52 protein-coding genes and 1 riboswitch (1 of these 53 running past the window's edge) are annotated in these 56209 nt (G+C 75.3%); of the genes, 24 read left to right on the forward strand and 28 right to left on the reverse strand.

The genetic code is table 11. The annotated features are described in order from the left end of the window. Positions 1–115, forward strand: the end of a protein-coding gene (gene guaB / locus ACFTZA_RS07030; protein WP_378192363.1) for an IMP dehydrogenase. It extends 1415 nt beyond the left edge of the window; the window shows 115 of its 1530 coding nt (coding positions 1416–1530); the start codon falls outside the window, past its left edge; it ends in the stop codon at positions 113–115. Positions 116–133: 18 nt separating this feature from the next. Here the strand turns inward: guaB and ACFTZA_RS07035 are convergent, their stop codons facing one another. Continuing rightward, positions 134–841 (reverse strand): exonuclease domain-containing protein, encoded by a 708-nt coding sequence (locus ACFTZA_RS07035; protein ID WP_378192207.1) that lies wholly within the window; start codon positions 839–841, stop codon positions 134–136. Between the two features lie 79 nt (positions 842–920). Between ACFTZA_RS07035 and ACFTZA_RS07040 the strand changes: the two genes are divergently transcribed. Genes ACFTZA_RS07040 through ACFTZA_RS07050 form a run of 3 tightly spaced genes read left to right on the forward strand, consistent with a single transcriptional unit; the run spans position 921 to position 4792 of the window. Then, complete coding sequence (locus tag ACFTZA_RS07040; RefSeq protein ID WP_378192209.1) at positions 921–2045, forward strand: GuaB3 family IMP dehydrogenase-related protein; 1125 nt, start codon at positions 921–923, stop codon at positions 2043–2045. A gap of 7 nt (positions 2046–2052) precedes the next feature. Beyond that, complete coding sequence (locus ACFTZA_RS07045) at positions 2053–3135, forward strand: GNAT family N-acetyltransferase (RefSeq protein ID WP_378192211.1); 1083 nt, start codon at positions 2053–2055, stop codon at positions 3133–3135. Positions 3136–3145: 10 nt separating this feature from the next. Beyond that, on the forward strand, positions 3146–4792 hold the full coding sequence (locus ACFTZA_RS07050; protein WP_378192214.1) for a succinic semialdehyde dehydrogenase: 1647 nt from the start codon (positions 3146–3148) through the stop codon (positions 4790–4792). 67 nt (positions 4793–4859) lie between these two features. Here ACFTZA_RS07050 and ACFTZA_RS07055 read toward each other — a convergent pair whose 3' ends face one another. The 5 genes from ACFTZA_RS07055 to ACFTZA_RS07075 all read right to left on the reverse strand — a co-directional run bounded on the left by ACFTZA_RS07055 (position 4860) and on the right by ACFTZA_RS07075 (position 12604). Beyond that, on the reverse strand, positions 4860–5504 hold the full coding sequence (locus tag ACFTZA_RS07055; RefSeq protein WP_378192216.1) for a vancomycin high temperature exclusion protein: 645 nt from the start codon (positions 5502–5504) through the stop codon (positions 4860–4862). A gap of 23 nt (positions 5505–5527) precedes the next feature. Beyond that, positions 5528–6460 carry a DUF4031 domain-containing protein gene (locus ACFTZA_RS07060; RefSeq protein WP_378192218.1) on the reverse strand — a complete coding sequence of 311 codons (933 nt, stop codon included), beginning with the start codon at positions 6458–6460 and terminating at the stop codon, positions 5528–5530. A gap of 191 nt (positions 6461–6651) precedes the next feature. Further along, entirely contained in the window at positions 6652–7911 is a 1260-nt protein-coding gene (locus ACFTZA_RS07065) for an acetate/propionate family kinase (RefSeq protein ID WP_378192221.1), read from the reverse strand. Next, positions 7908–10106, reverse strand: coding sequence for a phosphate acetyltransferase (gene pta / locus ACFTZA_RS07070; protein ID WP_378192223.1), 2199 nt, complete (start codon positions 10104–10106; stop codon positions 7908–7910). The genes ACFTZA_RS07065 and pta overlap by 4 nt, the downstream gene beginning before the upstream one ends. Then, complete coding sequence (locus ACFTZA_RS07075) at positions 10103–12604, reverse strand: phosphoketolase (protein ID WP_378192225.1); 2502 nt, start codon at positions 12602–12604, stop codon at positions 10103–10105. Before ACFTZA_RS07075 ends, pta begins: the two co-directional genes overlap by 4 nt. Before the next feature lie 239 nt (positions 12605–12843). Between ACFTZA_RS07075 and ACFTZA_RS07080 the strand changes: the two genes are divergently transcribed. After that, entirely contained in the window at positions 12844–13752 is a 909-nt protein-coding gene (locus tag ACFTZA_RS07080; RefSeq protein WP_378192228.1) for an SURF1 family protein, read from the forward strand. A gap of 48 nt (positions 13753–13800) precedes the next feature. On the opposite strand, the gene ACFTZA_RS07085 is transcribed toward ACFTZA_RS07080, so the two are convergent. Beyond that, positions 13801–15534 (reverse strand): ABC transporter ATP-binding protein, encoded by a 1734-nt coding sequence (locus tag ACFTZA_RS07085; RefSeq protein ID WP_378192230.1) that lies wholly within the window; start codon positions 15532–15534, stop codon positions 13801–13803. Then, positions 15531–17345 carry an ABC transporter ATP-binding protein gene (locus ACFTZA_RS07090; protein WP_378192232.1) on the reverse strand — a complete coding sequence of 605 codons (1815 nt, stop codon included), beginning with the start codon at positions 17343–17345 and terminating at the stop codon, positions 15531–15533. Before ACFTZA_RS07090 ends, ACFTZA_RS07085 begins: the two co-directional genes overlap by 4 nt. Before the next feature lie 124 nt (positions 17346–17469). On the opposite strand from ACFTZA_RS07090, the gene ACFTZA_RS07095 reads away from it, so the two are divergent. Together ACFTZA_RS07095 and ACFTZA_RS07100 are read left to right on the forward strand one after the other, a co-directional pair. After that, positions 17470–17895, forward strand: coding sequence for a DUF3817 domain-containing protein (locus ACFTZA_RS07095; protein WP_378192235.1), 426 nt, complete (start codon positions 17470–17472; stop codon positions 17893–17895). Continuing rightward, entirely contained in the window at positions 17892–19238 is a 1347-nt protein-coding gene (locus ACFTZA_RS07100; RefSeq protein ID WP_378192237.1) for a ThiF family adenylyltransferase, read from the forward strand. The genes ACFTZA_RS07095 and ACFTZA_RS07100 overlap by 4 nt, the downstream gene beginning before the upstream one ends. Before the next feature lie 66 nt (positions 19239–19304). Here the strand turns inward: ACFTZA_RS07100 and ACFTZA_RS07105 are convergent, their stop codons facing one another. The 3 genes from ACFTZA_RS07105 to thiO all read right to left on the reverse strand — a co-directional run bounded on the left by ACFTZA_RS07105 (position 19305) and on the right by thiO (position 21690). Next, complete coding sequence (locus ACFTZA_RS07105) at positions 19305–20048, reverse strand: thiazole synthase (protein ID WP_378192366.1); 744 nt, start codon at positions 20046–20048, stop codon at positions 19305–19307. A gap of 80 nt (positions 20049–20128) precedes the next feature. Continuing rightward, positions 20129–20365 (reverse strand): sulfur carrier protein ThiS, encoded by a 237-nt coding sequence (gene thiS / locus ACFTZA_RS07110; RefSeq protein WP_378192240.1) that lies wholly within the window; start codon positions 20363–20365, stop codon positions 20129–20131. A gap of 5 nt (positions 20366–20370) precedes the next feature. Beyond that, positions 20371–21690, reverse strand: coding sequence for a glycine oxidase ThiO (thiO, locus tag ACFTZA_RS07115; protein ID WP_378192242.1), 1320 nt, complete (start codon positions 21688–21690; stop codon positions 20371–20373). Continuing rightward, positions 21680–21782, reverse strand: a riboswitch (TPP riboswitch). Its footprint overlaps the gene before it by 11 nt. 43 nt (positions 21783–21825) lie before the next feature. Between thiO and thiE the strand changes: the two genes are divergently transcribed. The 4 genes from thiE to guaA all read left to right on the forward strand — a co-directional run bounded on the left by thiE (position 21826) and on the right by guaA (position 25697). After that, on the forward strand, positions 21826–22569 hold the full coding sequence (gene thiE / locus ACFTZA_RS07120; RefSeq protein ID WP_378192244.1) for a thiamine phosphate synthase: 744 nt from the start codon (positions 21826–21828) through the stop codon (positions 22567–22569). A 149-nt stretch (positions 22570–22718) separates the two neighbouring features. Next, positions 22719–23375 (forward strand): hypothetical protein, encoded by a 657-nt coding sequence (locus tag ACFTZA_RS07125; RefSeq protein WP_378192246.1) that lies wholly within the window; start codon positions 22719–22721, stop codon positions 23373–23375. Positions 23376–23380: 5 nt separating this feature from the next. Then, positions 23381–24025, forward strand: a complete 645-nt coding sequence (locus ACFTZA_RS07130) for an OmpA family protein (protein ID WP_378192248.1) — start codon at positions 23381–23383, stop codon at positions 24023–24025. 70 nt (positions 24026–24095) lie between these two features. After that, positions 24096–25697, forward strand: a complete 1602-nt coding sequence (gene guaA / locus ACFTZA_RS07135; protein ID WP_378192368.1) for a glutamine-hydrolyzing GMP synthase — start codon at positions 24096–24098, stop codon at positions 25695–25697. Between the two features lie 44 nt (positions 25698–25741). Here guaA and ACFTZA_RS07140 read toward each other — a convergent pair whose 3' ends face one another. Both ACFTZA_RS07140 and ACFTZA_RS07145 read right to left on the reverse strand, forming a co-directional pair. Beyond that, positions 25742–26122 (reverse strand): VOC family protein, encoded by a 381-nt coding sequence (locus ACFTZA_RS07140; RefSeq protein WP_378192250.1) that lies wholly within the window; start codon positions 26120–26122, stop codon positions 25742–25744. 131 nt (positions 26123–26253) lie between these two features. Next, positions 26254–27396 (reverse strand): glycosyltransferase family 4 protein, encoded by a 1143-nt coding sequence (locus ACFTZA_RS07145; protein WP_378192252.1) that lies wholly within the window; start codon positions 27394–27396, stop codon positions 26254–26256. 216 nt (positions 27397–27612) lie between these two features. Between ACFTZA_RS07145 and ACFTZA_RS07150 the strand changes: the two genes are divergently transcribed. After that, positions 27613–28422 carry a hypothetical protein gene (locus ACFTZA_RS07150; RefSeq protein WP_378192254.1) on the forward strand — a complete coding sequence of 270 codons (810 nt, stop codon included), beginning with the start codon at positions 27613–27615 and terminating at the stop codon, positions 28420–28422. A 140-nt stretch (positions 28423–28562) separates the two neighbouring features. Here ACFTZA_RS07150 and ACFTZA_RS07155 read toward each other — a convergent pair whose 3' ends face one another. After that, complete coding sequence (locus ACFTZA_RS07155) at positions 28563–28979, reverse strand: hypothetical protein (protein ID WP_378192256.1); 417 nt, start codon at positions 28977–28979, stop codon at positions 28563–28565. Then, positions 28976–30541 carry a PspC domain-containing protein gene (locus ACFTZA_RS07160; RefSeq protein WP_378192258.1) on the reverse strand — a complete coding sequence of 522 codons (1566 nt, stop codon included), beginning with the start codon at positions 30539–30541 and terminating at the stop codon, positions 28976–28978. Before ACFTZA_RS07160 ends, ACFTZA_RS07155 begins: the two co-directional genes overlap by 4 nt. A gap of 135 nt (positions 30542–30676) precedes the next feature. Here ACFTZA_RS07160 and ACFTZA_RS07165 point away from each other — a divergent pair, with 135 nt between their 5' ends. From ACFTZA_RS07165 to ACFTZA_RS07175, 3 genes are all read left to right on the forward strand, one after another. Further along, positions 30677–32080 (forward strand): PspC domain-containing protein, encoded by a 1404-nt coding sequence (locus ACFTZA_RS07165; RefSeq protein WP_378192260.1) that lies wholly within the window; start codon positions 30677–30679, stop codon positions 32078–32080. Between the two features lie 80 nt (positions 32081–32160). Further along, positions 32161–32778 carry a LuxR C-terminal-related transcriptional regulator gene (locus tag ACFTZA_RS07170; RefSeq protein ID WP_378192370.1) on the forward strand — a complete coding sequence of 206 codons (618 nt, stop codon included), beginning with the start codon at positions 32161–32163 and terminating at the stop codon, positions 32776–32778. A 142-nt stretch (positions 32779–32920) separates the two neighbouring features. Then, the gene (locus tag ACFTZA_RS07175) at positions 32921–33916 is read left to right on the forward strand and encodes a hypothetical protein (RefSeq protein WP_378192261.1); all 996 of its coding nucleotides are present in this window, start codon (positions 32921–32923) and stop codon (positions 33914–33916) included. A gap of 91 nt (positions 33917–34007) precedes the next feature. Here the strand turns inward: ACFTZA_RS07175 and cobA are convergent, their stop codons facing one another. From cobA to ACFTZA_RS07210, 7 genes are all read right to left on the reverse strand, one after another. Continuing rightward, a complete protein-coding gene (cobA, locus tag ACFTZA_RS07180) occupies positions 34008–35330 on the reverse strand; it encodes a uroporphyrinogen-III C-methyltransferase (RefSeq protein ID WP_378192263.1) in 1323 nt (440 codons plus the stop codon). Positions 35331–35336: 6 nt separating this feature from the next. Next, positions 35337–36776 carry a sulfate adenylyltransferase subunit 1 gene (locus tag ACFTZA_RS07185; protein WP_378192265.1) on the reverse strand — a complete coding sequence of 480 codons (1440 nt, stop codon included), beginning with the start codon at positions 36774–36776 and terminating at the stop codon, positions 35337–35339. Then, positions 36776–37741, reverse strand: a complete 966-nt coding sequence (gene cysD / locus ACFTZA_RS07190) for a sulfate adenylyltransferase subunit CysD (RefSeq protein WP_378192267.1) — start codon at positions 37739–37741, stop codon at positions 36776–36778. Before cysD ends, ACFTZA_RS07185 begins: the two co-directional genes overlap by 1 nt. Before the next feature lie 8 nt (positions 37742–37749). Next, positions 37750–38448, reverse strand: coding sequence for a phosphoadenylyl-sulfate reductase (locus ACFTZA_RS07195; protein ID WP_378192372.1), 699 nt, complete (start codon positions 38446–38448; stop codon positions 37750–37752). A 146-nt stretch (positions 38449–38594) separates the two neighbouring features. Continuing rightward, on the reverse strand, positions 38595–40355 hold the full coding sequence (locus ACFTZA_RS07200; RefSeq protein WP_378192269.1) for a nitrite/sulfite reductase: 1761 nt from the start codon (positions 40353–40355) through the stop codon (positions 38595–38597). A gap of 330 nt (positions 40356–40685) precedes the next feature. Next, on the reverse strand, positions 40686–41603 hold the full coding sequence (locus tag ACFTZA_RS07205) for a glycosyltransferase family 2 protein (protein ID WP_378192271.1): 918 nt from the start codon (positions 41601–41603) through the stop codon (positions 40686–40688). Continuing rightward, positions 41600–42595 (reverse strand): glycosyltransferase family 2 protein, encoded by a 996-nt coding sequence (locus ACFTZA_RS07210; RefSeq protein ID WP_378192273.1) that lies wholly within the window; start codon positions 42593–42595, stop codon positions 41600–41602. The genes ACFTZA_RS07205 and ACFTZA_RS07210 overlap by 4 nt, the downstream gene beginning before the upstream one ends. Before the next feature lie 110 nt (positions 42596–42705). Between ACFTZA_RS07210 and ACFTZA_RS07215 the strand changes: the two genes are divergently transcribed. The 4 genes from ACFTZA_RS07215 to ACFTZA_RS07230 are packed head-to-tail and all read left to right on the forward strand — an operon-like array spanning position 42706 to position 44993. Further along, positions 42706–43071, forward strand: coding sequence for a hypothetical protein (locus ACFTZA_RS07215; protein WP_378192275.1), 366 nt, complete (start codon positions 42706–42708; stop codon positions 43069–43071). Between the two features lie 42 nt (positions 43072–43113). After that, complete coding sequence (locus ACFTZA_RS07220; protein WP_378192277.1) at positions 43114–43674, forward strand: PadR family transcriptional regulator; 561 nt, start codon at positions 43114–43116, stop codon at positions 43672–43674. Continuing rightward, entirely contained in the window at positions 43671–44474 is an 804-nt protein-coding gene (locus tag ACFTZA_RS07225; protein WP_378192279.1) for an alpha/beta fold hydrolase, read from the forward strand. Before ACFTZA_RS07220 ends, ACFTZA_RS07225 begins: the two co-directional genes overlap by 4 nt. A 36-nt stretch (positions 44475–44510) precedes the next feature. Then, entirely contained in the window at positions 44511–44993 is a 483-nt protein-coding gene (locus tag ACFTZA_RS07230) for a DUF456 domain-containing protein (protein ID WP_378192281.1), read from the forward strand. Between the two features lie 31 nt (positions 44994–45024). Here ACFTZA_RS07230 and ACFTZA_RS07235 read toward each other — a convergent pair whose 3' ends face one another. After that, positions 45025–45402: a VOC family protein gene (locus ACFTZA_RS07235; protein WP_378192283.1), complete on the reverse strand. Its 378-nt coding sequence runs from the start codon at positions 45400–45402 to the stop codon at positions 45025–45027. A 158-nt stretch (positions 45403–45560) separates the two neighbouring features. Between ACFTZA_RS07235 and pcrA the strand changes: the two genes are divergently transcribed. Beyond that, positions 45561–48344: a DNA helicase PcrA gene (gene pcrA, locus ACFTZA_RS07240; RefSeq protein ID WP_378192285.1), complete on the forward strand. Its 2784-nt coding sequence runs from the start codon at positions 45561–45563 to the stop codon at positions 48342–48344. 25 nt (positions 48345–48369) lie between these two features. Here pcrA and ACFTZA_RS07245 read toward each other — a convergent pair whose 3' ends face one another. From ACFTZA_RS07245 to ACFTZA_RS07255, 3 genes are read right to left on the reverse strand one after another with little or no spacing between them, the layout of a single operon-like run. After that, a complete protein-coding gene (locus ACFTZA_RS07245) occupies positions 48370–49728 on the reverse strand; it encodes a chloride channel protein (protein ID WP_378192287.1) in 1359 nt (452 codons plus the stop codon). A gap of 39 nt (positions 49729–49767) precedes the next feature. After that, positions 49768–50343, reverse strand: a complete 576-nt coding sequence (locus ACFTZA_RS07250; RefSeq protein ID WP_378192289.1) for a Clp protease N-terminal domain-containing protein — start codon at positions 50341–50343, stop codon at positions 49768–49770. Beyond that, positions 50340–50558 (reverse strand): helix-turn-helix domain-containing protein, encoded by a 219-nt coding sequence (locus tag ACFTZA_RS07255; RefSeq protein WP_378192291.1) that lies wholly within the window; start codon positions 50556–50558, stop codon positions 50340–50342. The genes ACFTZA_RS07250 and ACFTZA_RS07255 overlap by 4 nt, the downstream gene beginning before the upstream one ends. A gap of 202 nt (positions 50559–50760) precedes the next feature. On the opposite strand from ACFTZA_RS07255, the gene sucC reads away from it, so the two are divergent. The 3 genes from sucC (at position 50761) to ACFTZA_RS07270 (ending at position 54221) form a co-directional block, all read left to right on the forward strand. After that, positions 50761–51930 carry an ADP-forming succinate--CoA ligase subunit beta gene (sucC, locus tag ACFTZA_RS07260; RefSeq protein ID WP_378192293.1) on the forward strand — a complete coding sequence of 390 codons (1170 nt, stop codon included), beginning with the start codon at positions 50761–50763 and terminating at the stop codon, positions 51928–51930. Between the two features lie 39 nt (positions 51931–51969). Next, complete coding sequence (sucD, locus tag ACFTZA_RS07265) at positions 51970–52848, forward strand: succinate--CoA ligase subunit alpha (protein WP_378192295.1); 879 nt, start codon at positions 51970–51972, stop codon at positions 52846–52848. Between the two features lie 149 nt (positions 52849–52997). Then, positions 52998–54221 (forward strand): DUF6350 family protein, encoded by a 1224-nt coding sequence (locus ACFTZA_RS07270; RefSeq protein ID WP_378192297.1) that lies wholly within the window; start codon positions 52998–53000, stop codon positions 54219–54221. A gap of 3 nt (positions 54222–54224) precedes the next feature. Here the strand turns inward: ACFTZA_RS07270 and ACFTZA_RS07275 are convergent, their stop codons facing one another. Next, complete coding sequence (locus ACFTZA_RS07275) at positions 54225–54800, reverse strand: hypothetical protein (protein ID WP_378192300.1); 576 nt, start codon at positions 54798–54800, stop codon at positions 54225–54227. A gap of 124 nt (positions 54801–54924) precedes the next feature. Between ACFTZA_RS07275 and purN the strand changes: the two genes are divergently transcribed. Beyond that, on the forward strand, positions 54925–55572 hold the full coding sequence (purN, locus tag ACFTZA_RS07280) for a phosphoribosylglycinamide formyltransferase (protein WP_378192302.1): 648 nt from the start codon (positions 54925–54927) through the stop codon (positions 55570–55572). A gap of 3 nt (positions 55573–55575) precedes the next feature. Here the strand turns inward: purN and ACFTZA_RS07285 are convergent, their stop codons facing one another. Beyond that, positions 55576–56172 (reverse strand): ArsR/SmtB family transcription factor, encoded by a 597-nt coding sequence (locus tag ACFTZA_RS07285; protein WP_378192304.1) that lies wholly within the window; start codon positions 56170–56172, stop codon positions 55576–55578. Positions 56173–56209 lie beyond the last annotated feature (37 nt).

A 56209-nucleotide genomic window follows, 5' to 3' on the forward strand; every position in this document is an offset into this window, starting at 1 on the left:
CCCCGAGCTGCAGGAGAAGGGGCGCTTCATCCGCATCACGTCGGCGTCGCTCAAGGAGAGCCACCCGCACGACGTGCAGGTCACCGCCGAGGCGCCGAACTACTCGGGGTTCTGAGCCACGAGCGGCCGCGGGTCAGACGGGCCAGCGGCCGTCCGCACCCGCCCCGACGTAGGGCCGCTCGCGCGTCCGCTCGTCGAGCTCGTCGACCCAGCGGCGGTGCGCGCCGACCTGGTGGTCGTGCAGGGCGTCGAGCGTCGTCGCGGCGAGGTGCGGGTGCGCACCGACCAGCGCGTCCAGCAGGTCGAGGGTGGCCAGGGCGTCGGTCTCGGCGGAGTGCAGCGGTGCCGGGGTGAGCACGCCGTAGTGCGCGCACAGGTCGGCGAGCCGCCGCTTGCCGTCACGCCCGGCGTCGCTGTCGCGGTCGAGCACGAGGGGGTCGAGGACGGGGCGGACGGGGCCGCCCAGCCGCTCGGGCAGGGTGGGCAGCCCGTGGCGTGCGAGCTCGACGTCGAGCAGCGTGAGGTCGAACGCCGCGTTGTACGCCACGACCGGCACCCCGGCCCGCTGGTGACCGGCGAGGAGCGCGGCGAGCTCCTCGAGCGCGGCACGCGGCGCGCGGCCGTGCGCCGCGGCGTGCGCGGTGGTGATGCCGTGAATCGCGGTCGCCTCGGCCGGGACGGCGACGCCGGGGTCCAGCAGCCAGGTCTGCACGGACGTCCGCGTCCCCGTGCCGGTCGGCTCGCGCAGCACCAGCGCCGCGGTGACGATGCGGTCCCGCTCGACGTCGAGCCCCGTGGTCTCCGTGTCGAACGCCACCAAGGGGCCGGTCCTCCAGGTCATGGCGCCACCCTGGCAGCGGCCACCCACACGCCGGGGGGCGGCGCGGCCCCGCCCGTCCGGCCGCCGGTAGGCTGGCCCGGTGAGCAACGAGATCGAGATCGGACGTGGCAAGCGCGGTCGGCGCGCGTTCTCCTTCGACGACATCGCGGTCGTGCCGTCGCGGCGCACGCGTGACCCGGAGGAGGTCTCGGTCGGCTGGCAGATCGACGCCTACCACTTCGACCTGCCCGTCCTCGCGGCGCCCATGGACTCCGTGATGAGCCCCGCGACGGCGGTCGCGCTCGGCAACCACGGCGGTCTGGGGGTCCTCGACCTCGAGGGGCTGTGGACGCGCTACGAGGACCCGGAGCCGCTGCTCGCCGAGATCGCGGCGCTCGAGGCCGACGCCGCGACGCGCCGCATGCAGGAGATCTACGCCGAGCCCATCAAGCCCGAGCTCATCACGCAGCGGCTCAAGGAGATCCGCGCGGCGGGCGTCACGGTCGCCGCGGCGCTCTCGCCGCAGCGCACGCAGGAGCACTACCAGACGGTCGTGGACGCGGGCGTCGACCTGTTCGTCATCCGCGGCACCACGGTGTCCGCGGAGCACGTGTCGGGCGTCGCGGAGCCGCTCAACCTCAAGCGCTTCATCTACGAGCTCGACGTCCCGGTGATCGTCGGCGGCGCGTCCACGTACACCGCGGCGCTGCACCTCATGCGCACGGGCGCGGCCGGCGTGCTCGTCGGGTTCGGCGGCGGCGCCGCGCACACCACGCGCGTCAGCCTCGGCATCCACGCGCCCATGGCGACCGCGGTCGCCGACGTCGCGGCCGCGCGTCGGGACTACCTGGACGAGTCCGGGGGCCGGTACGTCCACGTCATCGCCGACGGGGGGGTCGGCCGCTCCGGCGACCTCGTGAAGGCCGTCGCCTGCGGCGCGGACGCGGTCATGCTCGGCGCGGCGCTCGCACGCGCCGCGGAAGCTCCCGGGCGCGGCTGGCACTGGGGCTCCGAGGCCCACCACCCGCAGCTGCCGCGCGGCGAGCGCGTGAGCGTCGGTACCGCGGGCACGCTCGAGGAGATCCTCTTCGGCCCGGGCCGCCGCGCCGACGGGACGCTCAACCTCGTCGGCGCCCTGCGGCGCGCGATGGCGACGACCGGCTACTCCGACCTCAAGGAGTTCCAGCGCATCGAGGTCGTCGTCTCCCCGTACCAGCCGCGCTGAGCCGGGCGTGAGCGGGCTCGCGTGGCGCCCGACGCGCGCCGAGCTCGCCGACCTCGAGGCGGAGCACCGCACGCGGGTGCACGGTCTCGACCGCCTCGTCGCGGTGCCCGACCTGCTGGGCGAGGGCGCCGGCACCACTGACGTGCTCGCGGTCCGCCTGCCCGACGGCTCGCGCGCGGCGGGTGTGGTGGCGGTGACCGACGTCGGGCCGGCGTCGCCCGGCGCGACCGCCCGGGCGCTGCGCGAGCACCGGCTCCGTGCCCGCGCGGCCGGGCCGGACGTGACCGCGGCGACCGCGGCGCTCCTCGACGCCTGGGTGGACCGCGCGCGGCGGGGTGCCGACCCGGAGCCGGCCGGGCCGCCCCCGACGGACGACGTCGCGCCGAGGCTGCGCCCGGTCCCCGCCACCCACGGCCTCGCCGTCGCGTGGCCGAGCCGCGACACCGAGGCCGTCGCTGCGCTGGCCGGACGCGGGATGTACCCGGCGGTGCACCTCGCCGCGCGCCACGACGCCCGCCCGTCCGACGGCGGGGGATCGCCGCCCGCCGGCGTGGTCCTGCGCGACGCGACCGTCGCCGACGTCGCGGCCGTCGTCGATCACCAGCTCGCCGAGCTCGCCTACGACGAGCTCGTCGGCGCCGCCCGGGTCCGCGCCGCCGCGCGCGGGAGCATGACGCCGCTCGTCGCGGCGGCCGTGTCGCGCGAGGACTCCGTCGTGCTCGTCGCCGTCCCGGACGGGGGGCGGCGCCCGACGACGCCCGCCGACGGACCGCGCGACGGGCCCGACGAGGTCCTGGGCGTGGTCGCCGTCGAGCCGCCGCAGCGGTCGTCGTGGGTCGCCGGCGCGGTGGGCCGCGGTCCCGTGGCCTATGTGGTGCTGCTGCACGTGTCCCCGCGGGCGCGCGGCGCAGCCCTGGGCGCGGCGCTCGTCGGGGCGGCGCTCGCACGTGTAGAGGAGCTCTCGGGGCCGGACACGGTCGTGCTGCTCCACCACGGCGTGCTCAACCCGCTCTCGGCGCCGTTCTGGGCGCGGCACGGGTTCCGCCCGGTGCTGACGACCTGGGAGCTGCCTGTCACCCGCACGCCGTAGCCTGGACCCCATGACCAGCTCCTCGGGCGGCTCCTCGAACCCCGTGCCCGGCGGCGGTACCGCTGCCGACGGCCTCCTCGACCCGGAGGACCCGGCCGCGACCTACGTGCTCGAGCCGGACGTCGTCGCCCCGCTCGTCGCGCGGATCGTCACGAGCAGCACGTCCGGCGTGCACCGGTCGGTCCTGCCGTTCACGGGTGCGCCGCTCGCCTCCGTCCCGAGGTCGTCGCCCGAGGACGTCGCCCGCGCCGTGGGACGGGCGCGCGCCGCCCAGCGCGCGTGGGAGCGCGTGCCCGTGGCCGAGCGGGCGCGCGTGCTGCTCCGGTTCGGCGCGCTCGTGCTCGAGCAGCAGTCCGACGGCCTGGACCTCGTGCAGATGGAGTCGGGCAAGTCGCGCCGCAGCGCGTTCGAGGAGGTCGCGGACCTCGCGATCGTCACGCGGCACTACGCCGTGCGCGGCCCGCGCTACCTCGCGGACCGTCGGGCGCCCGGCATGCTGCCCCTCCTCACGGGCACGACCGTGCACCGGCGCCCGGTCGGCGTCGTGGGCGTCGTCGCGCCGTGGAACTACCCGCTGACGCTCGCGTTCGCCGAGGCCGTGCCGGCGCTGCTCGCGGGGAACGCGGTGGTGCTCAAGCCGGACCCGCAGACGACGCTCACGGCGCTCTGGGGCGTGGAGCTGCTCGAACGGGCGGGGCTCCCCGCCGACCTGCTGCTCGTCGTCGCGGGCGGCGGCGAGGTGGGCTCGGCGCTCACCGACCTGGTCGACCACGTCGCGTTCACCGGCTCGACGGCGACCGGCCGGAAGGTCGCCGCGCGGGCGGGGGAGCGCCTCGTCGGTGCCACGCTCGAGCTCGGCGGCAAGAACCCGCTCTACGTCGCGGCCGACGCGCACGTGCCCACGGCCGCGCGCGGCGCGCTGCGGGCCTGCTTCGGCAGCTCCGGCCAGCTGTGCGTGTCGACCGAGCGGCTCGTGCTCCACGAGGACGTCGCGGACGCGTTCCTCGACACGTTCGTGCCGCTCGTGCGCGCGCTGCGGCTCGGCGCCGGCCTGGACTACTCCGCCGACATGGGTTCGCTGACCTCCCGGGCACAGCTCGACCGCGTCGTGGAGCACGTCGACGACGCCCTCGCGCGGGGTGCGCGCGTGCTCGCCGGCGGGGTGCACCGTGCCGACATCGGTCCGTGGTTCTACGCGCCCACCGTCCTCGACGGCGTGCCCGACGACGCGCTGTGCAGCACCGAGGAGACGTTCGGCCCGGTCGTGTCCGTGCGGCGCGTCGCCGACGACGACGAGGCCGTGCAGGTCATGAACGACTCCCCGTACGGGCTCAACGCCAGCGTCTGGACGCGCGACGTCGCGCGCGGTCGCCGCATCGCCGCCGAGGTCCGGGCGGGCACCGTGAACGTCAACGACGGGTACAGCGCGACGTGGGGCTCGGTCGCCGCGCCCATGGGCGGGTTCAAGGCGTCCGGGCTGGGTCGTCGGCACGGACGCGAGGGCATCCTCGCCCTCACCGAGGCGCAGACGATCTCCGTCCAGCGCGGCGCGCACCTGGGCCTGACCCTCGACCGCCTGTACGAGCTCGGCGGCGAGACGCCGAGCCGTCTGCTCACCGCGGCGCTGGACACCATGCGGCGGCTGCGCCTGCCCTGAACGCGACCCGGCGAGGCCTCTCGTGGCACCACCCGCCGACGCCGACCCGTGGCGCCGACGCCCGGTGTCAGCGCCGGACGGCGTCGAGCAGCGCCTTGGCCGCGGCGGGGACCTCGCGCGCCTGGTAGAGGGCGGGCTTCCACGGCTCGACGCTCGCCGCGCTGACACCGACCCCGACCGCGTCGAGCCCCGCGACCCGGCACGAGAACAACGCCCGGGGCAGGTGGTAGTCCTGCGTGACGACGACGGCGCGCGCGATCCCGAACTCCCCGACCGCGCGCGTGCACGTCGCGTGGGTGTCGAAGCCCTCGCGGTCCAGGACGATCGCCTCGTCCGGGACGCCGCGCTCCAGGAGCCGGGTGCGCATCGACGCGGGCTCGTCGTAGTCGTCGTGGGCGTCCCCGCTGACGAGGACCACGGGGGCGACGCCGCGCGCGTACAGCTCCGCCGCCGCGTCGAGGCGGCGCCGCAGGTACGCCGACGGCGTGCCGTCGGGGCGCAGCCCGGCACCCAGCACGACGACGGCGTCGCTCGCGGGCACGTCCTCCGGGTCGGCCACGCGTACCCTCCCGACGGCCTGGACCACGAGGAAGGGCACGATCGCGGCCACCGCGAGGCCTGCCGCGCCGAGCGCGAGCGTCCGGCGAGACGTCCGCCGGAGCGGGCGACGGACGGGAGGACGGGAGGACACGTTCGCGGACGACTCGGTCACGCGCCGACCCTAGCGAACGGCAGCTACGCGAGGTCGGCGAGCTCGGCCGTCAGGTTCGACCGGGCTGCCGCCTCCCAGCGGTCCCTGGCGAACACCGTCCGGTACAGCGGCCGCGTGTCGAGCAGCGACCGCAGGACCGCCGCCCGCCCGGTGCGGAACGCGTCGTCGGGCACGTGCGCGTACTCCGCGCGCACCTGGCGCACGTAGCGCGCGTACCGGTCGGGCGCCGCGGCGAGCACCGCGAGGTCGGCGTCGGAGACCAGCGCGCCCGCGCCGTCGTCCGGCGCAGGAGAGTGGTCCGTGGTCACCAGCACGAGCCGCGCCACCTCGTCGACGACCGCCACGTCGACGTGCGCCCCGAGCAGCTCGACCACGAGGGCCGCCGAGCGCTCCTCGTCGACGCGGGCCTCACCGTCGTGCACCGCGTCGTGGAACCAGAGCGCGAGCTGGGTCACCGACGGTGTCACCGACGGTGCGGGGCGCCCGCGCACCGGGGGTGAGGACACGGCGTCGGGCGCCCCGGCCGGCCGCCCCTCCAGCAGCGCGAGGGAGTCGAGCGCGTGCACGAGGTGCTCGGGGCCGTGGTAGACCCGGTGCGGCTCGTGCCACCGCTCCACGAGCTCGACGCCGACCTCGCGCGCCCCCGGAAGCAGGGCGTCCCAGCGCATGAGCAACGACTCCGCCTTCGCCGCGCGGCGTGCACGCCCGGGCACCCGCAGCCCCGAGGCGCCGAGCCGGCGCGCGAGCTCACGCCCGCCGACCGGCACCGCGCCGGCGGTCACGGCGTCGTCGTACCGCTCGGCCGCGACGTCGTAGTGGTCCAGGTCGAACGCGCGCCGGCTCAGCCCGATCCGGCCGGCGAACGCGTGCAGCTCGGCGAGCGAGGAGTCCGACACGAGATGGCTGAACAGCGTCCCGTGCGCGGGCCACGCGGGCGGGTCGACGTAGACGGTCACGTCCCGAGCATGCCACCACCCGCGTGCGTGTACGGGTACCGGGCGGTGGCACTCCGGGGCGACCGTGCCGGGTCTACCATCCGCACCGCTCGTCCCTCGCGGCGCTCCCGCCAGACCCGCCACGACCCGGCACGGCCGCCCCTCCGGCCACCGCCCGGCGTCTCCCGAACGGGCCGCCTGGGCTCAGGCGCTCAGGCGCTCGGGCGCCCGCCCTCGACGACCTCGACGCACTGGCGCGCGATCGCGAGCTCCTCCATCGTCGGGACGACCATGACGAGCGTGCTCGTCCAGTCGGGGGAGACGACGCGGGGCTCGCCCGAGTCGACAGCGTTGCGGTCGGGGTCGACGGCGAGGCCGAGCGGCTCGAGGCCCTCGACGACGGCGGCGCGGACCGCGGCGTCGTGCTCGCCGACCCCGGCCGTGAAGGCGAGCACGTCGACCCGTCCGAGCACGGCGTGGTACGCACCGACGTACTTGCGCAGGCGGTGGATGTACACGTCGAACGCCTGCTGGGCGTCGGCGTCGCCGGCGTCGATGAGGCGCCGCAGCTCGCGGAAGTCGTTGACGCCCGACAGGCCCTTGACGCCGGACCGCTTGTTGAACAGGTCGTCGATCTCGTCGATCGTCATGCCGGCGTTGCGCGCGAGGTGGAACACGACGGCCGCGTCGATGTCTCCCGTGCGGGTGCCCATGACGAGGCCCTCGAGCGGGGTCATGCCCATCGACGTGTCGACCGCGACTCCGCCGCGCACGGCCGACGCCGACGCCCCGTTGCCGAGGTGCAGCACGATCGTGTTGAGCCCCTCGATGCGCCGGCCCAGGACGCGCGCGACCTTGCCGGACACGTACTGGTGGCTCGTGCCGTGGAACCCGTAGCGGCGCACGCCGTGCTCCTGCGCCACGGCGCGGTCGAGCGCGTACGTCGACGCGGCGTCGGGCAGCGACGAGAAGAACGCCGTGTCGAACACGGCGACGTGCGGCACGTCGGGCAGGAGCTGGCGGGCGACGCGGATGCCGGTGACGTTCGGCGGGTTGTGCAGCGGCGCGAGCGGGGACAGCTCGTCGATCTGGCGCTCCACCTCGTCGTCCACGAGGACCGGCTCGGAGAACACGGCGCCGCCGTGCACGACGCGGTGGCCGACGGCGTACACGTCGGCGTCGGACAGCTTCGGGCCGATCTCGTCGAACAGCCCGAGGGCGATGCGCAGCGCCTCGCCGTGGTCGGCGACGCGCTGCTCGCGCGACGTCGTGTTCCCGGCGAAGCGGTGCTTGACGATCCCCGACTCCTCGCCGATGCGCTCGATCGTCCCGGCGGCGATCGCCTCGCCCCCGACCGGGTTGACGAGCTGGTACTTCAGCGAGGAGGAGCCCGAGTTCATGACGAGCACCGAGCCGTGCGCCCCGTACGCGCTGTAGGGGTTGGGGCGCTCGCCCTCGGGCAGGATCGTCATGACGTGGCTCCCTGGGAGACGGGGGTCTTGGAGCCGGCGGGGGCCGGTTCCGTGGTGGCGGCGGTCGCCTGCGCCTGGATGGCGGTGATGGCGACGGTGTTGACGATGTCCTGCACGAGCGCGCCGCGCGACAGGTCGTTCACCGGCTTGTTGAGCCCCTGCAGGACGGGGCCGACGGCGACCGCCCCGGCGGAGCGCTGCACCGCCTTGTAGGTGTTGTTGCCCGTGTTGAGGTCCGGGAAGATGAACACGGTCGCGCGGCCCGCGACGTCCGAGCCGGGCATCTTCGACGCCGCGACCGACGCGTCCACCGCGGCGTCGTACTGGATCGGGCCCTCGACGAAGAGGTCGGGGCGGCGCTCGCGCACGAGCGCCGTGCCGCGACGCACCTTGTCGACGTCCGCGCCGGAGCCGGACTCGCCCGTGGAGTAGGACAGCATCGCGACGCGCTGGTCCACCCCGAACTGCGCGGCCGTCGCCGCCGACGAGATCGCGATGTCGGCGAGCTGCTCGGCCGTCGGGTCCGGGATGACGGCGCAGTCGCCGTACACGAGCACGCGGTCCTGCAGGCACATGAGGAACACCGACGACACGACGGAGACGCCCGGCTGGGTCTTGATGATCTCGAAGGACGGCTTGATGGTGTGCGCCGTCGTGTGCTTCGCGCCCGAGACCATGCCGTCCGCGAGACCGAGGTGGACCATCATCGTGCCGAAGTACGACACGTCCTGGACGCGCTCGCGCGCCTCCTCCACCGTGACGCCCTTGTGCGCGCGCAGCCGGACGTACTCGGCGGCGAACAGCTCGACGTGCTCGGGGTCGTGCGGGCTGAGGACCGTCGCGGCGTCGATGTCGAGGCCGAGCTCGGCGGCGCGGGCGCGCACGCGCTGCTCGTCGCCGAGGATCGTCAGGTCGGCGACCTGCCGCCCGAGCAGCGTCGAGGCCGCCCGCAGGATGCGGTCGTCGTCGCCCTCCGGCAGCACGACGCGCTTGCGGTCGGCCCGCGCGCGCGACAACAGCTCGTACTCGAACATCAGCGGCGTGACGACCTCGGGCCGCGGCACGTCGAGGCCCGCGAGGAGCTCCGCGCCGTCGACGCTCTGCTCGAACAGCGCGAGCGCCGTGTCGACCTTGCGCTGGGCGTCCTTGGTCACACGACCCCGGGCCCGGGACGCGGCGCTCGCGGTCCGGAACGTCCCGAGCTCGGTGCGGATGACGGGCAGGCTCGGGTCGAGGTCCGCGACGAGGCGTGCCGTCGACTCGGGCGGGAAGAACCCGCCGTTGAGGATGATGCCAGCGAGCGACGGGAAGCCGGACGCGGAGTGCGCGGCGAGCAGGCCGATGAGAATGTCGACGCGGTCGCCGGGCGTGATGACGACCGCGCCGTCCGTGAGCCGGTCGAGCAGGTGCTCGAACGACATGGCGCCCACGAGGAGGTCGCCCGCCTCGCGGGCGAGCAGGGCCTCCTCGCCGAACGCGAGCCGGCCCCCCACCGCCTCCATGAGGACGCGCACGGTCGGCGCGTCGAGGAACGGGTCCTCCGGTACCGCCCAGCCCGGCAGGCGCCCGCCGGGAGCGGGGGTCGCGGCACCGGCCCCGCCGGCGAGCGGCTCGCCCTCGGGGCTCAGCGCGCCGAGCAGGGCGCGGACGGGCTCGATGTCGTCGGGCGCGACCCGGTTGGCGATGACGGCGATGGGTTGCGCGTGCTGCGAGCGCAGCTCCGCCACGCTCACCTCGACGAGGTTGCCGACGGCGTCGGGCGTGCGGTCCTTGCCCGAGACGACGAGCAGGACGGGTGCGCCGAGGTTGGCCGCGACGCGTGCGTTGAACGACAGCTCCGTGGGGCCGGCGACGTCGGTGTAGTCCGTGCCGACCACCACCACGAAGTCGCACGCGCGCGCGACCTCGTGGTAGCGCGCCACGATCTGCGAGAGCGCCGCCTCGGGGTCGGCGTGGACGTCCTCGTACGTGACGCCGATCGCCTGCTCCGCGGTGAGGTCGACGCCGTCGTGCGCGAGCAGGAGCTCGAGGACGTAGTCCTGGACGTCCGTCCCCGCGGCGCGCGTGACCGGGCGGAACACCCCGACCCGCTGGACCTTGCGGGCCAGCAGGTCGAGGACGCCGAGCGCGATCGTGGACTTGCCCGTCTCGCCCTCGGGCGAGGTGATGTAGATGCTGCGAGCCGTCTCGCTCACTCGTTGTCCCCTCCGGTGTCCTGCGCCGCGGCCGGACGGCCGGTGTACTGCGGGCCGCCCTCCTCCGTCGCGGTCTCGCCCACGTCGGGCCACACCCAGTCGCGCACCTCGGGGACGTCCTCGCCGTGCTCGCGCGTCCACTGCCGGGCGCGCAGGCGCGCGTCCACCATGCGCTGGCGCAGGCCGGCAGCGCGCGAGCGCAGCGACGGGACCCGGTCGATGGCGTCGATGACCAGGTGGTAGCGGTCGATGTCGTTGAGCATCGCCATGTCGAAGGGCGTCGTGGTGGTGCCCTCCTCCTTGTACCCGCGCACGTGGATGTTCGGGTGGTTCGTGCGGCGGTACGTGAGGCGGTGGATGAGCCACGGGTAGCCGTGGTAGTTGAAGATCACCGGCTTGTCCGTCGTGAACAGGGTGTCGAAGTCCTTGTCCGACAGCCCGTGCGGGTGCTCCTTCTCGTCCTGCAGGCGCATGAGGTCGACGACGTTCACGACGCGGACCCTGAGGTCGGGCAGGTGCCGGCGCAGCATGTCCGCGGCGGCGAGGGTCTCGAGCGTCGGCACGTCGCCGGCGCACGCGAGCACGACGTCCGGGTCCTCGCCCTCGACCTCGCTGCCCGCCCACTCCCAGATGCCGAGGCCGCGCGTGCAGTGCGCGATCGCGTCGTCCATGGACAGGAACTGCGGCGCCGGCTGCTTGCCCGCCACGACGACGTTCACGTACTGACGCGAGCGCAGGCAGTGGTCGTAGGTGGACAGGAGGGTGTTGGCGTCCGGCGGCAGGTAGACGCGGACGATCTCGGCCTTCTTGTTGACGACGTGGTCGATGAAGCCCGGGTCCTGGTGCGAGAAGCCGTTGTGGTCCTGGCGCCACACGTGGCTCGACAGCAGGTAGTTCAGGCTCGCGACCGGGCGCCGCCACGGGATGTGGTTGGTGACCTTGAGCCACTTGGCGTGCTGGTTCACCATCGAGTCGACGATGTGGATGAAGGCCTCGTAGCTCGTGAACAGGCCGTGGCGCCCGGTGAGCAGGTAGCCCTCGAGCCAGCCCTGGCACTGGTGCTCCGACAGCATCTCCATGACGCGGCCGGCGCGCGCGAGGTGCTCGTCGACGTCCTGCCCGTAGAGCTCGGCGTTCCACTGCTTGTCGGTCGTGTCGTAGACCGCCTGGAGGCGGTTGGACGCGACCTCGTCCGGGCCGAAGATCCGGAAGTTGTCCGGGTTGAGCCGGACGACGTCGTTGAGCCACTGCCCGAGCACGCGCGTGGCCTCGGCGACCGATCCGCCGGGGCCGGAGACGTCGACGCCGTACTCGCGGAAGTCGGGCAGGCGCAGGTCCTTGAGCAGGAGGCCGCCGTTCGCGTGCGGGTTGTCGCTCATGCGCAGCGCGCCGTCCGGGGCGAGCGCCGCGACGTCGTCGACCAGGCGGCCGTCGTCGTCGAACAACTCCTGCGGCCGGTAGGACTCGAGCCACTCCTTGAGCGTCTGGAGGTGCTCCGGGGTGTCGCGCGCGCTCGCGAGCGGCACCTGGTGCGCGCGCCACGAGTCCTCGGTCTTCTTGCCGTCGATCTCGGGCGGGCACGTCCAGCCCTTGGGGGTGCGGAAGACGATCATCGGCCAGGCGGGGCGCTCGTCGCTGCCCTCGTGCGCCTCGCGCTTGATCTGCGCGATGTGGTTGAGCACCTCGTCGAGGAGCTCGGCGAAGCGCTGGTGCGCCTCCATCGGGTCCTCGCCGTCGAACCCGCCGGTGAAGAAGTACGGGGTGTGGCCGTAGCCGATCATGAGGTCGCGCAGCTCGTCGTCGCTGATGCGCGCGAGCACCGTCGGGTTGGCGATCTTGTACCCGTTGAGGTGCAGGATCGGCAGCACGACGCCGTCGTTGCGCGCGTTGACGAACTTGTTCGAGTGCCAGCTCGTGGCGAGCGGGCCGGTCTCGGCCTCGCCGTCGCCGACGACGGCCGCGACGAGCAGGTCGGGGTTGTCGAACGCCGCGCCGTACGCGTGGGACAGCGCGTACCCGAGCTCGCCGCCCTCGTGGATCGACCCGGGGGTCTCGGGCGCGACGTGGCTCGGGATGCCGCCCGGGAAGGAGAACTGGCGGAACAGCCGGCGCATGCCCTCGGTGTCCTGGGTGACGTCGGAGTAGACCTCCGAGTACGTGCCCTCCAGGTAGGAGTTGGCCACGAGGCCGGGGCCGCCGTGGCCCGGGCCCGCGACGTAGATCGTCGACTGACGGCGCTGGGCGATCGCGCGGTTGAGGTGCGCGTAGAGGAAGTTGAGGCCGGGCGTCGTGCCCCAGTGCCCGAGCAGGCGCGGCTTGACGTCGTCACGCGAGAGCGGCGTCCGCAGCAGCGGGTTCGCGAGCAGGTAGATCTGCCCGACGGACAGGTAGTTCGCGGCACGCCACCACGCGTCGACGCGGTGCAGCGTCTCGTCGTCGAGCGGCGCGACCTCGGCGGTGCGCCAGGTGGTGGGATCGGTGGCCGTGGTCGAGCTCATCTCACGCTCCTGCGAGAAAGGGGGTTCGCGGACGACTACGTCTTCATACAACCGCATGGAGCAGGCCGCTGCACGAGGTTCTCCGGCCTCGTGCGGTGTGACGTGCGTCGTGGGGCGAGAAGGGGACGAAGGTCCCGTCGCGGCGTCCCGACGCCGGGACCTCGGGCGGCCGTCGAGGGGCGATCGGCGGGCGACGGGCGGATTCGGGCGCACCCGCGCGGCGCCGCTACCGTGGGCACGTGCCCGAGACCGCCGTCCGTCGTTCCTTCTGGGCGGTCGCCCGCCAGCCGCGCATGATCGGCCTGCTCGTGCTGTTCCTCGTCGCCGCGGCGGTGTGTGCCCGGCTCGGGGTCTGGCAGCTCGACCGGGCCCAGCAGCGCGCCGACCTCGCGGCGCAGCAGCAGGCCGCGGAGGCCGAGGCCGAGGGCCCGGAGGGGCTCGGTGTGCTGCTCCCGCCGCAGACGACGTTCCCCGGGGAGCTCGTGGGCCGGCAGGCCTGGGTCGAGGGGGAGTACGACGAGACCGGCCAGCTCCTCGTGGCGGGTCGTGCCCTCGACGGCGAGGAGGGGTACCTCGTCCTCACGCCCCTGCGCGTGACCGACGACGGCACGGGCGGCGCGTCGTGGGCCGACCTGTCCGGGGCCCCGGTGCTGCCGGTGGTGCGCGGGTGGGTCCCCACGCCCGACGCGGGCGCGGCGCTCGAGGTGCCGGACGGCGTCGTGCGGCTCACCGGGTACCTGCAGGCGTCGGAGGCGGCGGGCGAGGCGACGCTGCCCGCCGGTCAGACGGACTCCATCGCCACGGGGGCGCTCGTCAACGACTGGGGCGGCCCGATCTACTCGGGCTACCTCGTGCTCGTCTCGTCCGACCCGCCGCAGGTCCCCGCCGCCGACGGCGGCCCGGCCCTGCTGCCGCGCCCGACGATCGAGGGCGGGACGGGGCTGGACCTGCAGAACGTGTTCTACGCGCTGCAGTGGTGGGTGTTCGGCGGCTTCGCCGTCCTGCTGTGGCTGCGGCTCGTCCGTGACGAGGTCGCGGGCGGCCGACGACGGGGACGCGGGGAGGACGCCGGCATCGCGGGCCTGCCCGTGGCGAGCGGGGCCGACAGTCGCGACGTCGACCCGAGCGCTCCGACGTCGCCCTCCTGACGGCCGGTCCCGGACGGGCGCACCGTTCTCGCGCCGGCCGCGGAGCCGTTACTCCTGCTGCCAGGAGTGCCAGAGGCGCGCGTAGTCGCCGCCCGCGGCGACGAGCTCGTCGTGCGGCCCGATCTCGCTGATGCGTCCGCCGTCGACCACGGCCACCCGGTCCGCGTCGTGCGCGGTGTGCAGCCGGTGCGCGATCGCGACGACGGTCCGTCCCTCGAGCACGGCGTTGAGCGAGCGCTCGAGGTGCCGCGCGGCGCGCGGGTCGAGCAGCGACGTGGCCTCGTCGAGCACGAGCGTGTGCGGGTCGAGCAGGACGAGCCGCGCGAGCGCGACCTGCTGCGCCTGCGCGGGCGTGAGGACGTGGCCGCCCGACCCGACCTCCGTCGCCAGGCCGTCGGGCAGCGCGCGCACCCAGCCGCGCGCGTCGACGGCGTCCAGCGCGGCGAGCAGCTCGTCGTCGCTCGCGCCGACGTCGGCGAGGCGGAGGTTGTCGGCGAGGGTGCCGACGAACACGTGGTGCTCCTGCGTGACGAGCGCGACCTGTCGTCGCAGCTCGGTGAGCGGCAGGTCCACGAGCCGCACGCCGCCCACGCGCACGGTGCCCGCGGTCGGGGGGTGGATTCCGGCGAGCATCCGGCCCAGGGTCGACTTGCCGGCTCCGGAGGGGCCGACGACCGCGAGCCTCTCTCCCGGCGCGAGGTCGAGCGAGACGCCGTGCAGCACGGGGTGGCCCGCGCGGTAGGCGTACTCGACGTCACGGGCGACGACCCGGTCGCCGGCGGGCGTCTCGTCCGTCGCGGTGCGGTCCGTCGAGACCTGCGAGACCCCGACGATGCGCGCGTACGACGCCATCGCGACCTGGATCTCGTCGAGCCAGAAGATGAGGTTCCACACCGGGCCGGCGAGCTGGAACGCGTACGTCGTCACGGCCACGACCGCGCCGAGCGTCGTCTGGCCCTGCGTGAGGAGCCACGCGCCCCACACGAGCGCCGCGACGGGCGCGACCGCGATCGCCAGGTCGATGCCGGGGAACAGCACGGTGCGCAGGCCGAGGGTGTAGCGCTCGGCGGCGAACGCCTCGGCGAGGTCGGCCCGCACGCGCGCCTTGCGGTGCTCGGCGAGGGACAGCGCGTCGACGGTCCGTGCGCCCTCGACGCTCTCCGTGATCGTGCCGTTGAGCGCCGCGTACGCAGCGGCCTCGCGCTGGTAGCCGGCCGACGCGCGGCGCAGGTACCACCGCGCGACCACGACGAGCAGCGGGACGCCGACGAACAGCGCGAGCGCGACGAGCGGCGCGACGACGAGCGACGCGACGACCGTGAGCACGAGCGTCACGACCGCGACGAGGAGCTGGGGGACGCCGAACCGCACCGCGTGCTGGATGCGGTCGACGTCGTTGGTGGTCCGCGCGACGAGGTCGCCCGTGCCGGCACGCTCGACGGTCGACAGCGGCAGGGACGTCACGGTGTCGACGAGCTCCTCGCGCAGGTCCGCGAAGACCGTCTCGCCGAACACCATGGAGATGCGCTGGGCGTAGCGGCGCAGCACGGCCTGGGCGAGCACCGCGACGGCGCCGACCGCCACGACCGTCGTGACGTAGGCCGACGTCGTGCCGGTGGTCACGGCGTCGACGAGCCGGCCGAGGAGCCACGGGCCGACGAGCCCGGCGACGGCCGCGAGCGTGTGCAGCACGGCGACGACCCACAGCGTGCGCCGGTGGCGCGCGAACAGCCGGGCGGCGGCGGACCGGGCGGCGGGCGCGTCGGCGACGGGGAGCCTCATGCGTGCTCTCCTTCCGGGACGGCGGTGCCGGCCGCGGCGGCCAGGACCGGGGAGGTGGGCTCGTCGAGGGAGCGCCCGACGACGCGGTGGTAGCGCGCCGCGTCGTCGTCGGGGGCGACGCCCTCGGCGTGCGCGCGCGCGACGAGGTCCCGGTGGGTCCCGCGCGCGGTGACGCGGCCGCCCTCGAGGAGGAGCACCTCGTCGACCTGCTCGAGCACGAGGGGGGACGCGGTCACGACGAGCGTCGTGCGCCCGCGCCTCGCCTGCGCGAGGCGTGCGGCGATCCGCGCCTCGGTGTGGGCGTCGACGGCGCTCGTCGGCTCCACGAGCACGAGGATCTCCGGGTCCGTGAGCAGGGCGCGGGCCAGGGCGACGCGCTGGCGCTGCCCGCCGGAGAGCGAGCGACCCTTCTCGGGGAGCTCGCCGTCGAGGCCGTCGGGGACGGAGTCGAGGACGTCGTGCGCGTCGGCGGCCGTCACGGCCGCCAGCACCTGCTCCTCGTCCGCGCGGCCGCGCGGGTCGAGCTCGTCCCGCAGCCGTCCGGAGAACAGCTGCGGGGTCGCCTCCGCTACGACGACCCGGCGCCGCAGGGCGTGCTTGTCGAGCTGGGCGAGGAGGGTCCCGCCGAGCCGCACGGGCGTGGCCGCCTCGGCCGCGTCGTCGAACCGGCCGAGGCGCGTCGCGACGGCGGCCGACGCGTCCGGGTCGGCGCAGACCAGGGCGACGAGCCGCCCGGGCTCGAGCACGAGGCCGCTCGTCTCGTCGACGAGAGGGCTGCCCTCGGGCGGCACGGGCGCGGTGGCCGGGTGGGCGCCCGCGGCCGGCACGACCGCGAGCACGCGCACGATCTTGCGCGCCGCGACGTGCGCGCGGGTCGCGATGTTGAGCATCTGCGTCGCGACCTGCAGCGGCCAGCCCAGGAACGCGGCGTACCCGTAGAACGCGACGAGCTGGCCGGGCGTGATGTCGCCGCGCAGCGCGGCCGTCGCACCGAGGTAGACGACGAGCACGACGAGCAGGCCCGGCAGGAGGACCTGGAGCGCGTCGAGGGTGGCCTGCGTGTGCGCGACCTTGACCCCGGCCACGCGCACCGCCTGCGACTGGCGCGCGTACCGGCTCACGAAGACGCTCTCGCCGCCGATCCCGCGCAGCACGCGCAGGCCCGAGACGGTGTCCGCGCCGAGCGTCGTGAGCCGGCCCTGCGCCTCGCGCTGGGCGGCCTGACGCTGCTGGAGGGGCTTGACGAGCAGGGCGAGCACCGCCGCGACGGCGGGCAGGCCGAGCACCACGACGAGCCCGAGCTGGAGCGAGGTCGAGAGCATGACGACCGCCACGACGACGTACGCCCCGAGCGCGCCGAGGAACTGGCCGAGCATGGAGAAGAGCTGGCCGACGCGCATCGCGTCGCTCGCCACGGTCGACACGACCTCGCCGGTCGGCAGCTCCTCGGTGATCGCGTCCCCCGAGCGCGCGGTGACGTCGCCCACGAGCTGCGATGTCGTGAGCGCGGAGCGGAGCCAGTTGGCGATGTCGAGGCGGTGCCCCACGACGCCGGTCACGACGACGCCCATGCCGAGGGCGAGGAGCAGGCCGGCCCACCGGAACAGGTCCGGGCCGAAGCCCGACGACAGGCCCTCGTCGAGCGCGCGGCCGAGCATGTAGGGCTGGAGCGCCTGGGACGCGAAGTTCGCGAGACCGAGCAGGACCGCGCCCGTGAGCACGGCGCCCTGGCGCCGCGCGAGCCACAGGAGGTAGCGCGTGGGCCCGCGCAGGTCGGGCGTGCCCGGATCGGGCTGAGGAAGGGGACGCACGGTGTTCTACCCTAGGTTCGGCGTCTGACAGGGGCGACGGATTATCGCGGCGCGAGCGCGTCACCGCGTCGTCGGCCCCGCCCGCCGGCGCCGGCGCGAGCCCGGAGTGAGGAACACAGCAGCCATGACCAGCCCCGAACCGACCACCGACCGCGTCGCGGCGGCCCCCACGGCCGAGGACGCCGCGCGGACGGCCATCCGCAAGGCGCGCGGCGCGCTCGCGCGCTACCGGGTCCTCGCGATCGTCACGGGCGTGATGCTGCTCGTGCTGTGCGTCGAGATGCTCGTCAAGTACGGGATCGGGGCGTTCGCGGACGTCGAGCCGTTCGTGCGCTACGTCGAGTGGGTGCCGTTCGCGCACGGGTGGATCTACGTCGTCTACCTCGTCACCGTGCTGGACCTCTGGGCCAAGATGCGGTGGGGCTGGGGCCGCCTGGCGACGATGGTGTTCGCCGGCGTCGTGCCCGTCATGTCGTTCGTCCTCGAGAAGAAGGTGCACGCCGAGGCGGAGTCCAAGCTCGCGGTGCTGGAGGAGCGGTACGCGTCGTGAGGCGTGCTGACGCCCCCGACCTGCCCGCGGTGCCGCGCCTCGCGCCGCTAGTCGCGCCGGGCCGCGAGCTCACGACCGAGGAGCTCGAGCGGTACGCCCGGCACCTGTCGCTGCCGGGCGTCGGGCCCGACGGGCAGCGTCGTCTCGCGGCGGCGCGCGTGCTCGTCGTCGGCGCGGGCGGCCTCGGCAGCCCGGCCCTGCTCTACCTGGCCGCGGCGGGCGTCGGCACGATCGGCATCGTCGACGACGACGCGGTCGACACCTCCAACCTCCAGCGCCAGGTGATCCACGGCGACGCCGACGTCGGCCGCCGCAAGGTCGACTCGGCACGCGACACGATCGCCGACGTCAACCCGCACGTGCGCGTCGTCGCGCACCCCGTGCGCCTCGACGCGAGCAACGCGCTCGACGTGCTGCGCGGCTACGACGTCGTCCTCGACGGCGCCGACAACTTCCCCACGCGCTACCTCGTCTCGGACGCCGCGGAGGTCCTCGGCATCCCGGTGGTGTGGGGCTCGATCTACCGCTTCCAGGGCCAGGTGAGCGTGTTCTGGGGGCGTCCGCGGTACGCCACGGATGGCGCCGCCGACGTCACGGACCACGGTTCCGGCGCGCCGTCGCGCGGGGTGACGTACCGCGACGTCTTCCCGGTGCCGCCGCCCCCGGGTGCGGCGCCCGACTGCGCGACCGGCGGCGTCCTCGGCGCGATGTGCGGCACCCTCGGCTCGGTCATGGCGACGGAGGCGCTCAAGCTCGTCACCGGGTCGGGGACGACGCTGCTCGGCCGCCTCGCCGTCTACGACGCGCTCGACCTCGCGTGGCGCGAGCTCGCCGTCGGCCCCGACCCCACCCGCGAGCCGGTGACGAAGCTGCTCGCGGGCGACGACGCGTACGCGGCCTTCTGCGGCCTCGCCCCTGCGGTCCCGGCGCTCGCGGGCGCGGCCGTGCAGGGCGGTCCGGGGGACGCTGCGGCGACGTCGTCGGAGGTGAGCGCGCGCGAGGCCGCGGAGCTGCTCGTGACCGCGGACGCGGCCCGGCCCGCCCCGTACCTGCTCGACGTGCGCGAGGACTGGGAGGCGCAGGTGCGACCGGTGCCCGGCGCGACGCTCGTCCCGAGCGGCTCGTTCCTCGGCGGTGTCCCCGGGGGCCCGGACGACGCCGCCCGCGCCGCCGTCGCCGCGCTGCCGGACGACCGGCCCGTGCTCGTCGTGTGCGCGGTCGGCGCCCGCTCGGCGCGCGTGGCCGACGTCGCGCGCGCGGCGGGCGTGGACGCCCGCTCGGTCGTCGGCGGTGTGCCGGCGCTCCTCGCCGAGCTCGCGGCCGCACCGCCCGCGCCGAGGTAGAGGGTTTCCGGCGAGGTAGAGGGAGATTCCCCTCTACCTCGGGAAGAACCCTCTATCTCGCGAGCGTCACAGGGCGAGGTCGAGGCGACCCTGCGGCGACGAGCTCGCGAGCGCGCCCTCGCGCCGGGGGATCCGGCCCGCGCCGGCCGCCAGGCGCCCGGACTCGACGGCGAGGCGCATCGCGTGCGCCATGCGGACCGGGTCGGCGGCCCGGGTGACGGCCGTGGCGAGCAGCACGCCGTCGCAGCCGAGCTCCATGGCGAGCGCCGCGTCCGACGCCGTCCCGATCCCGGCGTCGAGGATCACCGGGACGCGCGCCGCGCCGGCGATCGCCTCGACGTTGCGCGGGTTGAGGATGCCGAGACCCGTCCCGATCGGCGCGCCCAGCGGCATGACGGCGGCGCACCCGACGTCCTCGAGCCGGCGCGCGAGGATCGGGTCGTCGTTCGTGTACGGCAGCACGACGAACCCGTCGCGGACGAGCTGCTCGGCCGCCTCGACGAGGCCGATCGGGTCGGGCAGGAGCGTGACGTCGTCGGCGATCACCTCGAGCTTGACCCACTCGGTGCCGCACGCCTCGCGCGCGAGCTGCGCGGTGAGCACGGCCTCGCGCACCGAGAAGCAGCCGGCGGTGTTGGGCAGCGCGCGGATGCCGAGCCGGTGGAGCAGGCCCCAGATGCCGGCATCCGTCGAGCCCGCACCGCCCGGCCGCACCGCGACGCGGCGCATCGCGACGGTCGTCAGCGCGGTGCCCGAGGCGACGAGTGCGTCCTCGAGCGTGAGCAGGTTCGCGGCACCGCCCGTCCCCATGACGAGGCGCGAGCCGATCGTCGTGCCGGCGACGACGAGCGGGTCGGCGCCGTCCGTGGTGCTGGTCGTGGTCACGGGTCTCAGCCTCCCTGGACGGCGGTGACGATCTCGACGCGGTCGCCCGGCGCGACGACCGTGCTCGACCACGTGCCGCGCGGCACGACGGCGTCGTTGATCGCGACGGCGACGCCCTGCGGTGCGCCGTCGGCGACGTAGGCGGGTGCGAGCGCGGCGACGAGCGCCTCGACGCCGACCCGGCCGTCGAGCGGGTACGGCGCGCCGTTGACGAGCACGGTCGGGGGAGCGGTCTCGGTCATGGGTCTCACCTCGGGGTGGCAGGGGTCGTGGAGGTCGCCGCGCGCGGCCCGAACCCCGGGTTGTGCGCCAGATGCGGCCCGTCGTGGCGCGCGACCCGGGGTTCGGCGGCTGGGGGCAGGGCGCGCGGCCCGAAGCGGTCCGGACGCGCGGGGACGAGCGCGGCGGCGACGTCGTCGGGCAGCGTCGTGCCCGTGAGCCCGGCGACCACCGCGTCGGCCGTGACGGGTGCGAGCAGGACGCCGTTGCGCCCGTGCCCGGTCGCGACGTGCAACCCCGCGACGTCCGTGGCGCCGACCAGCGGGAGGTTGTCCGGCGTCGCCGGCCGGGCGCGCGGCGTGACGTCGACGAGGGCCGCCTCGTCGAGCCCGGGGACGAGGGCGCGGGCGTCGCGCAGGAGGGCGAAGACGCCGCCGGCCGTCGCGCGCCGGTCGTCGGGGTTCTCCTCGGACGTCGCCCCGACGACGATCTCGCGGTGCCCTGCGCGCGCGCCGTCGGGCACCGGGTCGCGCGGCACGACGTACACGGGGCGGCCCTGCACGAGCCCCCGCACGACGTGCTCGAGCCCGAGGTCCGGCCCGGCGTCGAGCCGCAGCGTCTGGCCCTTCACCGGCCGCGTCGGTACGCGCACCTCGGGCACCTCGGCGACCAGCGCGCCGGACTCCCAGCCCGCGGCCACCACGACGGCGCCCGCGCGGTGGACCCGGCCGGACCCGTCCCGCGCGCCGGTCACGCGACCGCTCGCGTCGCGCTCGAGCCCCACGACGGCACGCGGCACGACGGCGCACCCCGGGGACCGCTCGACGGCGCGGCGGAGCGCGGCGCACGTCGCGCGCGGGTCGACGGCGTGGTCGCCCGGCGCCCAGGCGGCGCCGGCGAGGCGCGGCCCGAGGAGCGGCTCGCACCGACGGGCGTCGGCGGTCGTCAGCTCGTGCGAGCCGAGGCCGTGCTCGGCGTGGAGGCGGAGCACGCGGCGCAGCACCGCGAGGTCGTCGGTGTCGTAGGCGACCGTCAGCGTCCCGGCGTCGCGGAGGCCGACGTCCGCTCCGGTCGCGTCCTGGAGCGCCGCGGCGAACCCCGGCCAGCGGGCGGCGCCCGCGAGGTGCAGACGCAGCGCCTCCTCCTCGCCGAAGTCCGCCTCCGTCACGGGTGCGAGCATCCCGGCCGCGGCGTGCGCGGCGCCGTCGCCCGGCGCCGGGTCGAGGACGACCACGGTGAGGCCGGCCGCTGCGGCGTGCCACGCGACGGCGAGCCCCACGATCCCGCCGCCCACGACGACGACGTCGCGTGCGGGGTCGCCGGAGGACGGACGGACGTGCCGGTGCATGTGCGCTCCCTTCGCTGGCATGACCCAGATCAGGTTCGACGGTCGGCTCCTGCGCCCTCTCAGCCCCGTGCGGGGCTCCCGTGCTCACGGACACCGTACCTGGCCCGCCGGAGGTGCGGTCCTACACTCCGTCGGGTGAGCACCCCCACCACGGGCGTCGCGGCGCCCGCGTCCGCGCCCGCCACGGCCACCGCGACCGCCGCACGTGCCCGGCTCGCCGACGCCCGCCTCTACCTGTGCACCGACGCGCGCGAGGAGCGTGGCGACCTCGAGGACTTCCTCCACGCGGCGCTCGCGGGCGGCGTCGACGTCGTCCAGCTGCGCGACAAGACGCTCGACGTCGCGCGCGAGCTCGAGCTCCAGGAGACGGTTGCGCGCGTCGCGGCCGAGCACGGTGCACTGTGGGCGGTCAACGACCGGGCCGACGTCGCAGGGCTGACGGGTGCGCCCGTCGTGCACATGGGCCAGGGCGACCTGCCGGTCCCCGCGGTCCGCACGCTGCTCGGCGCGGCACCCGTGCTCGGGCGCTCGACGCACTCGGCGGAGCAGGCCGCTGCGGCCGAGGCGGACCCGGACGTCGACTACTTCTGCGTCGGGCCGCTGTGGGCGACGCCGACGAAGCCGGGGCGCGCCGCCGTCGGGCTGGACCTCCTGCGCGAGGTCGCCGCCGGCGCGCCGAGCACGCCCTGGTTCGCCATCGGCGGGATCGACGCCGGGCGCCTCGACGCGGTGCTCGACGCCGGGGCGACGCGCGTCGTCGTCGTCCGGGCGATCACGCAGGCGGCCGACCCCGAGCGGGCTGCGCGCGAGCTGCGCGACCGGCTCGGCCGAGGTGCGTCGGGACCGGTCAGCGCGGCGCAGGAGCCGGTGAGCGGGTGAAGTCGCGGCCGCGGGGAGTCCTCCCCATCGTCCGCGCTTCTGGCCGCCGCGGGCCGTGTGCGATGCTCGCGGCGGTCGCGTGCCGCCGTCGCCGCGCGCCGATCCCCGAGCCGACCTCGAGCCATCTCGAGCCCCAGGACAGGAGAACCATGCCCAGCACGCGTCCGGCGGCCGTCGCCGTCGCCGCAGTCCTCGCCCTCACCGTCTCGGGCTGCAGCCTCGTGCGCGGCGCGGACGAGACCGCACCCTCGTCGGGCGCCCCGGCGGCCGAGGAGAGCACCGCGGCGGTCGACGGGGTCGGCACGGCCCGCGTCGCGGACGGCGTGATGGCGGAGCAGACGGTCGACGCGCCCGGCGAGGGGGACGCCGGCACGCTCACCGTGACGATCCGCGAGCTCGCGGTCCAGGGCGGCACGATGACGCTGCGCTGGGCGCTGCGCTGGGACGACGACGGAGCCGCCGGCGACGCGAGCATCAGCTACTACGACATGGGCGTGGAGCCGGTCGTGACGGTCACCGACCCGGCGAACCTCGTCGCCTACCGGCCGCTGTGCACCGAGGGCGCGTGGCAGCCGGACACCGAGAGCGTCGCCGAGCGCGGGTCGGCGCAGTCCCGCTGCCAGGCGACCATGCTGGTGTCGCCGCTCGAGAACGTCTTCTTCGACTTCCCGAACCACGGCACCGTCGAGGCCTACGCCGTCCTCCCGGCGCCCGAGGAGCGCGTCGAGACCCTGGACGTGCTCCCGGCCGAGGGGCTGCCCGCGTTCACCGCCGTCGAGGTCACGTACCTCGACGACGCGGCGTGACGGGCGTGCGCGACGCACCGCGGCACGCGGTGCTCGTCGCGGCGCTGGCGGGCGCGCTCCTGGTGCCCGCACCCGCGGTCGCGTCGTCCGGCACCACGGACGACGGCGCGGGCACCGCCCTGCCCGAGGACGTCGTCGAGCACCTCGCCGAGGACCGCGAGCGCATCGAGGCCGCCGACGTCACCGAGGCGATGCGGGCGGACGCCGTCCTCGACCTGCACCCGGCGGACGCCACGTTCCCCCTCGACGTGCAGGACGCCACGACGCGCCTCGAGACGACGCGCGAGGAGGACGAGACGACGACCGTCGTCCTCACCGCCGACCTCATGTTCGCGTTCGACTCCGCCGAGCTCTCCGCGGAGGCGGCCGACGCGCTCACGGAGCTCATCGAGCAGATCCCGCGGAGCGCCGCCGTCGCGGTCGACGGGCACACCGACGCGCTGGGCACGGACGCCCGCAACGACGAGCTCTCGCTCCAGCGGGCCGAGGCGGTCGCGAGCGTCCTGCGCGCCGAGCGGCCGGACCTCGCGCTCACCGTGACCGGTCACGGCAGCCGCGTGCCGGTCGCCGAGAACACGCTCGACGGCGAGGACAACCCTGCCGGTCGCGCGCTCAACCGGCGCGTGGAGCTGTCGTTCGCCGCCGGCTGACCAGGGCCTCGCGCCGTGCCCGGGCACGGCGCGAGGCGCCTAGAATCGTCCGGTGACCTCCGCGCCCGACGTGCCCCCCGCCCCGCCGACCGACGCGACCACGCCCGTCTCGACGCCCCGCCCGGTGCTCGTCGTCGACTTCGGCGCGCAGTACGCGCAGCTCATCGCGCGCCGCGTCCGTGAGGCGAACGTCTACTCCGAGATCGTGCCGCACACGGCCACGGTCGAGCAGATGGTCGCCAAGGACCCGGCCGCCATCATCCTCTCGGGCGGGCCGTCGTCGGTGTACGCGACGGGGGCGCCGTTCGTCGACCCGGCGCTGTTCGACGCCGGGGTGCCGGTGCTCGGCATCTGCTACGGCTTCCAGGCGATGGCGAAGGCGCTCGGCGGCGACGTCGCGCAGACGGGGCTGCGCGAGTACGGCGGCACGGAGGTGTCGGTCCGCGAGGCGGGCGTGCTGCTCGCCGACACCCCCGAGAACCAGACGACGTGGATGAGCCACGGCGACTCCGTCCACCGCGCACCGGACGGCTTCGAGGTCCTGGCGACCTCGTCGGGCTCGCCCGTCGCGGCGTTCGAGGACCGTGCGCGGCGCCTGTTCGGCGTGCAGTGGCACCCCGAGGTCAAGCACTCGGCGCACGGCCAGGCCGTGCTGGAGCGCTTCCTGTACGACGGCGCGGGGCTGCGGCCGGACTGGACCGCCGGCAACGTCATCGCGGACCAGGTCGCGGCCATCCGCGCGCAGGTCGGCGACGCACGCGTCATCTGCGGGCTGTCGGGTGGCGTCGACTCGTCCGTCGCGGCCGCGCTCGTGCAGGAGGCCGTCGGTGACCAGCTCACGTGCGTGTTCGTCGACCACGGCCTGCTGCGGGCGGGCGAGGCGGAGCAGGTGGAGCGCGACTTCGTCGCGGCGACGGGCGTGAACCTCGTCGTGCGCGACGAGAAGCAGCGGTTCCTCACGGCGCTCGCCGGGCACAGCGACCCCGAGACCAAGCGCAAGATCATCGGGCGCGAGTTCATCCGCGTGTTCGAGGACGCGGCGCGCGACATCGTCGCGGACGCCGGCGAGCACGGCCAGGAGGTCAAGTTCCTCGTCCAGGGCACGCTGTACCCGGACGTCGTCGAGTCCGGCGGCGGCGAGGGCGCCGCGAACATCAAGAGCCACCACAACGTCGGCGGACTGCCCGACGACCTGCAGTTCTCGCTCGTCGAGCCGCTGCGCACGCTGTTCAAGGACGAGGTCCGCGCCGTCGGGCTCGAGCTCGGCGTGCCCGAGGCCATCGTGTGGCGCCAGCCGTTCCCCGGCCCGGGCCTCGGCATCCGCATCGTCGGCGAGGTCACCGCGGACCGCCTCGACACCCTGCGTGCCGCCGACGCGATCGCGCGCGAGGAGCTCACCAGGGCCGGTCTCGACCGCGAGATCTGGCAGTGCCCGGTCGTGCTCCTCGCCGACGTGCGCTCGGTGGGCGTGCAGGGCGACGGCCGCACGTACGGCCACCCGGTCGTGCTGCGGCCCGTGTCGTCCGAGGACGCCATGACGGCCGACTGGACGCGCCTGCCCTACGACGTGCTGTCCCTCATCTCGACGCGCATCACCAACGAGGTGCCGGAGGTCAACCGGGTCGTGCTCGACGTGACGAGCAAGCCCCCGGGCACCATCGAGTGGGAGTGACGGCCGGGCTCACGTCCGCGGGGGAGTGACCGCTCCGCGCGTCGTCAGAGCGGGGCGAGCCGTGCCTTCAGCAGGCAGAACTCGTTGCCCTCGGGGTCGGCGAGGACGTGCCACTGCTCCTGGCCGGTCTGCCCGATGTCGGCGGGTCGAGCGCCGAGCGCCAGGAGGCGTTCGAGCTCGGCGTCCTGGTCGCGGTCGGTGGGGTTCACGTCGACGTGCAGCCGCGACGTGCCCGGCTCCGGCTCGTCCCGGCGGCTGAGGATGATCGTCGGCTGCGCGCCGCCGAACCCGTCGCGAGGCCCGATCTCGAGCGTGCCGTCGTCCTCGCGGTCGAGCACCACGAAGTCGAGCACAGCGCACCAGAAGCGCGCCAGCGCCTCGGGGTCGCGGCATCCGAGCACGAGCTCGCTGATCCGGCACGCCATCGTCCGTCTCCTCTCGGTCGGCTGGGACGACCCGGTCACCCGGCGTGCGGGCGACGCCGTCCCGTGCAGCAGGGAACACCCGCGACCGTACCCGTGACGGTGCGAGCGCGCCGAGGGTTTTCGGTCTCGGCTCAGGCGAGACGCCGACGTGCGGCGGCACGCGCGTAGGCGGACTCCACCTCGGCGAGGACGGTCGGCCAACCGGCCGCGGGCGGGACCTCGCGGTTGTGCGCGACCATCCGCTCGAGCAGGCCGTCCTCGGTGGCGAGCCGCACGAGCGCGTCGGTGAGACCGGGATCGTCGTCCGCGAGGAGCGCGTCGACGCCGTCCGTGAGGCGCTCCGCGACGCCCGACTGCGAGCGGGTCAGCACGACCAGTCCCGCGGCCTGCCCCTCGAGCGCGGCGATGCCGAACGCCTCCTCGACCGCGGGCGCGGCGAACACGTCCGCGCGCGCGTACAGGCGCTTGAGCTCCGTCGCGGTGAGGCGGCCCGGCAGCGACACGACGTCGCGCAGGCCGTGCTCGGCGACGAACCGGTGCGCGGCCGCGAGCTCGGGCCCGTCGCCCGCGACCGTCGCGTGGAGCGCACCGGCGGGCACGCGACCTGCGGCGTCGCGCAGGACCTCGAGCAGCGGCAGCACCCGCTTGCGGGGCGCGAACCGCGTCGCGGCGACGACGTGCACCGCCGAGACCTCCATGCGGTCCGCGCGCTCGGTGCGCGGCACGCGCCACGCGTCGAGGTCGAGCCCGTTGTGCAGCACGGCGACCTCGCCGCGGTCGCCCACGATGCGCCGCAGGGGCGCGGCCGTCAGCTCGCTCACCGCCGACCACAGCACCGGCCAGCGCGACCAGCCCACGATGCGGTCGAGCGCCGAGAACCACCGCTGCGCCGACCCCCACACGGAGTGCACGGTGAGGACCGCCGGCAGGCCGGCGCGCACGACGGTGCGCAGCGACGCCTGCGTGGACGGGGTGAGCACGCCCATGTGCAGGTGCACGACGTCGGGCCGCGCCGACTCCAGCACGCGCGCCACGTGGTGCGGTGCCCGCGGGTGCACCGGGTAGCCGCCGGGGACGCGCGCCGCCAGGCGGTGGACCGTCACCTCGTCGACGCGCTCGACGGTGACCCCGTGCGCGCCGGGGCGGGCCGGCGTCGTGCACACCACCGCGACGTCGTGCCCGGCCGCGGCCTGCTGCTGCGCGAGCCGCGCCACCTGGGTCTCGATGCCTCCGAGGAGAGGGAGGTAGCAGTCGGTGACGTGGACGATGCGCACGCGCGCATCCTCCCACCCGGGCGTCGTGGGTCCCGAATCCCCGACGGTGCCGGGCACCCGTGTCATGGGCGCCACGCCGCGCGCTCGCCGGGCGCGACGCGGCTCGGCTCGCTACGGTGGCCCCGGATGGGTGGTTCGACCGTCTCGCGGTGGTGTCGCCACGGTGGCGCGGTGTCGCGGACGGACCGGGAAGGTCTTGTCGAAGGGGAGCGCACCATGTCGAGCACCGTCACCGTCTCACCGGCTCGTGGGGTCCGGGGCATCGGCCTCTTCTCCATCATCGCCGGCATCGTCCTCGTCCTCGCGGGCGTCGCCACGTGGATCGTCGTCGCGAACGAGCTGTCGTCCGAGCAGATCACCGTCTCCGACGACGCGTCCTTCCTCGCCGGCCGCCACGTCAACGGTCCGCTCACCGCCTACGCCCAGGCCGACGTCATCGACCAGCACGCCCTGGAGGCGAGCGGCGGGCAGACCTACGCCGAGCTGGACCAGGACGACCCGACGCGCGAGACGGTCATGAACGCGTCGTTCCTGCGGGCGTCGCTGTACACCTCGGTGGTCGCGTTCGGGGTGTCGGCGCTCGTGGTCGGGCTCGGGATCCTGTTCGTCCTCGTCGGCCTCGCGCTGCGCAAGCTCGCCGGCGGGCCCAGCGTCTCGGTCGAGACCCCGGCGGCGTACACGTCGTCGGGCGACCTGTCGGAGGGTGGACGGCACACGGCGCCCGGTGCGCCGCACGGGCCGTCGCCGGCAGCACCGCCGGTCCGGCCGGAACCTGCGCCGCGACCCGACGGGCCGGACCGCACGTCGACCACCCCGGCGGCGCAGGCCCGTGCGGCGGGACCGACGGCGACCGGCTCGACCGCGACGTGGGCGACGGCGACGGGGCCGGGCCCGGAGAGCACCGCGGCACCTGCCGTCGGGCACCCCGGTGGTGCGCCGACGTCACCGGGCGCGTCGCCGGAGGCCGCACCGCCGTCGACCGCTGGCCCGGACGAGCCGGACCGGCGCGGCGAGACGCGCACCTGACGGCTCGAGGGCCGTCCGTCCGGGCGCGGAGACCCGCTCCCGCCGAGCTGCACCGGGGGGAGTGCGCGGACCGCGCCCCGGACGGACCGAGGGGCCGTGACGCCTGGCGTCACGGCCCCTCCTCCTGTCGTGCGCAGCGGTCAGCCGCGGCTGCGCCGCCGCGCGCCCACGGCGACCGACCCGACGACGAGCGTCACGCCGGCCACGGCGAGCACGACGATCGCGGCGAGACCCAGGTCCACCTGGGCGCCGAGCGCGCTGGCCAGCACCGCCGCGCCGCACGCGACGACGAGGAAGCCCCACACGACCGTTCCGACGCGCGGACCGCGCGGCGGACGCGGCGCCTCGACCGGACCCGCGGCGGTGGCGTACCCCGATCCCACCTGGTCGGCGGCTAGGCCACCGGTCCGGTCGTCCGCCGGGTGGCCGGCCCGGTCGTCGGCCCGGTGCTCGGTCCCGTCGTGGGCGGTGTCCCCGGACGGGCCGGCCGTCGCGGCCGTCCCGAGCTCGAGCGTCTCATCGGTGTCGCGCGGCTCGCGACGGTCGTCCTGGCTCATCGGTCCTCCTCGATGGTCGCCTGGCCGGCTCCGACGTCGACCAGCAGCACGAGCTGCGGGTCCTCGCCGGTGTCGGCCTCCTCGTTGGTGAAGGTCACGGGTCGCGAGCTGACGCCGCTGACCTCGCGGCGCTCGCCGTCGACCTGCCAGCGCGCGCTGCCCGCCCAGACCTGGACGTCCGCGCGGACCGGGACGCCGTCGGGGACCACGATCGTCACGTCGCCCGCGCCGAGCTGGACGGGGACCTCCACGGGGTCGCCGTCCGTGACGCCGGAGAGGTCCAGGCCGGACAGGTCGATCGTCGGGTCGCCCCACCGCACGCCGAAGCCCTCGCTCGCGACGTCCGGGTCCGTCACGCGGTACGTGCCGTCGGAGACGGTGCGGGTGGTGTCGTCGAGCACGAAGTCGGGGCGGTCGCCGTCCCAGGACGCGGCGGGCACGGCGACCACGAGCGCGAGCACGGCCAGCCAGCCCAGGCCGCCGCTCGTGCGGCCGCGCAGACCGCTGACCACGATCGCGAGACCTGCGAGCACCACGGACGCGCCGGCCCAGGTGAGGAACACCGGCCACGCCAGGTCCCCGGCGCGGTCGACGACGAGCAGCAGCGCGCCGAGCAGGAGGCTCAGTCCCACGACGACGCCGACCGTCGCGGACCCCGGGCCGCGGGGGCGCGGCGGCTTGGGCGGACGTGGTGCCTTCGGCGGACGGGGTGGCGTCGGCGGCGTCGTCCCCGCGGGGGCGCCGTACTGCGGTCCGTACTGCTGCGCCCCGTACTGCTGCGCCCCGTACTGCTGCGCTCCGTACGGCTGTGGCCCGTCCTGCGCGTCGTACGGCGCGGCGGGCGGCGTCGCGACGGAGGCCGTCCCGACCGGGGGCGTCGTCGTGGCCGGCACCGGGCCCGCCGACTCGTGCGTGGCCGGGTACGCCGCCGACGCCGGGGCGGTCGTCCTCGGGGCCGGCGAGCCCCACGGCGCGTCGGGCCCACCTGGGGCCTGTGCACCGGACGCAGGGGCGCCCGGCCGCGGGCCGCGCTGGTTCAGCACCGACACCGTCACGATCGCGACCGTGACGATCGCCGCGACCCAGAACAGGCCGTTCAGCCACCCCAGGTTCATGTAGTCCCACCAGGACCACCAGCCGCCGCCCCAGCTGAGGCCGACGACCACCATGGCGATCGCCCCCAGCATGGCGACGTCGAAGTTCCCGCGGAACGCCTCCTGCAGGTGGATGCGTCCGTCGCGTCGCTCGGGCAGCAGCGCCCACGCGGCCCCGTACAGGACGAGGCCCGCGCCGGACAGGAAGAACGTGACGAACAGGATGCCGCGCACGACGAGCGGGTCGATGCCGAACCGCTCGGCGACCCCGGCGGCGACACCGCCGATCCAGCGCTCGTCGGAGCGGGAGACGCCGGCGCGGCGCACGGCGTCGAAGAAGCCGTCGGTGCCGGACGGGCGCGGCCCGGTCTCGGGCGCCGGCGCGTGCGGGGGAGCGCCGGCGGAGGCCGGCTCGTCCGGCCCTGCCGGCCCTCCGGGGGACTCGGGAGGAAGGTGCGGTGTGCTCATGCCTCCATGCTGGTCCCCGGGGGCGTCCCGAGGTATCGGGTTCCCCCCTGACCGCACCCTGAATCCGCCGCACCACGACCCTGGGAAAGGCCGCGGACGGCTCTCAGGGGAGCGTCGTCGTGTGACGATCGGGGGGTGACGTCCGAGGCGACCCCGCCCGCGAGCCCCGCACCCGACGGGCCCGCGGCACCTGCGCGCACCACGCCGGGCCCCCGCGGCCTGCCCCTGCGCCGGCCCGAGCGCGGCCGGTGGGTCGGCGGCGTCTGCGCCGGGCTGGCGGCGCACCTCGGCGTGCCGGTCGGTGCCGTGCGCCTCGTCGTCGCGTTCCTGGCGCTCGCCGGCGGCGCCGGCGTCGCGCTGTACGTGTTCTGGTGGGTCACCGTCCCCACGGGCGACCCGCAGGCCGCGCTCGAGGAGGAGCGGCCGGCGTCCCTGTCCCGACTCGCCCCGAGGCTGCAGGGCCGGGTGACCAAGCTGCCCGTGCGCGACGTCGCGATCGGCGTCGTCCTGCTCAGCGGCGCCGCCGCGCTCGTCGCCCTGCGTGCCGGGGTCGACGTCGAGGTGTCGTGGGTGATCCCGGTGCTCATCGCGCTCGCGGGCACGGCGCTGGCGTGGAGCCAGCTCGACGCCGCGCAGCGCGGCCGCTGGCTCAGCCGCGCCGGGGGGCGCACGCCCGGCGGCGTGGTCCGTGTCGCGGGCGGGCTGGTGCTCGTGCTGGTCGGCATCGTGCTGCTCGTGGGCCAGGGCACGACGACGGCGACGATGATCGGCGCGACCGTCGCCTCCCTCGCGGTGCTCGCCGGCGCGGCGATCGTGCTCGCGCCGTGGTGGCTGCGGCTCGTGCGCGAGCTCGGCGACGAGCGGGCCGCCCGTGCGCGGGAGGCGGAGCGCGCGGACATCGCGGCGCACCTGCACGACTCCGTGCTGCAGACCCTCGCGCTGATCCGGGCGCGCGCGTCCGACGCCGACACGGTGGCGCGGCTCGCCCGCGCCCAGGAGCGTGAGCTGCGCGAGTGGCTCTACGACGACCGCCCGTCGCCCGGCACCTCGCTCGCGGCCGAGCTGCGCGGGCTCGTCGCCGAGGTCGAGGACGGTCGCGTCGGGCGGCGTCCGCAGGCCCTCGGCTCGGTCGGCGGCACGGAGGAGGGCGAGCCCGGGCCCGTCGTCGTCGACGTCGTCGTGGTGGGCGACTGCGCGCCGACCCCGGAGACCGCGGCGCTGCTCCAGGCGACGCGCGAGGCGCTCGTGAACGCCGTGGCGCACGGCCGCCCGCCCTACTCGGTGTACCTCGAGGTGAGCGCCGACGCCGCGGAGGTGTTCGTGCGCGACCGCGGCGACGGCTTCCGCATGGAGGACGTCGCGCCCGACCGGTTCGGCGTGCGCGAGTCGATCCTCGGGCGCGTGCAGCGCCGCGCCGGGAAGGCCGAGATCATCAGTCGACCGGGCTGGGGCACCGAAGTACGGTTGCGCGTGCCCCGGGACGGCGACCGCACCGCGCCGGCCGAGCCCCCGGCGGGCGAGACACAGGAGACGACGTGACGACGATCCCCAGCCCCTCCACGGGCGGCACCGCGGCCGCCGGCGCTCCCGTGCCGGTCGTGCTCGTCGACGACCACCACATGTTCCGCGCCGGCGTGCGCGCGAGCCTCGACCCCGCGCTCGTGCAGGTCGTGGGCGAGGCGGACTCGGTGGACTCGGCCGTGGAGCGCGTGCACGCGCTGCGGCCGCCCGTCGTGCTGCTGGACGTGCACCTGCCCGGCGGGAACGGCGGCGGTGGGGCCGAGGTGATCCAGCGGTGCGCGGACGTGCTCGGCGACGTGCGGTTCCTCGCGCTGTCGGTGTCCGACGCCGCGGAGGACGTCGTCGCCGTCATCCGCGCCGGGGCGCGCGGCTACGTGACGAAGGCGATCTCCGGCCCGGACCTCTCCGCGGCCGTGGGTCAGGTCGCTGGCGGCGACGCCGTGTTCTCCCCGCGGCTCGCGGGGTTCGTGCTCGACGCGTTCGGCACGGGCGCCGGCGACGTCGCCGTGCGCGACGACGAGCTCGACCGGCTCTCCGCGCGCGAGCAGGAGGTCATGCGGCTCATCGCCCGCGGGTACACCTACCGGGAGGTCGCGTCCGAGCTGTTCATCTCCATCAAGACGGTCGAGACCCACGTCTCCGCGGTGCTCCGCAAGCTCCAGCTCTCCTCGAGGCACGAGCTCACGCGCTGGGCGGCGCAGCGCCGCCTGCTCTGACCGTCGCCGAGCTGCGAGAAGATGCGGTGCCGACGGACTGATCGGCGACGTCTTCTCCCAGGTCGTCAGCGGTCGTGGCGAGAGCTGGACGTTGTCCACAGGGCTGCTGTCCGCGGCCCGCGCGCCGGGCAGGCTGTGTCGCGTGCCGACGCCGCTGCCGCCCCTGCCCTTCCGTGTCGCCGACGCCCTGGCGCAGGGCTCGACACCCGCCCAGCTCCGCGCCTCCCGCCTGCACGCTCCGGTCCGAGGCGTCCGCATGGACGCCCGCCGCGCGCAGGACCTCGAAGCGGTGTGCGCGGCGGTCCAGCTCGTCGTGCCCGACGACGCGGGGTTCTCCCACACCACCGCGGCGGCCCTGTGGGGGCTACCTCTCCCGCACGGTGCGAAGCCGGTCGCCGACCTGTACGTCAGCGGGGCGCCCGGTCGTCGGCCCGTCGCTGCTCGTGCCGTCCAGCAGCACGAGGGACTCGAGCCTGGGGACCTCGTCCGGCTGCACGGGCTGCGCCTCACGACGCCGGACCGGACGTGGGCAGACCTGGGTGCTCTCGTCGCGGCGTCCGGTGCCGCGCCCGGGTCGTCCGGTCTCACGGACCTCGTCGTCGTGAGCGACGCCCTGCTGCGCGGGGTCCGGGGTCGAGACCCGTACCCTCGCGCGCTGCTGGAGCGTCGGCTCGCCCGGTGGGAGGGACGCCGGGGCGTGGCGACGCTGCGGCGGGCGCTCAGCCTGTCGCGGCGGTTCGTGGACTCGCCGATGGAGACGCGACTGCGGCTGCGGCTCGTCGCCTCGGGGTTCCCCTGCCCGCTCGTGGGGGCCGACGTGTTCGACGACGACGGCCGCTGGTTGGCCCGGCCGGACCTGTCCTGGCCCCGGCTGCGCATCGCCGTGGAGTACGACGGACGGCACCATCTCGTCTCGGCGAAGCAGCGGTTGGACGACGTCGCTCGTCAGGAGGAGCTGGAGCGCCTGGGCTGGCGTGTCATCGTGCTGTTCGCGCACGACGTGCTCCGCCGGTGGCCCGCTACCGAGGGCCGGGTGCTGCAGGCGTTCCTCGATCGCGGGGTCCGGCCGGGGGACGTCGCGCCGGCGCCGGATGCCGAGGAACGCACCCGGGTCGTGACGCCGTCCCTCCCGCGGTGACACGGCGACGGACGCGAGCTGCGAGAAGTCGTCGCTGCGGCGCCACGCCGGACAGCAGGTTCTCGCAGCTCGTGCTGGCGCGGCGACCCACCTACGGCGTCGCGTCGCCCTCCCACGCGGGGGAGAGGCGCACGACCTCGCCCACGACCGTGACGGCGGGTGGACGCACGCCCGCCTCGCGCGCACGGTCGGCGATCGTCGCGAGCGTCCCGACCGTCGTGCGCTGGCGGGGGCCGTACCCGTCCTCGACGACGGCCACCGGCGTCTCGGCGGCCCTGCCCTGCGCGACGAGCGCGTCCGCGGTCTCGGCGAGCCCGGACACGCCCATGAGCAGGACGACGGTGTGGTCGCTCGCCGCGGGGACCTTGCCGACGTCCTCGTGGCCTGTGAGCACGGTAAAGCCGCGCGAGAGGCCGCGGTGCGTGACCGGGATGCCCGCGGCGGCCGGCACGGAGACGGCGCTCGTCACGCCCGGCACGACCTCGACGGGGATGCCGTGCTCGCGGCACGCGTCGAGCTCCTCGCCGCCGCGGCCGAACACGTAGGGGTCGCCGCCCTTGAGACGGACGACGCGCCGACCGGCGAGGGCGTGCTGCACGAGCACCGCGTTGATCTCCGCCTGCGGCACGGGGTGGTTGCCGGGGGTCTTGCCGACGTCGACGACCACCACGTCGTCCGCGAGCTCGTCGAGCAGGCCCCGCGGCCCGAGACGGTCCGTCACGACGACGTCCGCCTCCGCGAGCAGCCGGCGCCCGCGCACCGAGATGAGCCCGGTGTCGCCGGGACCGCCCCCGACGAGCGCGACCGACCCGACGGTGCCACCTGTTCTGGCCTCGCCGGCGGTGGCCTCGTCCGGGGCTGCGTCGCTCCCCGGAGCGACCCGCACCGCCCGGAGCGGGAGCTCGCCGGTCGCGAGACGCACGGCCACCGCGTCCCGCACGCGCTGCGCTCGGCGCGGGTCGCGGCCCGCGTTCACCGCGACGGACACCTCCGCGCCGGACGACGCGTCCGTCCCGTCAGCACCGGGAACGCGCGTGCGGGCGACGGCCGGGACCCACGCGGTGCCGAGCTCTGCGTCGCCCGCCGTGACGCAGAAGACGCGGTCGGCCTCGGCGTCGGCGGCGACGCGGGCGTCCACCTCGGCGTCGCCCGTCGCGGTGTGGGCCAGCCACGCGCCGTCGAGGTCGCCCGTGAGGTAGTCGCGACGCACCCAGTCCACGCCGTCCGAGGCGGTGAGCCCGGCGAGGTCCTCGCACACGACCGGCGCGACGACGCGCACGTGCGCACCGGCGTCGAGCAGGCCCCGGGAGCGACGCGCGGCCACCGGGCCCCCGCCCACCACCACGGCGAGGCGGCCGCCGACGCGCAGGCCGAGCGGGTACGTCTCGTGGTGCGGGGCGGGGTTCGTGGTCACGTGGTCTCAGATCGTGTAGGAGCCGGGGCGCTCGGCGGGCCGGCGCGCCGCGGCGAGCGCGTCGCCGACCATGCCTGCGGCGAGGGTACCGCCGTCCTGGGCGTCGATGAGCAGGAACGCCCCGGTCCGGCGCGCGACGACGTACTCCTCGGCCGCGACCGGCGACGCCAGGCGCAGCGTGACGCGCCCGATGTCGTTGAGCTCGAGCCGTTCCGCGGGCTCCAGCTCGGCGGAGTCGAGGTCGAGGCGCCCGACGACGTCGCGCACCACCGCCTGCACCGTGCGGGTCGTGTGCTTGAGCAGCACGCGCGTGCCCGGGAGCAGCGGGCGGTCGCCGAGCCACGCCACCGTGCCCTCGACGTCCTGCGTCACCTCGGGCGCGTCGGCGGCCGCCGCGATGAGGTCGCCGCGGGCGAGGTCCACCTCGTCCGCGAGGCGCAGCGTCACGGACTGCGGCGCGAACGCCTCCGTGAGCGGCTCACCGCTCGCGAGCGAGTCGGCCGTGTCGATGCCGGCGACCGTCGTGCGACGTCCCGACGGCAGCACGACGACCTCGTCGCCGACGCGCACGACGCCCGCCGCGACCTGGCCGGCGTACCCGCGGTAGTCGCGGAAGCGGTCCGCGTCGGCCGATCCCGACAGCCCGGACTGCGGCCGGATGACGACCTGGACGGGGAACCGGAAGGACTCGGCGTCCGGGTCCTCGCCCGCCGGCAGCCCTTCGAGCAGCTCGAGCAGGCTCGGGCCGTCGTACCAGGGGGTGCGGTCGCTGCGGTCCACGACGTTGTCCCCGACGAGCGCGGAGACGGGGATCGTGTGCACGTCCGCGAGGCCGAGCGACGTCGCGGTGACGGCGACGTCGCGCTCGACCTCCAGGTACCGGTCCCGGGAGTAGTCGACGAGGTCGATCTTGTTCACCGCGACGACGACGTGCGGCACGCGCAGCAGGCTCGCGACGGCGAGGTGGCGGCGCGTCTGCTCGAGCAGCCCCTTGCGGGCGTCGACGAGCAGCACGACGACGTCGGCCGTCGACGCGCCCGTCACGGTGTTGCGCGTGTACTGCACGTGCCCGGGGCAGTCCGCGAGGACGAACGAGCGGCGCGCGGTCGCGAAGTACCGGTACGCGACGTCGATCGTGATGCCCTGCTCGCGCTCGGCGCGCAGGCCGTCGGTGAGGAGCGCGAGGTCGGCCGTCGCGAGGCCGCGGTCGCGCGAGACGCGCTCCACGGCGTCGAGCTGGTCCGCGAGGACGGACTTCGAGTCGAACAGCAGCCGGCCGACGAGCGTGGACTTGCCGTCGTCGACGGAGCCCGCGGTCGCGAGGCGCAGCAGGGTGCCGCGACGGTCGTCGTCCAGCGCGACCGGCACGGCGTCCGCCGCGGTCGCGGTCCCGGCCGCGGTGCCGCTCGCCGTCGCGGACGTCAGGTGCGTGGTGGGCGTGCCCATCAGAAGTACCCCTCCTTCTTGCGGTCCTCCATGGCGGCCTCGGAGAGGCGGTCGTCGGCGCGCGTCGCGCCGCGCTCGGTGATGCGTGTGACCCCGACCTCAGCGATCACGTCGTCGACAGTCGCGGCGTCGGAGCGCACCGCGCCGGTGCAGGACATGTCGCCCACCGTGCGGTACCGCACGGTCTCGGTGCGCACGGACGCGGCCTCGGCGTCGGTGCGCGGCGACGAGTACGGCCCGACGGCGAGCAGCATGCCGTCGCGGTCGAACACCTCGCGCTCGTGCGCGTAGTAGAGCTCCGGGAGCTCGATGCGCTCGCGGGCGATGTAGCGCCACACGTCGAGCTCGGTCCAGTTCGACAGCGGGAAGACGCGCACGTGCTCGCCCGGACGGTGGCGCCCGTTGTACAGGTTCCACAGCTCCGGGCGCTGGTTGCGCGGGTCCCACTGGCCGAACTCGTCGCGCAGGGAGAACACGCGCTCCTTGGCGCGCGCCTTCTCCTCGTCGCGGCGGCCGCCGCCGAACACGGCGTCGAACCGGTGGCCCGAGATGGCGTCGAGCAGCGGCTGCGTCTGCAGCGGGTTGCGCGTTCCGTCCGCGCGCTCGCGCAGACGGCCGTCGTCGAGGTAGTCCTGCACGCTCGCGACCTCGAGGCGCAGGCGCAGCCGCTCGGCCGTCGCGTCGCGGTAGGCGAGCACCTCGGGGAAGTTGTGCCCGGTGTCCACGTGCAGCACGGGGAACGGCACCGGGCCCGGCGCGAACGCCTTCACGGCGAGGTGCAGCATCACCACGGAGTCCTTGCCGCCGCTGAACAGCAGGACGGGGCGCTCGAACTCCGCCACCACCTCGCGGATGATGTGGATGCCCTCGCTCTCGAGGGCCTCGAGCTGGGAGAGCCGGTGTGCACCGGGGAGCGCGGCCGCGGGGACGGCGGCCGTTCCGGTCGTCAGGTCGATGGTCGTCATGCCCGTCCTCATACGTGGAGTCCGCACTCTGTCTTGTCGAGCCCGGCCCAGCGGCCGGCCCTCGGGTCCTCGCCCGGCGCGACGCGCCGCGTGCACGGCAGGCAGCCGATGGAGGGGTAGCCGTCGTTCAGCAGGGGGTTGAGGACCACCTGGTGCCGCGCGGCGTAGGCGAGGAGGTCGTCGAACGACCACGCCGCGAGGGGGTTGATCTTCACGAGCCCGTTCTTCTCGTCGAACGTGACGAGCGGGGTGCTCGTCCGGGTGGGCGCCTCGTCGCGGCGCACGCCCGTGACCCAGACCTCGTACCCGGCGAGCGTGCGGTGCAGCGGCTCGACCTTGCGCATCTGGCAGCACAGGGCCGGGTCGCGGGAGAACAGGTCCTTGCCGTGCGCCGCGTCCTGCTCGGCGACGGTCAGCTCGGGGCGGACGTCGACGATCGTCACGTCCAGCTGCTGCTCGACGGCGTCCCGCGTGCCGACGGTCTCGGCGAAGTGGTAGCCGGTGTCGAGGAACAGCACGTCCACCCACGGGACGTGTGCCGCGACGACGTGGGGGAGGACCGCGTCGGCCATCGAGCACGCGACGGCGACGGACGTGCCGAACTCGCGCGCGGCCCAGGCGACGACCTGGTCGGCGCTCGCCTCGTCGTCGGCCCCGATGCCCGAACCGGCGAGCTCGGCCGCACCGCGCCGCGCGATCTCGCGCAGCTCGTCGAGCGAGCGCTTCTCGCGGCCGTGCGCGGCCTGCCGCGCCCGCTCGGCGTGGTGGGCCGCCTTCGACGCCTCGCGCTGCTCCGTCCTCGCCCGCGCCGCCGCGCGCAGCGCGGCCAGCGGGTCCTGCGTGGTCTGGTCGCTCACTGCAGCGCCTCCTCGTCCGCTCGACGAGCCCACTCGGCGAAGGTCTCCCGGTCGGCCCGGCCCTCCTGCTCGGCCTCGTAGCGGCGCACCACGCGCTCGACGTAGTCGGGCAGGTCGGACGCCGTCACCTTGAGGCCGCGCACGGTGCGGCCCATGCCCGCGGTCTCGCGGTCCTCCGAGGCGAGCCCGCCGCCCAGGTGCACCTGGAAGCCGGGGACCTGTGCGCCGTCGTCGTCCATCACGAGCTGGCCCTTGAGGCCGATGTCCGCCGTCTGGATGCGCGCGCACGAGTTGGGGCAGCCGTTGACGTGCAGGCTCAGCGGCTTCATGCCCGACAGGTCGCCGAGGCGTTTCTCGAGCTCGTCGATCGTCGCGGTCGCGGTGTCCTTGGTGTCGACGATCGCGAGCTTGCAGTACTCGATGCCCGTGCACGCGATCGTGGAGCGCCGGAACGGGCTCGGGTTCGCGTCGAGCCCGTTGGCCTTGAGCGTCGAGACGACGTGCTCCACGTGCTCGTCCGGGACGTCGAGGACGAGCAGCTTCTGGTGCGGGGTGAGCCGCACGCGGTGCGAGCCGACCGACTCGGCGAGGTCGGCGACGTTCGCCAGGACCGTGCCCGAGACGCGCCCGACGTACGGGGCCGCGCCGACGTAGTTGAGCCCGTCCTTCTGCTTGTGCACGCCCACGTGGTCGCCGGGGACCGGCGGCTTGGGGGCGGGCGGGCCGTCGGCGAGCCGGTAGCCGAGGTACTCGGTCTCGAGCACCTCGCGGAACTTCTCCGGCCCCCAGTCGGCGAGCAGGAACTTCAGCCGTGCCTTGTTGCGCAGCCGGCGGTACCCGTAGTCGCGGAAGATCTGCACGACGCCGTGCCACACGTCGGGGACCTGCTCCTCGGTGCAGAACGCGCCGAGACGCTCGCCGAGCCGCGGGTTCGCCGACAGCCCCCCGCCGACCCACACGTCGAACCCGACGCCCAGCTCGGGGTGCCGGTGCGCGACGAACGCGACGTCGTTGATCTCGTGCACGACGTCCTGGCTCGGGTGGCCCGTGAGCGCCGTCTTGAACTTGCGCGGCAGGTTCGCGAGCTCGGGGACGCCGATGTACTTCTCGGTGATGCCCGCGACGGCCGGGCCGATGTCGATCAGCTCGTCGGCCGCGATGCCGGCGACGGGGCTGCCGAGCACGACGCGCGGCACGTCGCCGCAGGCCTCCGTGGTCTGCAGGCCCACGGCCTCGAGCCGTCGCCAGATCTCGGGCACGCTCTCGACCTCGACCCAGTGCAGCTGGATGTTCTGCCGGTCCGTGATGTCGGCCGAGTCGCGCCCGAACTCCTGCGAGATGCCCGCGATCACGCGCAGCTGCTCAGTCGTCAGCGCACCGCCGTCGATGCGCACGCGCAGCATGAAGTAGCGGTCCTCGAGCTCGTGCGGCTCCAGGGTGGCGGTCTTGCCGCCGTCGATCCCGGGCTTGCGCTGCGTGTACAGGCCCCACCAGCGGAAGCGGCCGTGCAGGTCGTCGCCCGGGATGGAGTCGAAGCCGTCTCGCGCGTAGACCGTCTCGATGCGCTCGCGGACGGACAAGCCGCCGTCCTCCTGCTTCCACCTCTCGTTGCCGTTGAGCGGCTCGGTGCCGTCGACCTTCCACTGCCCGTTCGGCCGCGCCGCGCGGGCCGGCCGGGCCGGGCGCTCGGGGGACGAGCCGGCGGCGCGTGCGGGCGGTGTGGCTGCGGGGTCGGACGCCGTCGTGACCTGCGTCATCGGGGTTCCTCGTGTCCTCGTCGGTGCGGGGACGCGCGACGACGAGCGCTCAGCGAGGGTGCGAGAGAGCTGAGGACCGACGGCGCGCGCCGGGTCTCAGGGGGAGGCGAGCGTGGGCTCGCGCTGAGTCAGGCGCGGTTCAGCGACAACAGCTGAGACAGGTCTGCGCGCACGCCGGCATCCCGTGACGCGACGTCACGAGGAGGGTGCGGGCTGCCGTGGTCATGCCGAGCACCGTACACGCCGGTCTCGCGAGCCGGAAGACGGCGTCCGCATCGCGGACCAGCGTCTCGCTCAGCGTCCGTCCCGGCGCACCCGAGGGTGCGCGCGTCACCCGTCGAGGGCGAGCAGGGCGAGGTCCCGCTCGACCGGCGCGGGGAGCCGCTCCCGCCGCCGGAGCGCCGACCAGGCCTGGCGGGCCGTCGGCAGGGCGCCCAGCCTGCCGGTGCGCCAGGCCTGGGCGGTGCGGGCGCGCACCACGGGCCACGGGCGCAGGAGCAGCGCCGTCGCGACGGCCGAGCGTGCCACGGCGGCCGCGCGGTCCGCCGGGGCGTGCCGCGACGGCGACGGGTGGTGGTGCACGACCACGTCGTCGCGGTAGACGATCGCCCGGTCCTTCGCGGCGAGGCGCAGCGCGAGCGGCTCCTCCTCGCCGGGGAAGCGGACGGCCGTGTCGAACCCGCCGACGTCGAGCACCGCGTCGCGGCGCACGACCGCGGCGCACGCCATGAAGCCGAGGACGCGCGGACCGGGCAGGCCGGTGGCGTCGAGGGGGGAGTGGCGCAGCGCGGGGACGATCGGGTCCTCGCGCTCCTCGGGCCCCACGAGCACGCGCGCGACCACGACCGCGACCGACGGGTCCGCCGCGAGCACGTCGGCCGCACGCCGCAGCGCGCCGGGTGCCCACCAGGAGTCGTCGTCGGCGAACGCGACGTAGGGCGTCGTCGCGCGCTCGATCCCGACCGTGCGGGCGAGCGACCCGACGTTGCGGGGGAGCTCGACGACGTCGGCGTCGGGCCGGACGTCGGCCACCGTGGCGGGGCTGCCGTCGGTCGAGCCGTTGTCCACGTAGACGACCGGCGCCCGGTGGCGGGGGAGGGACGCGAGCAGGTCCTCGCGACGGTTCTTGCTCATGACCACGACGGTCACGCGGTCGTCCTCGACGACCGGTGCAGCGGTGCCGGGGGGTGCGATCTCCGGCGCACCGTCGGGAAGCCAGTCCTGCGCGCTCGTCCGCTCGGCCGTCATCGGCCGTACCGGCGGGCGGACGAGGCGCGCTGCGGGGCTTCGAGGGCGCGGAAGCGCGCCTCGACGGAGGGTGGCAGCGGCTGTCGTTCGCGCAGCACCCACGGCAGGCCGCGGACCGCGTCGAGCACGCCGAGCCAGGCGTCGCGCGTGGCCGGCAGGCTCCGGACCACGGCCCACGAGCGCCGCGCGACGGCGGGCCCGCGCCGGCGCAGCCACGTGAACCACAGCGTGTTGCGGACGCCGTCGCGCGCGCGGCGCGAGCGGTCCCGGGCGGGCGACGCGGCGTGGTGGACCGTGAGGTCCTCGAGGTAGCACAGCTCCCAGCCCACGGCGGCGAGGTCGGCGGCGAGCAGTTCCTCCTCGCCGCCGAGCCACAGCCGCGGCGAGAAGCCGCCGGCCGCCCGGAACGCCTCGACGCGCAGCACCGACGCCCCCGCGAGGAAGCTCCCGAGCGCGGGTCCCGGCAGCGGCACCGTGGCGCGGACGGGGGAGTCGCGCAGCTCGGCGACGACCGGGTCCTCGGCGCCGGCCGGCTCGACGACGATCCGGGCGGTCACGACGGCGAGCCGCGGGTTCTCGTCGAGCGCGTCGGCGGCGGTGCGCAGCGCACCGGGGTCCCACCACGTGTCGTCGTCGCAGAAGGCGACGTACCGCGCCTCGCCGCGCGCCGCGACGCGCTCCACCCCGACGTTGCGGCCCACGGCGCCGAGGTTCGTCGCGGCCGGGACGAGCTCGACACCCGGGTGCTCCGCGCGTACGGCGTCGGCGGTCCCGTCGGTCGAGGCGTTGTCCACGACGACGACGTGCGGCCGCTCGGGCAGGCGCTCGAGGTGCCGCAGCGTCCGCAGGAGCTCGTCGCGCCGGTCGTGCGTGATGACGACGACCGCCGTCCGCGGGTCCGGCTCGGCCCCGGGCGCGTCGAGGGTGTCGCGGGCGGGCTCGCGGACGCGGTCCGGAGCGGGGGCGGGGAGGTGGGGCGTCGGGACGTCCATGGCCCCGTTCTAGGAGCGGACCCGCCCGCTCGCAAGCGCCGGGCCGAGTGGGGCCGACCTCACGTCCGTCCGCCTTTCATGACGTGCCTGTCAGCAAATAAGGTGCAGTCATGGAGTTCCTCTACAACGTCTTCGTCGCGCTGCACTTCGTCGGCTGGGCCATCGTGCTCGGCGGCTACCTCGCCTCGCTCCGGTCGCCGGGGCTGTACAAGGGGGTCTTCCACGGCGCGCTCACGGCGCTCGTCGCGGGGGTCGTCATGGTCGGTATCGGTGAGGCCTCGGTCTGGGGAGACGACGGTCCGAGCATGGCCAAGATCGGCGTCAAGCTCACCGTGGCGCTCGTCGTCGCCGTCCTCGCGTTCGTCGCCAAGCGTCAGGGCGACCGCGCCTCCGACGGCGCGGTCGTGCCCGGCGTCAAGCACGCGATCGGCGGACTGACCCTGGTGAACGTCCTCGTCGCGGTCTTCTGGAACTGAGCCCCCGTTGACCTGTGACTATGTGCATGATCCACTAGTCGCATGGTCCTCAAGTTCCTCGTCCTCGGTCTCCTCACCGTCCGGCCGATGACCGGCTATGACCTCAAGCGCGCGTTCGACTCGTCGGTGCGGCACTTCTGGGTCGCCGACCGCTCGCAGCTCTACCGCACCCTGGCCGGCCTCGTCGACGCCGGGCTCGCCGAGGTCGAGGTCGTGCCGCAGGAGAGCTACCCCGACCGCAAGGTCCACCGGATCACCCCGGCCGGGCGCGAGGCGCTGCGCGACTGGCTCCGCTCGCCGCTCGAGCCGGAGGACTCGCGCGAGCCGTTCCTCGGCCGGATCTTCTTCGCCGACCAGCTCGACGCGGACGGCGTGGCCGCACTCCTCGCCGACCGTCGTGCCCAGGCCGAGGAGGCGGTCGCGGCCCTGAGCGCCGAGGAGGCGAGGGTCGCGGCGGCGACGGAGCAGGGCGAGGCCGACGCGTCCGGGGTGCGCGGGTCCCCCGGGCTCGCGCTGCGCCTTGCCACCCTGCGCAACGGCCTCGCCCACGCCCGCGCCGAGCTCGCGTGGCTCGACGAGACCGAGCGCGAGGTGCTCCGGTGACGCCGCCGGCCGCCGTCGGGCACCACCCGGCGCGCCGCCCGGGTGCACCGGGCGCGCGGGACGCGGCCGTCGTCCTGCTCCACGGCGGCAACGTCGCGTCGTGGATGTGGGAGCCACAGGTCGAGCTGCTCGACGACCTCGACCTGTGGACGCCCGACCTCCCCGGCTTCGGGGCACGGGCCGCGGAGGACTGGGTCTCGCTCGACGCCGCGGCCGACGACGTCGCCGCGACCCTCGAGGCGCTTCCCGCCGGGAGGTCCGCGCACCTCGTCGGCCTGTCCTTCGGCGCGATCGTCGCCCTGCGGGTCGCCGCCCGGCAGCCCGGGCTCGTGGCATCGGTCGTCGCGTCCGGGGCCGTCCTCGACGGCGTCCGCGGGGTCGCCGGAGCGGTCGGCCGGGCCCAGCTGCGGGTGTGGGACCGGCCCTGGTACTGGCACGGGCAGGCGCGCGCGATGGGCATCCCGGCCGACGCACGGGAGGTGTTCGTGCGCTCGGGCCTCGCGATCCGCCGCGCGACCGAGGAGCGCATCGTCGACGAGGTCTACCGCGGTTGCTGGCCCGACGGGCTCGAGTCGTCCGGCGCCCGCGTCCTCGCCGTCGCGGGGTCGCGCGACCTGCGCGCGGCCCGGGACGCGCTGACGACGGTCGCGCGCCGGGTGCCGGACGCCGTCGTGCGGCTCGCCCCCGGGATGCACCACCAGTGGAGCGCGGAGGACCCCGAGCTGTTCAGCGCGATGATCCGCTCCTGGGTGGTCGACGGCGTCGCGCACCCCGGGCTCGTGCCGCCCGACAGCCGCTGAGCGCGCGCAGGCGCCGCTCGTGCGAGAGTGGCGCGCGTGAGCGTGGGTGGAGAGGTCCTGGTCGGCCTGGCGATCCTCGTCGGTCTCGTGGGGATCGTCGTGCAGGTCCTGCCGGGGAACGTGCTCGTGCTGGGCGCCGTGCTGGTGTGGGCGATCGTCACGGGCGGGACGGCGGCCTGGGTCTGCTTCGCCCTCGCCGCGGTGTTCGTCGTGGCCGCCGAGGTCGCGCAGTACGTCCTCGCCGGGCGGCACATGCGCCGCGCCGAGGTCCCGTGGTCGACGCTCGTCTGGGGCGGGATCGCGGGCGTCGTCGGCTTCTTCGTGATCCCGGTCGTCGGGCTGTTCGTCGGGTTCGTGCTCGCCGTCTTCCTCGCCGAGCTGATCCGGCGTCGCGACCGTCGCACCGCCTGGCGCGCGACGGTCGCCGCGATGCAGGCCACCGGCATCACGATCCTCGTCCAGCTCCTGGGCGGTCTGCTCGCGGCCGCGACGTGGCTCGTCGGCGCGTTCGTCGTCTGAGCGCACGCACCGGGTCCCGCACCGGCCGAGATCAGCCGCCCGGCTCCATGACGTAGAGCGCGTTCCCGTCGACGTCGCGCAGCGAGAACATCGGCGGCACGCCCTCCCAGCGCAGCAGCTCGTCGACGTCCGCCCCCGCGGCCGCCAACGCCTCGTGGTCCGCGGCCGCGTCCGACGTGAGGAGGCGGATGCCCGTGTCGACCCCGGTCGGCCGCCCGTCGGCCCGGACGAGGGCGAGCGACGTCGTCGCGCCCGGCGGGGCCACCTCGATCCACCGGAAGCCCTCCTGCAGCTCGCCGTCCATGCGGACCTCGAGGCCCAGCGTGCCGGTGTAGAACGCGAGCGCGCGGTCCTGGTCCGCGACCGGGACGGCGACGGTGTGCACGCCGGTCAGGTGCGTGGTGGACATGACGGACCTCTCCTCCCGCCGCGCGCTCGCGCGGCACCCGGCATGGTGACGTCGGGCACGGCGAGAACTCATCGCTCGCCGCGTCGTGCGCCCGGCGGCAGCGTCGGCGTGGCCCCGTGGACCGGTGTGTCGGCCCGGGCGCCTACGCTGGGAGGGCCATGACATCGCTCTTCGACAACCTCCCGCTGCCCGGCCTCGACACGCTGTTCGACGGCCCGCGCGTCGACCACGGCGGTGAGGCGCGCCTGCCGCGCACCGCACCCCGCTGGTCCGACGACGCCGTGGTGCCCGAGGCCGCCGGCTCGCCCGCCCGCACGACGGGGGCGACCACGCCCAGGGGCGAGAGCGCGGGGGAGCGGCGCGGCCGGTACGCCCACATCGACCCCGAGGCGCTGCTCGAAGGACTCAACCCGCAGCAGCGCGAGGCCGTCGTGCACGCCGGCGGCCCGCTGCTCATCGTCGCGGGCGCCGGCTCGGGCAAGACGCGCGTGCTCACGCACCGCATCGCGCACCTGCTCGCGACCGGCCGCGCACGGGCCGGCCAGGTCCTCGCGATCACGTTCACCAACAAGGCCGCGGCGGAGATGCGCGAGCGCGTGGCGCACCTCGTCGGTCCGGCCGCGCAGAGCATGTGGGTCTCGACGTTCCACTCCGCGTGCGTGCGGATCCTGCGTCGCGAGGCCAAGACGCTCGGGCTGCGGTCGAGCTTCTCCATCTACGACGCCGCCGACTCCCAACGGCTCATCACGCTCGTCACGCGCGAGCTCGACCTCGACCCGAAGAAGTACACGGCGCGGTCGCTCGCCAACAAGATCTCCGACCTCAAGAACGAGCTCGTCGATCCCGAGACGTACGCGCGCGAGTCCGGCGCGCGCGCGACCGAGGACGGTCTCGCGGAGCATCCCGGGGCGCGCGGCGCCCAGGTGCCCGAGTTCGACCAGGTGCTCGCCGACGTCTACACGCGCTACCAGGCGCGCCTGCAGGCGGCCAGCGCGCTCGACTTCGACGACATCATCATGACCACGGTCAACCTGCTCCAGGCGTTCCCTGCCGTGGCCGAGCACTACCGGCGCCGGTTCCGGCACGTGCTCGTCGACGAGTACCAGGACACGAACCACGCCCAGTACGTGCTCGTGCGCGAGCTCGCCGGCGTGGGCGCCGACTCCGCCGCGACCGACCCGGCGACGAGCGGCACCGGCGAGGCGCAGGTCCCCGCGCTCGACCCCGCCGAGCTCACCGTCGTCGGCGACGCCGACCAGTCGATCTACGCCTTCCGCGGCGCGACGATCCGCAACATCCTCGAGTTCGAGGCCGACTACCCGGACGCCCGCACGATCCTGCTCGAGCAGAACTACCGCTCGACGCAGAACATCCTCTCCGCCGCCAACGCCGTGATCTCGCGCAACCCCGACCGCAAGCCCAAGCGGCTGTGGACCGACTCCGGCGCGGGTGCCAAGGTCATCGGCTACGTCGCCGACAACGAGCACGAGGAGGCGCGGTTCGTCGCCGAGGAGATCGACCGCCTCGGCGACACGGACGGCGTGCGGCCCGGCGACGTCGCCGTCTTCTACCGCACCAACGCCCAGTCCCGCGCCCTCGAGGAGGTGCTCATCCGCGTCGGCCTGCCGTACAAGGTCGTCGGCGGCACGCGCTTCTACGAGCGGCGCGAGGTCAAGGACGCCGTCGCCTACCTACGGGCCATCGACAACCTCGACGACGACGTCAACCTCCGCCGCGTCCTCAACGTGCCCAAGCGCGGGCTCGGGGACCGCGCCGAGGGTGCCGTCGCGGCGCTAGCGGACCGTGAGCGCATCTCGTTCGGCGCCGCCCTCGACCGCCTTGACGAGATCCCCGGCCTCACCAACCGCACGCTCAACCCGCTGCGCGCCTTCGCCGAGCTCATGACCGGCCTGCGCGAGCTCGCGGACTCCGGCGCGACTCCCGCCGACGTGCTCGGTGCCGTCCTCGACCGCACCGGCTACCTCGCCGAGCTGCGCGCGAGCGACGACCCGCAGGACGCGACGCGCGTGGAGAACCTCGCCGAGCTCCACGCCGTCGCGGCCGAGTTCACCGAGCTCGACCCCGAGGGCACGCTGTCCGACTTCCTCGAGCGCGTCTCCCTCGTCGCGGACGCCGACCAGATCCCCGAGTCCGACGCCGTGGACCAGGACGACGCCGGCGAGGGCCAGGCAGAGCCGGCGCAGGACCCGGGCGTCGTGACGCTCATGACGCTCCACACCGCCAAGGGGCTCGAGTTCCCCGTCGTCTTCCTCACCGGCATGGAGGACGGCACCTTCCCGCACATGCGGTCCCTGCACGACGACGCCGAGCTCGCCGAGGAGCGTCGCCTCGCCTACGTCGGCATCACCCGGGCGCGCGAGCGGCTCTACGTCTCGCGCTCCGCCGTGCGCTCCGCCTGGGGCATGGCGAACGAGTTCCCGCCCAGCCGGTTCCTCGAGGAGATCCCCGACGAGCTGTGGGACTGGCGGCGCCGGGAGTCGTCGATGCAGACGCTGCGCGCCGGGGGGTCCGTCTGGGGGCGGGGCTCCGGATCGTGGTCCGGCGGGCGGTCCGGTTACGGGGCGCGGTCCGGGGCCGACGACGCCGGGTCTACCATCCGCGGTCCTCGTTCCTCGGACCGCTCCCGCCAGACCCGCCACGACCCGGCGTCGTCGGCCCCGGCCCGCTCGTCGTTCGGGTCGCCCGGGCGGTCGCCCGGAGGTGGAGGCGGCGGCGGGGCGACCTTCGGGTCGGCGACGCCGCGGCAGGACGCCGACATCCCGAGCCTGTCGGTGGGGGACAAGGTGACGCACGACGCCTACGGGCTGGGGACGGTCGTCGCGCTCGAGGGGGCGGGGCCCAACGCCGTCGCGAAGATCGACTTCGGTGCGGACGGGACGAAGCGGCTGCTTCTGCGGTACTCGCCGGTCACGAAGCTCTGAGCCGGGCGTCGCGCACCGGCTGACGTCAGGCGGTCGGCGCCGACGGGTCCGAAGTCGCGGGCGGAGGTGACGCTGTCGCGCCGGTCGTGCCCCTCGTGTTCGTCGCGTCCGTCGTGTCGACGCCGTCGCGGCGGGCGTCGAGCACGGTCTTGGCGACCGTGCCGACCACCGCACCGAGGATCGCCGGGACGGTGACGGCCGGTCCGGCGTCCGTGCACAGCAGCACGGCAAGCGTCAGGGCCGTGACCGGCATGCCCAGCACGACGGCCGCCCCTGCCGCGATGCCGCACGCCACCTGCGCGCCCACGGCGGCCCCGGGCAGACCCGCGGCCGCCGCCGCGCCCACCGCGCACCCGACGAACACCGCGGGGAAGATCGCCCCGCCCCGGAAGCCCGCGCCCAGGCTCAGCGCGTACGCGACCGTCTTCACGACGGCGACGACGACGAGCGTGCCGACGGCCGTCGTCGCCGTCACCGTGCCGAGGGACTGCTGGCCGGAGAACAGCACGACGTCGACGTCGACGCCGGTCGTGGCTCGTACGGCGAGCGCGAGCCCGCCGATCGCGAGGCCCGCGACCGCGAGCGCGACCGTCGGCGCACGCCGCGCGACGTCCCGGAGGGACTCCGCGCTGCGCGTCGCGAGGACGACGAGCGCCGTCGTCGCGAGCGCGGTGACGAGGCCCCACCCGAGGTCGGCGACGTGGACGGTCGGGTAGGCGGCGAGGTCTCCGGTGGTCAGCGTGCTCGTGTGCACGCCGGGCCAGTCGCCGACACCGACCCGCACGAGGTCGCCGGTGCCGAGCGCGACGAGGACGGGCACCATGGCGCGGGCGGGTCCCGGCCCGTCGTCCGCCCGGGGTGCGTGCAGCAGCGCCTCGAGCAGCAGGAGCGCGGTGACCAGCGGGCTGCCCAGGACGACGCCGATCGCCGCGCCCGCCCCCGCGAGCACGAGCACGCGCGACGGGCCGGGGCCGACGCGCCCGGCGGCCAGGACGCCGATGCCGGCGCCGAGCGCGAGGAGCGGCGCCTCCGGACCGACGACGGCCCCGAACGCGAGCGACCCGAACGCGGCGAGCAGGATCGACAGGAGGTCGCGCGGCGCGGCGCCGAACGACAGCCCGTCGAGCGGGTGGTGGCCGCCACGACCGGGCAGCCGGACCGCGAGGGCGACCAGGAGCGCGCCGACGAGGAGCACGCCGAGGACCCACCACCACGGGGGCTCGTCCGCACCGAGCGACGCCGGCAGCGTGGTCCACAGGACGTTCTCGGCACCGTGGACGAGCGAGGTGAACGCGGTCGCGGCCACCGCGGCGACGGCACCGACGACGGCCGCGAGGGCGACCAGGAGCGCGAGCTGGCGCGCCTGCGTCCGGTCCGCCGACATACGGCGAGTGAACCACGCCTCGCACCGGACGGCGCGGCGTCAGGACGCGGCGCGACGCCCCCCGCCGTCCCCGGACCGCAGCGCGTCGAGGCTGCCGCGGAGCGCGGCGACGTCCGAGCCCGCGTGGTCGAGGGTGGCGACCAGGGTGCCGTGCGCCGTCGTGCCGTCCTCGCGCAGGAGGGCGAGGAGCACGTGGCCCGAGTCGATGCTGCGCGAGCCGGCGCGGACCGCCTCGCGCAGCGAGAGCTCGAGCGCCTTCTTCGCCGCCTTCGTGAAGGGCAGGTGCCCGCGGCGGGGGCGACGGCCGGCCCGGTCCAGCGCTCCTTCGCCGAAGGCGGCGTCCGCCCGGGCGCGGACCGTGTCGAGGTCGATGCCGAGCGACGCGAGCGCCTCCGCGTCGAGCGGCTCGCCGCCCTCCGCGACGGCGAGGCGCTCGAACGACGCGCCCGTGACGCCGACGGCGGCCAGGGCGCGCGCGCCGACCCCGCCCGGCTGCTCGGCGAGCGCGACGAGCAGGTGGACCGTGTCGATCGAGGCGGCGCCGCGACGTCGGGCCACCGCCTGGGCGCCGACGACGGTCGCGCGGGCGTCGGACGAGAAGCGTTCGAACATCATGACCTCCGGTTCCGGGACGTGCCGTACTTCTTGTGCACCGCCTGGCGGCTCACGCCGAGACGCTCGGCGATCTCCTGCCACGACCAGCCGAGGCCGCGCGCGTTCTCCACCTGGAGCGCCTCGAGGCGCTCGGCGAGGGCGCGCAGCGACCGCACGGCCCGCAGGCCCACGTCGGGGTCGGGGCTGCTCGCGTCCTCCATGTCGATCGTCCGCATGGCGTCAACCTAGATTGACGACCTCTCGGTTGTCAACCCTTGTTGACGCTCTGGCGTGACGAAGGGAACACCGGGTGCCGCGGACTGGTTCCCGGGCCCGGTAGGCCCTCCGGGCGTCGAGGGCTACCCTGTACGGGGATGTCTTGACGTCGAGACATCGGTCATGCCGCAGACGGCGCATCAGACGGAAGGACGCAGCAGGGTGGACCTGTTCGAATACCAGGCGCGCGACATCTTCGAGAAGCACGGCGTGCCCGTGCTGGGCGGTGTCGTCGCGACGACGCCGGACGAGGCCCGGGCGGGCGCCGAGCAGCTCGGCGGCGGCACCGTGGTCGTCAAGGCCCAGGTGAAGACCGGCGGCCGCGGCAAGGCGGGCGGCGTCAAGCTCGCCCACTCGCCCGAGGAGGCCGCCGAGAAGGCGTCCGAGATCCTCGGCATGGACATCAAGGGCCACACGGTCCACCGCGTGATGGTCGCCGCGGGCGCCAAGATCGCGGAGGAGTACTACTTCTCGGTGCTGCTCGACCGGGCGAACCGCTCCTACCTCGCGATGGCGAGCGTCGAGGGCGGCATGGAGATCGAGCAGCTCGCGGTCGAGCGCCCCGAGGCGCTCGCGCGCGTCGCGGTCGACCCGACGGTGGGCATCGACGCGGCGAAGGCCGCGGAGATCGTCGAGGCCGCCGGCTTCGCCGAGGACGTCCGCGAGGCCGTCGCCCAGACGATCCAGAAGCTGTGGACGGTCTACCAGGCGGAGGACGCGACGCTCGTCGAGGTCAACCCGCTCGTCAAGACCGAGGACGGGCAGGTCGTCGCGCTCGACGGCAAGGTCTCGATCGACGAGAACGCCGGGTTCCGCCACGCGGAGCACGCCGAGCTCGAGGACAAGGCCGCGGCCGACCCGCTCGAGGCGAAGGCCAAGGAGAACGACCTCAACTACGTCAAGCTCGACGGCGAGGTCGGCATCATCGGCAACGGCGCGGGCCTCGTCATGAGCACCCTCGACGTCGTCGCGTACGCCGGCGAGGCGCACGGCGGCGTGAAGCCCGCGAACTTCCTCGACATCGGCGGCGGCGCGTCCGCGGCCGTCATGGCGGCGGGCCTCGACGTCATCCTGAACGACCCGCAGGTCAAGAGCGTGTTCGTCAACGTCTTCGGCGGTATCACCGCGTGCGACGAGGTCGCGAACGGCATCGTCCAGGCCCTCGGCATCCTCGGCGACGAGGCGAACAAGCCGCTCGTCGTGCGTCTCGACGGCAACAACGTCGAGGAGGGCCGTCGCATCCTCGCCGAGGCGAACCACCCCCTCGTGACGCTGGCCGAGACGATGGACGGCGGCGCGGACGCGGCTGCCGCTGCCGCGCACGCCGCCTGAGCCCGCCCGAGACGATTCGAGAAGAGAACAGACACAGACATGGCAATCTTCATCAACGAGGACTCCAAGGTCATCGTCCAGGGCATGACCGGCTCGGAGGGCATGAAGCACACGACGCGCATGCTCGCGTCGGGCACGAACGTCGTCGGCGGCGTCAACCCGCGCAAGGCCGGCCAGAGCGTCGAGTTCCCCGGTGACGTGACCGTCCCCGTCTTCGGCTCCGTCGCGGAGGCGATGAAGGAGACGGGTGCGGACGTCTCCGTCATCTTCGTCCCGCCGGCCTTCACGAGGGCCGCCGTCGTCGAGGCGGTCGACGCGCGCATGCCGCTCACCGTCATCATCACCGAGGGCGTCCCGGTCGCGGACACCGCCGAGTTCTTCACGCTCGCGCAGCAGGCGGGCGTGCGCCTCATCGGCCCGAACTGCCCCGGCGTCATCAGCCCCGGGAAGTCGAACGTCGGCATCATCCCGGCGAACATCACCGGCCCGGGCAAGGTCGGCCTCGTGTCGAAGTCCGGCACGCTGACCTACCAGATGATGTACGAGCTGCGGGACTTCGGCTTCTCCACGGCCATCGGCATCGGCGGCGACCCGGTCATCGGCACCACGCACATCGACGCCCTCGCGGCGTTCGAGGCGGACCCGGAGACCGAGGCGATCGTCATGATCGGCGAGATCGGCGGCGACGCCGAGGAGCGCGCCGCGGCGTTCATCAAGGAGAACGTCACGAAGCCGGTCGTCGGCTACGTCGCGGGCTTCACCGCCCCCGAGGGCAAGACGATGGGGCACGCGGGCGCGATCGTCTCCGGCTCGTCCGGCACCGCGCAGGCGAAGAAGGAGGCCCTCGAGGCCGCGGGCGTCAAGGTCGGCAAGACGCCGTCCGAGACCGCCGCGCTCATGCGCGAGATCCTCTCCTGACCCCACGGGGCCACGCGCCCCGCGGTCCTCGTCGACGCCCCGCCCCGGTCACCCGGGCGCGGGGCGTCGTCGTCCCCGGGCGGGCGGGTACGCTGGCGCGCCGGGAGCGTTCACCCGCAGCGCGCACGCGATCGATGACGATGGGGACCATGAGCACCACGACCGGACGCCGTACCCGCCCGCACACGGTGGAGGGTGCGCCCGCGCCGCAGCCGCTGGCACCGCGTCGTGCGCTCTCCGGGGCGCTCGCCGCGCTGCAGGCCCTCGCGCTCTCCCTCGCCGTGGTCGTCCTGCCGGGCGTGGTGGCGTACGTCGCGGCGTCCCCCGACGCGACGGGGGGCGGCTGGGGGACGTCCGTCGCGGTGGCCGCCGGGATCTGGCTGCTCGGCCACGGGGTCCCGCTCGTGGCGAGCGGCGCGACCGTCACGCTCGTCCCGCTCGGGCTCACCGCGCTCGCGCTGTTCTGCTGCTTCGCGTCGGCACGCCGCTCCGCGCACACCGCGCTCCCCGCGTGGCTCGCCGGGACCGCGACGTACGGCGTCCTCACGCTCGGCGTCGCGGTGCTCGCCGGGACGACGACGGCGTGGGGCCTGGTCCTGGCGCTCGTCGGGGGAGGGGGCGTGGCGGCCGTCGGGCTCGGTGCGGGGATCCTCGCACGCCCCGACGCGCCCGGCGTCGCCGAGCTCGCCCGCGGTGCCGACCGGTGGCTGCCGCGCACCGTGCGGCTCGGCCTGCGGGGAGGGCTGCTCGGGTCGAGCCTTCTCGTCGCCGTCTCCGCGGTCGTGGTCGGCGCCTGGGTCGTCGCAGGGCGCGCGACGTCCGCCGACATCGTGGTGGGTCTCGCGCCCGGCCCGGTCGGCGGCGTGGTGCTCGCGGTGGCCCAGCTCACCGTGCTGCCCAACCTGGTGCTGTGGGCGGCGGCGTGGCTCGTCGGGCCCGGGTTCTCCGTGGGAGAGGGCAGCACGTTCGCGGCGTCCGGCTCCGAGCCGGGTGCGCTGCCGGCCGTCCCGCTGCTGGGCGCGCTGCCCGGTGACGACTGGACGAGCGCGCTCACCGCGTGGCTGCCCGCGGCCGTGGTGGTCCTCGGGGTGGTCGCCGGCTCCTACGTCGCGCGCCGGCTCGCCGCGGTGTCCCCGGCGGGAGAGATCCGCTGGTCGGACCTGGCGCTGGCGCTCCTCGGCGTGGTGGCCGGGACGGGTCTGCTGCTCGGTGTCGGCACCTGGCTGGGCAGCGGCGCCGTCGGACCGGGCCGGTTCGCCTCCGTGGGGGCGGACCCGCTGCTCGTCGGCCTGCTGGCGGCGGCGGAGATCGGCGGGGGCGCAGCACTCGCCCTGCTCTGGGCCCGCCTGGACCCCCTGGGTCGTCGGCGCTGACCGTCAGGGCCGGGCGGGCGCCGGGACACCGGTGATGCCCGAGACCCATCCCTCGATGTCCTGCAGCCTGTCCGTCTCGCACCGCTCCTGCGCGGCGACCGTGATCGCGCCGTCGACGCAGCGCTGGTAGTCCGCCTCGACGTCCCACGCCACGAGCGTCCCGAGCGTCTGCAGGGCGATCACCCCCGCGAGGCCCACGCCGAGGCCCAGCACCGGGACGAACGCACCCCGCACGCGGGCCCGGCGCGCGGCCACGATCGCGCGCACCCCCACGACGATCGCCACGACGGCCACGGCGAGCGCCGCCGTGCGCCACGGGAAGCGCAAGGCGCTGACCAGGACGACGGCCAGCATCAGGAGGCCGAAGTACAGGCCGCGGCGGGTCGCGAGGCGCGCAGCCTCCGGGTCCACGGGCTCCGGCGGGCGACGCGGCTCCTGCTTCCGAGGACCCTCCTGCGGGCCGCGACCCTGCTGCGGGCCGGGACCCTGCTGCGGGCTCCCGGGTCGCCCGTCGACCGGTCGCTCGGGGGCGGGTCGTCCGGGCTCGTCGGGACGGGGCGGGGCGTACGGGTTCCCCAAGACTGCTCCTCGGTCGTCGGCGGGCTCGCGGTACATTCTCCCACCGGGGCGTGGTGCGGCGCGGCCACCGTCCGGCTCCCGCCCGTGCCCCGGCCAGACGACACCGCCCACCTCAGGGAGCACCGTGCAGACGCCCACCGGCCACCCCGTCGAGTCCACGTCCGCGGCGCGCGTCGTCGTCCTCGTGTCCGGGGCGGGCAGCAACCTCGCCGCGATGCTGGCGGCCCACGAGGACCCGGCCTACGGGGCGCGCGTCGTCGGGGTCGTCTCCGACAAGCCGGCCGCCGGCGGCCTGGAGCTCGCCCGCGCCGCCGGCGTGGCCGCGGTAGCCGTGGAGCCCGGCGACTTCGCGGACCGGTCCGCCTGGGACGCGGGCGTCGCCCAGGCCGTCGACGTGTTCCGTCCCGACCTCGTCGTCCTGGCCGGCTTCATGCGGATCCTCGGCCCCGCGTTCGTCGGTCGGTTCGCAGGTCGCACCGTCAACACGCATCCGGCGCTGCTGCCGTCGTTCCCCGGGGCGCACGGCGTGCGCGACGCGCTCGCGTACGGCGTCAAGGTCACCGGCTGCACCGTCCACGTCGTCGACGACGGCGTGGACACCGGCCCGATCATCGCGCAGACCGCCGTCGCGGTGCAGGACGCCGACGACGAGGAGAGCCTGCACGAGCGCATCAAGGTCGCCGAGCGCGCCCTGCTCGTCGAGACGGTGGGCCGGATCGCGCGCGACGGCATGCGGGTCGAGGGACGCCGCGTCGTCCTCGGCCGACGGTGAGGATCACGCCGGCGGCGTGGGGGGTCGGTCGGGCTGCTCAGCCGTCGCGCCGGTCGTGACGTCGCGCGGGGCGAGCACCGTGAGCACCTGGTACGCCTCGCGCGCCGCGTCGGGCGCGTCGCGCGCCTCGCGCAGGGAGTGCTCGGACCAGCGCTCGAGGAGCGCCTCGAGCTCGTGGGCCATCTCCCTCGCCTGCTCGGCGGTGAGCACGAGGGCGCTGATGGCCAGCATGCGGTCGTCGCGCGGGCCGTCGGTCTCGGTCGCGCGGCGGAACGTCTCCTCGGCCCAGGAGAGCGCGGGGCGGACGACGTCGCGCACGGCCCCGGGCGTCGAGGGTCGGACGGCGTAGCTCTTCGCGGCGTTCGCCCAGACCCGGTCGCGCCGGTCGCGCGCGTGCTCCGGCGCCTCGACGATGAGCCCGGCCTTCGCCAGGACGCGGAGGTGGAAGCTCACGGCGTTCGCCGGTTCGCCCGTCGCCCGGGCGAGGTCCGCCGCGCGCGCGTGCCCGAGCGCGGCGAGCTCCATGAGGATCCGCTGGCGCAGGGGGTGCGCGATGGCGCGCAGCGCGGGCGGGTCGTGGACGTCGAAGGTCTCGAGCACGCCTCGAGGGTAGGCGCCACCGCGATCTTGCGCAACG

The sequence above is a fragment of the Cellulosimicrobium sp. NPDC057127 genome, from assembly GCF_042670945.1.
Lineage (GTDB): Bacteria > Actinomycetota > Actinomycetes > Actinomycetales > Cellulomonadaceae > Cellulosimicrobium.

Excerpts from the sequence above, each read along its gene's own strand:
- ACFTZA_RS07250 (WP_378192289.1), bottom strand. The coding sequence starts at position 50,343 with ATGATGTTCGAACGCTTCTCGTCCGACGCCCGCGCGACCGTCGTCGGC.
- cysD (WP_378192267.1), bottom strand. The coding sequence starts at position 37,741 with ATGACGACCATCGACCTGACGACCGGAACGGCCGCCGTCCCCGCGGCC.
- sucD (WP_378192295.1), top strand. The coding sequence starts at position 51,970 with ATGGCAATCTTCATCAACGAGGACTCCAAGGTCATCGTCCAGGGCATG.
- pcrA (WP_378192285.1), top strand. The coding sequence starts at position 45,561 with ATGACATCGCTCTTCGACAACCTCCCGCTGCCCGGCCTCGACACGCTG.
- ACFTZA_RS07255 (WP_378192291.1), bottom strand. The coding sequence starts at position 50,558 with ATGCGGACGATCGACATGGAGGACGCGAGCAGCCCCGACCCCGACGTG.
- ACFTZA_RS07105 (WP_378192366.1), bottom strand. The coding sequence starts at position 20,048 with ATGGGGACGGGCGGTGCCGCGAACCTGCTCACGCTCGAGGACGCACTC.
- ACFTZA_RS07035 (WP_378192207.1), bottom strand. The coding sequence starts at position 841 with ATGACCTGGAGGACCGGCCCCTTGGTGGCGTTCGACACGGAGACCACG.
- ACFTZA_RS07095 (WP_378192235.1), top strand. The coding sequence starts at position 17,470 with ATGACCAGCCCCGAACCGACCACCGACCGCGTCGCGGCGGCCCCCACG.
- ACFTZA_RS07270 (WP_378192297.1), top strand. The coding sequence starts at position 52,998 with ATGAGCACCACGACCGGACGCCGTACCCGCCCGCACACGGTGGAGGGT.
- thiS (WP_378192240.1), bottom strand. The coding sequence starts at position 20,365 with ATGACCGAGACCGCTCCCCCGACCGTGCTCGTCAACGGCGCGCCGTAC.
- ACFTZA_RS07150 (WP_378192254.1), top strand. The coding sequence starts at position 27,613 with ATGTCGAGCACCGTCACCGTCTCACCGGCTCGTGGGGTCCGGGGCATC.
- ACFTZA_RS07215 (WP_378192275.1), top strand. The coding sequence starts at position 42,706 with ATGGAGTTCCTCTACAACGTCTTCGTCGCGCTGCACTTCGTCGGCTGG.
- ACFTZA_RS07200 (WP_378192269.1), bottom strand. The coding sequence starts at position 40,355 with ATGACGCAGGTCACGACGGCGTCCGACCCCGCAGCCACACCGCCCGCA.
- ACFTZA_RS07210 (WP_378192273.1), bottom strand. The coding sequence starts at position 42,595 with ATGGACGTCCCGACGCCCCACCTCCCCGCCCCCGCTCCGGACCGCGTC.
- ACFTZA_RS07205 (WP_378192271.1), bottom strand. The coding sequence starts at position 41,603 with ATGACGGCCGAGCGGACGAGCGCGCAGGACTGGCTTCCCGACGGTGCG.
- ACFTZA_RS07155 (WP_378192256.1), bottom strand. The coding sequence starts at position 28,979 with ATGAGCCAGGACGACCGTCGCGAGCCGCGCGACACCGATGAGACGCTC.
- ACFTZA_RS07245 (WP_378192287.1), bottom strand. The coding sequence starts at position 49,728 with ATGTCGGCGGACCGGACGCAGGCGCGCCAGCTCGCGCTCCTGGTCGCC.
- ACFTZA_RS07235 (WP_378192283.1), bottom strand. The coding sequence starts at position 45,402 with ATGTCCACCACGCACCTGACCGGCGTGCACACCGTCGCCGTCCCGGTC.
- ACFTZA_RS07170 (WP_378192370.1), top strand. The coding sequence starts at position 32,161 with ATGTTCCGCGCCGGCGTGCGCGCGAGCCTCGACCCCGCGCTCGTGCAG.
- ACFTZA_RS07065 (WP_378192221.1), bottom strand. The coding sequence starts at position 7,911 with ATGACGATCCTGCCCGAGGGCGAGCGCCCCAACCCCTACAGCGCGTAC.
- ACFTZA_RS07125 (WP_378192246.1), top strand. The coding sequence starts at position 22,719 with ATGCCCAGCACGCGTCCGGCGGCCGTCGCCGTCGCCGCAGTCCTCGCC.
- thiO (WP_378192242.1), bottom strand. The coding sequence starts at position 21,690 with ATGCACCGGCACGTCCGTCCGTCCTCCGGCGACCCCGCACGCGACGTC.
- ACFTZA_RS07140 (WP_378192250.1), bottom strand. The coding sequence starts at position 26,122 with ATGGCGTGCCGGATCAGCGAGCTCGTGCTCGGATGCCGCGACCCCGAG.
- ACFTZA_RS07085 (WP_378192230.1), bottom strand. The coding sequence starts at position 15,534 with ATGAGGCTCCCCGTCGCCGACGCGCCCGCCGCCCGGTCCGCCGCCGCC.
- ACFTZA_RS07050 (WP_378192214.1), top strand. The coding sequence starts at position 3,146 with ATGACCAGCTCCTCGGGCGGCTCCTCGAACCCCGTGCCCGGCGGCGGT.
- ACFTZA_RS07075 (WP_378192225.1), bottom strand. The coding sequence starts at position 12,604 with ATGAGCTCGACCACGGCCACCGATCCCACCACCTGGCGCACCGCCGAG.
- ACFTZA_RS07185 (WP_378192265.1), bottom strand. The coding sequence starts at position 36,776 with ATGGGCACGCCCACCACGCACCTGACGTCCGCGACGGCGAGCGGCACC.
- ACFTZA_RS07160 (WP_378192258.1), bottom strand. The coding sequence starts at position 30,541 with ATGAGCACACCGCACCTTCCTCCCGAGTCCCCCGGAGGGCCGGCAGGG.
- ACFTZA_RS07220 (WP_378192277.1), top strand. The coding sequence starts at position 43,114 with ATGGTCCTCAAGTTCCTCGTCCTCGGTCTCCTCACCGTCCGGCCGATG.